Origin of the sequence: Streptomyces sp. NPDC014894 (assembly GCF_043080985.1) — a bacterium.
Lineage (GTDB): Bacteria > Actinomycetota > Actinomycetes > Streptomycetales > Streptomycetaceae > Streptomyces.
In genome coordinates this window covers 62289-119959 of sequence record NZ_JBIBWD010000006.1, presented here as the reverse complement: position 1 = coordinate 119959, position 57671 = coordinate 62289, and the positions used below count along the sequence as shown (strand labels likewise).

The window sequence follows — 57671 nt, the reverse complement described above, 5'->3', positions numbered from 1 at the left end:
GTGGACGGCGGTGCGGGGGGCGGTCTCGTCGTGGTGGTGCCAGACGGTCTCGGCGGCGGCGGAGCCGGTGACGTGGGTGGTGATGACGGAGGCGGCGACGGAGAGGGCGGGGCCGGTGAAGCCGGCGGTGACGAGGGAGGCGTAGACGAACTCCGAGCGGGCGAGGGCGTTGGGCCCGGCGAGGGGGCGGCTGTTGGTGAGGGGGGCCGCCCAGGGGTGCCGGAGGAGGACCCGGCGGAGTTCGGTCATGAAGGCGGCGATGTCGTCGCGCCAGGCCGGGGAGTGCCCGTCGGGGAGGCGGACTTCGCCGAAGACCGCGTCGAGGGCCAGGTCGACCACGTCGTCCTTGGTGGCGACGTGCCAGTAGAGGCTGGTGGCGTGGGCCTGGAGCCGTTCGGCGAGGTTGCGCATGCTCAGGTGCTGGACGCCCGCCTCGTCCAGCAGGGCCACCGCGGCGTCGACGATCTTCTCGCGGGAGAGCCGGGGCTTGTTCCGGGGCCCGGCCGCCGCCGGGCGGAACCAGACGTCGCCCGGCGGGGCTGGGGGCGTTGGCTTGGTGCTCATGGCCAAGACGGTACTTGTCCGCCTACACCGATAGAGGAATCATACAGTGTTGGATTTATCGTCCGCTGTCTGATCGCGAGGTGCGCAGTGACCCAGGAACCCGCCCCTGAGCAGGGGCATCCACGGCGATGGACGATTCTGGCGGCCCTCTGTTCGGCCCTGCTGGTGATCGTCATCGACAACACCGTGCTCAATGTGGCCATGCCGTCGATCGGCCGGGCCTTCGACGCCTCCGCCGGGCAGCTCCAGGCCGTCCTGGACGCGTACGTGGTGGTGTTCGGCGGGCTGCTGGTGACGGCGGGCGTGGTGTCGGACCGGTACGGACGGCGGCGGACGATGGCGATCGGGCTGGTCGTCTTCGGGCTGACCTCGCTGGGCGCGGTCGCCGCGCAGTCGGTGTGGTGGCTGATCGCGATGCGGGCCGCCATGGGGGTGGGGGCGGCGCTGGTGATGCCCGCGACGCTGGCGGTGATCGTGCAGGTCTTCCCGGCGCGTGAACGGCCCCGGGCGTTCGCCGCGTGGGCGGCGGTGGCCTCGGCGGCGATGGGGCTCGGGCCGCTGCTCGGCGGGGTGCTGGTGGACCGGTGGAGCTGGGCCGGGGTCTTTCTGATCAATCTGCCGATGGTGGCGGCGGCGCTGTACGGGACGCTGCGGCTGGTGCCCGAGTCCCGGGACCCGGTCCCGCGCCCGCCGGACCCGCTGGGCGCGGTGCTGATCACCTCGGGGATGGTGGCGCTGGTGTGGGCGGTGATCTCCGTGCCGGAGCACGGGCCCACCGCCGGTCCGGTGCTCGCCTCCCTCGCGCTCGCCCTGGCCGCGCTGTTCTGGTTCGGCGTACGGCAGCTGCGGGCCGCGGAGCCGATGGTCGATCTCTCGCTCTACCGGGACCGGCGGTTCGCCGGGGCGGGCTTCGCCATCGCGCTGCTCTCCGTGGCCACCGGCAGCACGCTCTTCGTGCTGAGCCAGTACCTCCAGCTCGTCGTCGGCCTCAGCGCGACCATGACCGGGCTGGCCGTCGCCCCGCTGGCCGTCGGCGTCGTGCTCGGCTCCGTGCTGGGCGGCCGGGCCCCCGCCCGGATCGGCGCGCGCGCCTGCGTCGTCGCCGGATTCGCCGTGACCGGATGCGGTTTCGCGGTGCTGGCCTCCCTCTCCGCCGACAGCCCGTACGCCGTGGTGGCGGCGGGTCTGCTGCTCTGCGGCGCGGGGACCGGGTTCGCCGGTCCGGCCGGGACCACCACGGTGCTCTCGGCCGTACCCCCGCACCGGGCCGGCATGGGGTCCGCGCTCAACGACACGCACCAGCAGATGGGGATCGCGCTCGGAGTGGCCGTCCTGGGCGGTCTGCTGACGGGCGTCTACCGCGCCCTGCTCCCCGCCGACGTGCCCGCGCACGCCCGGGACTCGCCGGCCCGGACCCTGGCGTACGCGCGGGAGAGGCCGGACGGGGCGGGGCTCGCGCACGACGCCCGGGAGGCCTTCGCCCAGGCGCAGTCGCTCACGATGGCGAGCGGTCTGCTGCTGGCGCTCGCCGGAGCGGCGGTGGCCCTGATCACGCTGCGGACCGGCCCGGAGACGCCGGGCGGGACCGCCGCCGCGCCCGCGGCCACGGGGCCGCGCCCGGACAAGGACAGCCGGACGCCCGGGACGCCCGGGACGGTCCGTACGACCCGGACGGTCCGTACGACCCCGACGGCCCAGGCACCCCCGACGCCGCCCGGCACGAACGGACCGAGCGGACCGAACGGACCGAGCCGCACGAACGACCCGAGCGGACCGGGCGACACGAGCCGTACGAGGGACCCGAGCGGACCGGGCGGCGCGCGCGGAACGAGCCGTACGAGCGTCCCGTCCGCCGGACCGGGCCGTACGGCGAAGGCGGCGGCGCCCCCGGGAAATCCCCTGGGCCCGGGTTCCGGCGGCTGATAGCCTCCCAGCGCGGGGCGGCTCCACACCGTGCTTCCTTCTCACGCTCTTTCCCATAGAAAACAGCGCGCTGACTTTCCGCCCCGCTCCAGCTCCGCTCCCCCGGCCCCGGGAACGCCCCCGGCCGTCGCGCCGCAGCCCGGAGACCCGCCCGGGCCCGGGAACGGCAACACAACACGGATGCGCCGCAGTTCACCCGCTTGATACTTTCGCGTCTGCGGAGCGGCTCCTCGGGCTTCTGTCCTCCTTCCGCCGGATCCGGCCCTGACAGGCCGCGCCCCGGCGGAGGCCGGCCGGCCCCGGCCGCCGCCCGCGCGACGAGTTCGCGCCCGGCGCCGGCCCCACCGCCCGGCGCCGGGCCGTACCGGCGGGGCCCCGCCGGAGGGGGAGGAACGGCCTTGACCACCACGGCCACATCGGCGCACACCACCGAGAGCCGCCGAGGACTCACCGCCGCGCTGCTGGCGCGGCGCGGCGCCGTCTATCTGCCCACCGCACCCGGCGGGGGGCGGGCGCCCGCCGCCCCCGGGGTGGACGCCGTCGCCGGGGTCACCCTGCTGGAGGCCGACCTCGTGGAGCGCGGCTTCCTGCTCTCCGACGGACTCCGCCGGGCGCTGGTCCCGCTGGACGCCGTCGCGCTGCGGACCGCGGGACGCGCTCTGCTCGCCGACATCGACCGGGCGCTCGGCGCGGACCGCGACCACACCCCGCTCTTCCGGGACTTCCCGGACAGCACCCCCGCCGACACCCTCGACTTCTACGTCGACGGCGTGCTGACCGTCCTGCTCCAGAGCCCCGACCAGCCGTGCGTCCTGTGCGGGAGCGAGGGCGGCATACGCCCGCTCTCGCCCTGCGCCCATCTGGTCTGCCACTCCTGCTGGAGCGGCTCCGACATCTGCGCCTGCCCGGTCTGCCACCGCCGACTCGACGCCGGCGAACCCTTCATGGACCCCGCGGCCGCCGCGCGGGAGCGCCCCGCCGCCGACCGCGGCCGGGCGCTCCCCGACCGGCTGCGGATCCTCGCGTACGGCGGTGACCTCGCCGCGCGCGCCGCCGACGCCGGGCGGGAGCTGACCGCCCTGCTCGCGCGCGCCGACGCGCTGAGCCCCCAGGACTCCGACGACCTTCTGACCTTCCTCGACACCCGCGAACGCACCGAGCTGTCCTGGCTGCCGGCGGCCGTACCCGGGCGGGAGACCAAGGCCCGGGTGCTGGCGTGGTTGCTGCGGGAGCGGTCCGCCTATCCGACGACGCTCCCGGCCGTGGCGCGGCTGGCCGACACCGCGACGGACGTGCTGCGGCTGCTGGTGACGCTCTCCGGGGGCGACGCCGGACTGACCGGCGTACCCCGTTTCACCGCCGTGCCCCGGCCGCTGCGGCGCGCGCTGCTGTCGGTGCTCGACGGGCTCGACCCGGAGCTGGCCGCCGAGGACATGCGCCGGCACTCCGCCGCGTGGAAGCACGCCGCCGAGCGGCTGCACCCCTTCGAGCACGCCGCGCGCCATCCGCGGGCGGCGCTCGCCGTCGCGGCGCTGCGCGAGACGCGGCTCGGCGACGACCGGCTCTCCGACCGGCTGCGGGAGGCCGCGAAGGAGGTACCGGCCGCCGATGTCTCCGGCCCTCGGGTACGGATACGGCGCTGGTCGTCGCGGGTGGAGGCGGCGCTCGCCGAACGGGACGTCGCCGCCGCGCTGGCCCTGCTCGCCCGGCGGCCGGGCGAGCTGCTGCGCCGGCTGGACCATCTGCTGCGGCTGGCGGACGGTCCGTTCGCGGAGGAGGCCGCGGCCGGGACGGGCGGCGCGGACGCGGTGCTCGCCGCGCTGGAGCGGGCCGCCCCCCGGGTCGCCCCCGCGGTGCTGCTGTCGGCGCTCGGCGAGCTGCGCACCCGGCGGCGGTCCGGACACGACCGGGTGTTCTTCCCCCGGGGCGGCAACGCCAGGGCGCACATCGTCCCCGACGAGCGCGCGCCGCTGCGGGCCGAGGTGGTCGAACGCGCCGTCGCCGTGCTGACCGGGGAGGTGCTGCGCCGGGCGGGAGCGCTCTCGCCGGTGGAGGCCGCCGTGGTCGACGCGGCGCTGGACGGGGTGATCGCGCCCTTCGCGGAGCGGACCGCCTCGCGCGCGCTGGTGACGCTGCCGCGCGGCAGCGAGCTGACGGTCCCGGCCGGGCGGACGGTGCGGCTGTTCCTGCACTGGATGGAGAGCGAGCGCTCGGGTCGCACCGATCTGGATCTGTCGGCGGCCCTGTTCACCGCCGACTGGCGACGGGTGGGCAAGTGCGACTACACCCGGCTGCGCTTCGAGGGGGACGCGGCGGTGCACTCGGGGGACTTCACCAGCGCGCCCGCGCCGCTCGGCTCCAGCGAGTTCATCGATCTGGACCTGGACGCGCTGGCCGGGGCGGGGGTGCGCTACGCGGTCACGGCGGTGCTCGCGTACAACGACGTCGCGTTCGAGGATCTCGCCGAGGCGTTCGCCGGGGTGATGGTCCGCGACGAACCGGGCGGTACCGGGCGGGTGTTCGACGCCCGCCAGGTCGAGCAGCGTTTCGATCTGACGGGTCCCGCCCGGGCGGCGGTGCCGATGGTGATCGATGTGGCGGGGCGCACGATGCGCTGGCTGGACGTCGTCCAGGACGTCACGGGCACCCATCACTCGGTGGAGCGCCACTCGGACGCGCTGGCGGTGCTCGGCCGGGGCCTCACGGAGCTGTACGCGTCCGGCGCCCGGGTGGCGCTGGGCGAGCTGGCCGTCTGGCGGGCCGCGGCCCGCGCGCGCACGGTGGCCGTACGGCATTTCGACGGCTCGCTGAGCCGGTACCGGCGGCGGGCGGAGGAGGGCGTCGCCGCGTTCGCCGCGCGGATCGGCACCCCGGACACCGACGAGGTGCCCGCGCCGGAGCCCGCCCGTACCGGACTGGCGTATCTGCTGCGGGGGGATCTGCCGGCCGCGTCCGGCGCGGAGGTGTTCGCACTGCATCCGGCGGGGCTGGACGCGGGGGAGGTACGGGTGCTGAGCGCGGCGGAGCTGGTGTCCACCCTGGCGGCGGGGCGTCCGGGCGGCTGAACCGGCGCGGGCCGGGACCGTCGCCCGCGGCTGATTCCGGCCGCCGCGGGCGGGGCCGCCGGTCGGCGCGTTCACGTCACGTCGGGAGCCGGGAGTGAACGGCGCGGTCGGGGGTAGACGCGTCTCGCCGCAAGGCGGGAAGGGCTACGGGGTACGCATTGATGGATCAGATCGGGCTGGCCGACAGGGGCACGACAGTGCCCCGGGACGCGGCGTCGCGGGCCGCTGTCTGTTACGACGGAACACCGGGGAGCATCGCGGCGGCACGGCTCTTCACCGCCGAGTTCCTGGAGCGGGTGGCGGCGGAGCCGTCGGCGCGGGTGTCCGCGGAGGCGGTGGGGACGGCGCAGCTGATCGTGAGCGAGCTGGTGACCAACGCCTGCAAGTACGCGCCCGGGCCGTGTCTGCTGGATCTGGAGCTGACCGGCGGCCCCGGCGGCGGGTCGGTCCTGGAGATCACCGTGTGGGACGCCAACCCCGAGCCGCCGGTCCCGTACACGACCGAGCCGGGCCGGGTCGGTCGGCACGGTCTGGAGATCGTCCTCGCGCTGACCGAGGGTTTCGACGTGGGCCGGGAGCCCGTCGGCAAACGGATCGGCGTCCGGCTGCCGCTCGGCCCCTGACCACGAGGTGATACGGGAGCCCTGGGCGTACGGGGGTCAGTGCGGGCCCGCGTCGGCGCGGGCCGGGGCGGGCGGGTTCTTCTCGGCCTCCGCCGCCCGCGCGATATTGCGGGCCATACCGCCGAAGACGACCGCGTGGAACGGCGACACGCTCCACCAATAGGCGTGCCCCAGCAGCCCCCGGGGGTGGAAGAGGGCCCGCTGCCGATAGCGGGTGCGGCCCGTCCCGTCGCGTTCGGCGCGCATCTCCAGCCAGGCCAGCCCCGGCAGCCGCATCTCGGCCCGCAGCCGCAGCAGCCGACCCGGCTCGATCTCCTCGACCCGCCAGAAGTCCAGCGAGTCGCCCACCCTCAGCCGCTGGGCGTCGCGCCGGCCGCGCCGGAGACCCACCCCGCCCGCGAACCGGTCCAGCCAGCCCCGTACCGCCCAGGCCAGGGGGAAGGAGTACCAGCCGTTGTCCCCGCCGATGCCCTCGATCACCCGCCAGAGCGCCTCGGGCGAGGCGTCGGCGATCAGCTCCCTGCGGTCGGTGTAGAGGCTGCCGCCCGCCCAGTCGGGATCGGTGGGCAGGGGATCGCTGGGCGCGCCCGGCAGGGACGCGGAGGACCAGCGGGTGGTGACATGGGCGTCCTGGATCCGCTGGAGGGCCAGGGTCAGGGCCGTCTTGAAGCCGATCGGGCGGCCGGGCGGATCGGGGACGTACCGGGCGATGTCGTGTTCGTGGCAGACCACTTCGTACCGCAGCGACTCGGTGAGCGGGCGGGCGATGGAGTGCGGTACGGGGGTGACGAGCCCGACCCAGTGGCTGGAGAGCCGGGGGGTGAGCACCGGGACGGGCACGATGAGCCGCCGGGGCAGTCCGGCCACGGCCGCGTATCCGCGCATCATGTCGAGATAGGTGATGACGTCCGGGCCGCCGATGTCGAAGGCGCGGTTGACGTCGGGGGGCATTGAGGCCGAGCCGGCGAGATAGCGCAGCACGTCCCGTACGCCGATCGGCTGAATCCTGGTCCTGACCCAGCTGGGCGTGACCATCACGGGGAGGCGCTCGGTGAGATAGCGCAGCATCTCGAAGGAGGCCGAGCCGGAGCCGATGATCACGGCGGCCCGCAGCACGGTGGCGGGGACCGGGGCTTCGAGGAAGATCCGCCCGACCTCGGCGCGGGAGCGCAGATGCGGGGAGAGCCGCCGGGGCTCCACTCCGGCGGGGGTGAGTCCGCCGAGGTAGACGATGCGTCCGACGCCCGCCGCGTGGGCCTGCTCGGCGAAGATCCGCGCCGCCTCGCGGTCGGTCTCCTCGAAGCGCGAGCCGGTGCCCAGGGCGTGGACCAGGTAGTACGCCACATCGATGCCGCGCATCGCGTCCCGGACGGAGTCGGCGTCCAGGACGTCGCCGCGGACGGTCTCCACCTCCTGGGCCCAGGGGTGGTCGCGCAGTTTCGCGGGGGTGCGGGCGAGCGCGCGGACGGAGTGCCCGGCGGCGAGCAGCTCGGGCACCAGCCGTCCGCCGATGTAGCCCGTGGCGCCGGTCACCAGGCAGCGGAGCGCCGCCGGGGGCGCTCCGGCGGGTCGGTCCGGTCCGTCCGTGGTCATTCCGCGCCTCCTTCTCGTCTCCCCATCCTGCGGGATCGGCCCGCCGGCGTCATGTCGCGGGGCGGGGCGGACGGGGGCAGGCCGGGGCGGGGCCTGTCAGGTCGGATCGGCTCGGGCCGGGCCGGGTCGCGCCGGACCGGGTCAGGTCGCGAGGAAGTCGAGCACGATCCGGTTGACCTCCGCGGGCCGCTCCAGATAGCCGAGGTGCCCGGCGTCCGCGATCTCCTCGTAACGCGCGCCGGGGATGGCCTCGGCGACCTCGCGGCTGAGGTGGGCGGGGATGGTGGTGTCGTCGGCGAAGCCCACGACCAGGGTCGGCACCGTGATGGCCCGGTAGGCGGCCCGGCGGTCCCCGAAGTCGGCGAGGTCCAGCTGGGCGCGGGTGCCGGGGCCGATCGCCGCGCCGGAGATCTCGAACATCTCCAGCCAGTCCTGGGCCGCCTCGGGGTCCCGGAGGGTCGCCGGGGAGAGGCTCTGGAGGGCGTAGACCGCGGCGTGATACGCCGGGGGCAGCACGGTCTTGTCGTCGTGGAGCGCCTTCTTCCCCTCGTTGAGCACCTTGCAGAGGGCGTCCAGCCGGGCGTGCGCGGCCATCGCCACCGCGTGGGTGACCAGATCGGGCCGGGCCAGGGCCAGTTCCTGGGTGATCCGCGCGCCGAGGGAGGTGCCGATGACCCGGGCCGGGCCGCCGAGGTGCTCGATCAGCGCCGCCGTGTCGGCCACCAGATCGGTGATCGTCATTCCGTCGGCGCAGGTGTCCGTGGGCGGTATGCCGCGATTGTCGAAGGTGGCGACCCGGTATCCGGCGGCGAGCAGCGCGGGCACCTGGTGCAGACTCCACACCCGGCCCGGGCTGCCGGTGCCCATGACCAGGACGACCAGTTCGCCGTCCCCCTCCACCTCGTACGACAGTGTGATCCCGTTGAGCCGTGCGACCGCCATGCCCCTACCCGTCCCTCTCGTGCTCGCTTCCCCGCGCCCGGGCCGCGTCGAACGCGCCGCGGGCACCGGGTGATTGTGTCCCGGGGATCAGGTCTGGGCCAGAGCGTCCCGGCGGTCGGCCAGATCTTCCTCGGTGGGGGCGTCGTCCTGGGTGAAGGCGAGCCGCCAGTAGCCGGTGAAGGCGACCGTGCGCCGGTCGAGGCCCCGGTCGTCGACCAGATGGCGGCGCAGCGCGCGGACGGCGGAGGATTCCCCCGCCACCCAGGCGAACACCTCCCCCTCGGGGAACTCCATGGCCCGGACCGCCTCGACGAGCAGTCCGGACTCGCCGGGGCGGACGGCGTCACGGTGCAGCCAGTGGACGGTGACGTCGCCGGCGGTGACGAACTCCTGCTCCTCGGCGGCGTTCTGGACCTCGACGAAGGCGATCGCCCGCTCCCCGGGCGCCAGGGCCTCGATCAGCGCGCCGATCGCCGGGAGCGCGGTCTCGTCGCCGGTGAGCAGCGTCCAGTCGCGGGGGCCGGGCGTGCGGTAGTGGCTCACCCGGGGGCCGAGCATGCCCACCACATCGCCGGGGACCGCGCCGGCGGCCCAGCGGGCGGCCGGGCCCGAGGAGCCGCCCTCGCCGTGGATCACGAAGTCGATGTCGACCTCGTGACGCCCGGGGTCGTGGGCGCGGATGGTGTAGCTGCGCATCCAGGGGCGTTCGGCCTCGGGCATCGCGAGATAGGCGGCGTGCCAGCGGTTCACATCGCCGTCGGCGGGCATCGGCGGGATGACCGGGGCGCGGTCCGCCTGCCGGGAGAAGAAGAGCTTCACATGCTGATCCGGGCTGACATCGGTGAACTCGGTCAGATCCTCGCCGCCGAAGGTCACCCGCACCATGTGCGGGGTGATCCGCTCGACGCGGGTGACATGCAGTGCCGAGTAACGCAGCGGTCGGGCCACGACCAACTCCCCAGTGAATCCGGATGACGATAAGGGTAGGCTAACCTAATCGACCAATCGGTGGACTCGGGGGACGAGTTGCGTGCCGAGACTGTGACATGCACTGACAACGCATGACACGGCGGCGGTACGTACTGCGGCATGGATCGCGGTACGGATCACCGTACGTACGGCGGTACGGATGACACGGCCGGGTGCCGTGCCGTGCCGATGCCCGCCGCCACGGCCTTTCCGCGGCTGACCGCGGCGGCCCTGGGGGTCGCCGCGGGTGGCACCGACCGTACAGGTCCGGGTCCGGGGGGTGGGGAGTGGGGGCGTCCTCAAGCGCCGGACGGGCTGGGTTTGACCGGTGGGCAGGGCGGGGGTGTCCACCCGGACCCCGAGGCGAGAGCCGTCCTCAAACGCCGGACGGGCTGGAAATGACCGCCAGGCAGGGCGGGGGTGCCCACCCGGGACCCCGAGGCAAGAGCCGTCCTCAAACGCCGGACGGGCTGGGAATGACCGCCAGGCAGGGCGGGGGTGCCCACCCGGGACCCCGAGGCAAGAGCCGTCCTCAAACGCCGGACGGGCTGGGAATGACCGGCGGACGGGTCGAGGCTGACCGCCGGGCGGGGCAGAGGCTGAGTCCCGGGTGGGTTGGGAATGGCCGGCGGGCGCGCGGGGATGCCCGCCGGGCAGGTTGGGGGGTGTGGAGTGGGGGGGTCAGCCGGGGGTGGGGCCGGTGGAGATGGGGCGGGAGGGGTCGCGGGACCATTCGGACCAGGAGCCCGCGTAGAGCACCGGCACGAACCCGGCCAGCTCCAGCGCGACCGCCTGCTGCGCGGCCGACACCCCGGATCCGCAGTACACCCCGACCTCCGCCCCCGGCACCGCGCCGAGGCCCTCGAACCGCTCCGCGAGGCGCGCCGCGGGCAGATAGCGCCCGTCCGCGTCCAGATTCTCCGTCGTGGGAGCCGAGAGAGCCCCCGGAATGTGTCCGGCCACCGCGTCGATCGGCTCGACCTCGCCCCGGTACCGCTCGCCCGCGCGGGCGTCCAGCAGCAGCCCCGAACGGGCCAGCTCCGCCGCGCCGTCCGCGCCGAGCAGCGGCAGGGCCCCGGGCGCGGGAACGAAGTCGCCCTCCGGCGGGGCCGGGCTGTCGGTCTCCAGCGGGCCGTCCCACGCGGCGAGACCGCCGTCCAGGACCCGGACGTCGCGGTGTCCGGCCCACCGCAGCAGCCACCAGGCGCGGGCCGCCGCCCAGCCCTGCGAGCCGTCGTAGACGACCACGGGGGTGTCCGCCGAGACCCCGGCCCGCCGCATCGCCGCGCCGAACTCCGCCGTGTCCGGCAGCGGGTGGCGGCCGCCGTCCCCCGGCGGGGCGGCCAACTCGGCGTCCAGGTCGACGAAGACGGCCCCGGGCAGATGCCCGGCGTCGTACTCGGGCCGGCCGTGCGGGCCGCCCAGCCGGTAGCGGACATCGAGAAGAACGGGCGGCCGCGGCCCGGCGAGCGCCTCGGCGAGCCCGGCCGCGGAGATGATCGGCTTGGTGGTGTGCAAGGAGGTCATGCCGCCCATCCTCGCGCACGGCAGGCCGCCGCGGCGGGCCGACGAAACGGATCCTCACCCGCGAAACGGGCATCGCCCAGCGGGAACCCGCCAATTACGGCGCGGCCGGGGCCCATGGAACGCCGGGCGCATGGAAGCATTCACACGGGGCGCACGACGTCTCCCCCCAAGGGGCACCCGCACCCCGTCCCCCCGTACGGCCACCACGATGGTCCGAGGAGAGAGTGACGATGACCGAGGCGACTCGGCACACGCCCGGCACGCCCTGCTGGGTGAGCTTGATGGTGCACGGCCTTGACGCGACACAGACGTTCTACGGCGAGCTGTTCGGCTGGGAGTTCCGCCCGGGACCCCGGCAGCTCGGCCCCTATGTGCGCGCGCTGCTCGACGGCAAGGAGGTCGCGGGGCTCGGACGATTGCCCGCCGACCGGCAACTGTCCATCGCGTGGACGCCGTATCTGGCGACCGATGACGCGGACGTCACCGCCGAGAGGATCCGCTGCAGCGGCGGAACGGTCGCGGTGGGCCCGCTCGACGCGGGCGACGCCGGGCGGATGGCGATCGTGACCGATCCGGCGGGCGCGGTGTTCGGCCTGTGGCAGGCCGCCGCCCACGCGGGCACGGCCGTCCACGGCACCCCCGGCACCCCCGTCTGGCACGAGCTGCGGACGGCCAGGACCCCGGCCGTGAGCAAGTTCTACGAGAGCGTCTTCGGTCTGGAGTCAGATCCCGTCGACCCCGCCGGCCCCGATCGGACGGTCCTGCGTCTGAAGGGGCGTCCGGTGGCCGCGCTGCACGGGGTGGGCCGGGGGCTCCCGAGCCATGCCGGAGCGCACTGGATGACGTACTTCGAGGTCGGGGACGTGGACCGGGAGGCGGGCCGGCTGACCGAGCTGGGCGGGCGGGTGCTGAGACCGCCGGCGGACGGACCGCGCGGCCGGGTCGCGGAGGTCGCGGATCCGGAGGGCGCGGTCTTCACCATCGTCCGCACCCCGCGGTGAGGCCGGGACGGACCCGGCCCCCGGCGGTCGGCGTGCCCTGAGCGACGGCGGCCCGGGCCCGGGAGCGGAGGCGCCGGGGCGGAGAGCACAGGAGCGCGGGAGCGCAGAGCACGGGGGCGGAGCACGAGGGCCAGGCGCGGCCCCGGACCTCGGCGCGACACGGCGTACGCCCGGCCCGCTCGTACGCTCCGCCCCCGCCGGGGACCCGCCCGCCTCAGCGGCGCAGCGCCGCGCCCCGGTCGTCCTCCACGGGAAGGACGTCCGGCGACAGGACCGCCGCCCGGGCGCTGGAGGCGGTCATCCGCCTGCGGTGGTGCCGCCGGCAGAGCACCTCGTAGCCGATCTCGTCGCCCGCGTCGACATCGCCGACGACGACCTGGGCGCCCTCGACCACCATCACCCCGCCGACGGTACGGGCGTTGTGGGTGGCGCGCGCTCCGCACCAGCACAGCGCCTCGACCTGGAGCACCTCGATCCGGTCGGCCAGCTCCACCAGCCGCTGCGAGCCCGGGAAGAGCTTGGAGCGGAAGTCGGTGGTGATGCCGAAGGCGAAGACGTCCAGTTCGAGATCGTCCACGACCCGGGCCAGCTGGTCTATCTGCTCGGGCGCGAGGAACTGCGCCTCGTCGGCGATGACGTAGTCGCAGCGCCCGCCCTGGGAGAGACGGTCGACCAGATACGCGTAGAGGTCGAAGCCCTGTCCCGCCTCCACGGCGTCGGTGACCAGGCCCAGCCGGGAGGAGAGCTTGCCCTCGCCCGCGCGGTCGTCCCGGGTGAAGATGATGCCCTGGAGGCCGCGTGCGGAGCGGTTGTGCTCGATCTGAAGAGCGAGGGTGCTCTTTCCGCAGTCCATGGTTCCGGAGAAGAACACCAGCTCGGGCATGGAAGTCGGGGGCCTTTCGATGACGGGTCTCGGGTCGTACGAACATACTGCGGCGGGCGTGGCGTCCCGTACGGGCGGGCGCGAGGGCCGCCGCGAGGCGGTGTGCTACGTACCGGGTGCGCGGATCCTCACACGTCGAGCGCGCTGCGGAGGTGCCTGGGACGCGCGTCAGGTGCGCACTTCGAGCAGCGGGACGAGCTGCTCGACGGCGGTCATGGAGCCGTGCAGCCCGACCATCGCCGACTCGTGCCGCTCCTGGACGGACGCGGTGATCGCCACATCGTCGCGGGCGGCGGCGATCACATCGCCGATCCGTCCGACGACCCGCTCGTCGACCGAGGGGCCGAACCAGCCCGCGGCGATCGCCTCGGCCCGGCTCGCGACCCAGAACCGGTCCCCCAGCACCTCGCGCCAGACCGTGAGCACATCGGCCTCGGCGCCCGGGACCGCGTACACATGGCGGGCTCTGCCCTCGCCGCCCAGCAGGGCGACTCCGGCCCGCAGCTCCCAGTCCTCGTCGAAGTCGATGCGCGACTCCTCGTCGAAGGGGATGTCGATCATGCCGTGGTCGGCGGTGACATAGAGCGCGGCGCGGGGCGGAAGCTGCTCGGCGAGCCGCTGGACCAGCCGGTCGACGTACATCAGCTGGCCGCGCCAGGCGTCCGAGTCGACGCCGAAGCGATGGCCCATTCCGTCGACCTCGCTGTAGTACGTGTACACCAGCGACCGGTCCCCGGCGGCGAGTTCCGCGGCGGCCAGATCCATCCGGTCCTCGCCGGCGAGGCGGCCGTGGAACGTGCCGCCGCTGAGCGCGACCTTGGTCAGCGGGGTCTGCTCGAACATCGGCGAGGAGACCTGGGCGGTGTGCACCCCCGCCTCGTGGGCGCGGGTGAAGACCGTCGGATACGGCTGCCAGACGCGCGGGTCGGTGTACGGCTTCCAGCGCAGCTGGTTCATCAGCGCGCCGGTGCCGGGGTCGCGGACGGTGTAGCCGGGCAGTCCGTGCAGCCCGGGGGTGAGTCCGGTGCCGACCGAGGCGAGCGAGGTGGCGGTGGTGGCGGGGAAGCCGGCGGTGATCGGCCGGCCGGTGCCGCCGCGCGAGCCGGGGAGGAGCGAGGTGAGGAACGGCGCCTCGTCGGGGTGGCTTCTTATCTGCTCCCAGCCCAGCCCGTCGATCAGGAAGACGCAGGCGCGGTCGGCGGGGGCCAGCTCCGGGATGAGCGGGGCGAACCCCGGCACGCCCTGGCCGGCCACGAGGGTCGGCAGCAGATCGGCGAGCGAGCCCTGCCCGTACTCGGGCACGGGGGCGCTGTCGACGGGGAGCGATTCGGGTTCGTCCGGCCAGAGGGCGGCCGTCGTGGGCGAGACCATCAGCGGGCGGTTCCGGTGGCCGCGGTGGCCTCGGAGATCGCCTGGGCGAAGGCGAGCGTCTGCCGGACGGTGTCCGGGCCGTCGCCGGCCTCGCTGACCCGCAGGCTCAGATCGTCGGCGGTGGAATTGCCCGTGTAGCCGTGGTCGGCCTCGCAGTTGGGGTCGCCGCAGGCGGCGGGCTCCAGATCGAGGCGGGAGACCGCGCCCCAGCCGATGGTGAGGACGACCTCACGGGGCAGGGTGCCGGGGGTGTACGACTCCGGGTTCGCGACGACCCTGCTGACGACGACCGACGAGATCCGGCCGAGCTTGACCGACTCGGTGGACGTGGTGGCGTAGGGCGTGGGGGAGCTGGAGTCGGCGGTCTGCTCGTCGGTGTGACTGACGATGAAACGATTGCCGGTGAGGACGAGGACCGTGACGTGGCGGCGCACTTCATTGGCGTCGAACGTGGTCTCCTGGTGGACCAGGTACGACGCGATCTGCTCTCCGCCGACAGCCGCCTCCACCGCCTCTGCCACGAGAGCCGGGTAGTAGCCGCTGCGCTCGATCGCCGCGCGCAGCCCCTGGGTCGTCGTACCGGTCTTCGCCATGCGGTCCATCCTACGGGGCCTGAGCGGCGTCGAGCGCTCAGTCGGGTCAGTAGCTGGGGAGGCGGCGCGGCCCCAGGTCGGTGAAGGCGGTGGACGGCGCGAGCCGGACGGACGCGCCGAGTACGGAGAGTCCGCGCTGCGCCACGACGACGGGTTCCAGACTGATTCCGACCACCTCGGGGTGATCGTCGACCAGCCGGGAGACCCGCAGCAGCAGCTCTTCGAGGGCCGGGGTGTCGACCGGCGCGGAGCCGCGCCAGCCGAAGAGCAGCGGGGCGGTGCGGATGGCCCGGACGAGTTCGGCGGCGTCGCGGTCGGTGGCCGGGATCAGTCGGTGGGAGGTGTCGCCGAGGAGTTCGGAGGCGGCTCCGGCGAGCCCGAAGGAGAGGACCGCTCCGACGGCGGGGTCGATGACGGCCCGGACGACGGTGTCGACGCCCCGGGCGGCCATGGACTGGACGACGGGCCGCAGCTCGACGGGTTTGCCGAGCAGCTCGGTCAGCTCGCGGTAGGCGTGGCGCAGCTGCGCCTCGTCGGCGAGGTCGAGCCGTACGCCGCCGAGGTCGGCGCGGTGGCGGAGATGGGGGGCGGTGGTCTTGAGCGCGACGGGGTAGCCGAGGCGGGCCGCCGCGGCGGCGGCCGCGTCGGGTTCGGGGGCGGGGAGGGTGGCGCGGACCCGGATCCCGTACCGCGCGAGCAGCTGGTGGGCGTCGGCGGCCGGGAGGGTGCCGCTGCCGCCCTCGGCGAGGAGCCGCTCGATCTGGGCGGCGGCGCCGGTCTCGTCGATGTCGTCGTACGCGGGGACCTTGCCGGGCTCGGCGGCCCCGCGCCGCCACTGGGCGTAGGCGACGGCCCGCGACAGCGCGCGGACGGCCCGCTCGGCGGCGGGATAGGCCGGAATGCAGCCCTTTCCGGCGCTGTCGCCGTCGGGGCCGGGCCCAGGTCCGGGCGCGGGCGCGAGTCCCGGGCGGCCCGGGTCCCGTACGGGCGCCGGCGGCGTCGGATCCGGTACGGGGCCTCGCGGGGCGGGCCGCGAGGGCTCCGGGCGGCCCGGGTCGGACCCGCTCTCCCCCGGGGTCTTTGGGGCGGGCCGGGTCCGGGGCCGGGCGGCGGCGAGGGCGCCGGAGAGGCCGGTCAGCTCGACGTGGACCACCGCCACCGGCTTCGCCGGCGCGGACGCGGCCGCCTCCCGCAGCGCCGCCGCCAGCACTTCCCCGTCGCCCGACTCCGACTCGCCGTTCTCCCCGACCCAGGGGATCGCCGTCACCACCACGGCGTCACAGCCGTCGTCCGCCAGCGCCCGGTCCAGCGCGGCGCGGAAGTGGGCCGGGGTGGCCTCCGTCGTGAGATCGAGCGGCGGCAGCGGACGGAGTCCTTCCGTCAGACAGGCGTCGTAGGTGAGCAGCCCCAGCGACTCGGAGTTCCCGAGGATCGCCACCCGGGGTCCGGCGGGCAGCGGCTGGCCCGCGAGCAGCAGCCCCGCGTCGATCAGCTCGGTGACGGTGTCGACGCGGATCACTCCGGCCTGCCGCAGCAGCTCCCCCACCGCCGCGTCGGGGATACGGGTCGCCTGGACCGCGTGCCCGGGCGGCTCGCTGCCGCTGTGCCGGGCGCCCTTCACCACCACGACCGGCTTCTCGGCCGCCGTGCGCCGGGCGAGCCGGGTGAATTTGCGCGGGTTTCCGATCGACTCCAGATAGAGCAGGACGACATCGGTGTCCGGGTCCTCGTACCAGTACTGGAGGAAGTCGTTCCCGGAGACGTCGGCCCGGTTCCCGGAGGATATGAAGGTGGAGAGCCCCGCTCCCCTGCGGTGCAGCCCCGAGAGCAGCGCGATCCCGATCGCCCCGGACTGGGTGAAGAGCCCGATCCGGCCGGGTGCGGGCGTCTGCGGCGCGAGGGAGGCGTTGAGCCGCACCGGGGCGGCGGTGGAGATGATCCCGAAGGAGTTCGGGCCGATGATCCGCATACCGTACGAGCGGGCCTGGCGGACCAGCTCCCGCTGCCGCCGTCTGCCCTCGACGCCGCTCTCCGCGTATCCGGCGGAGAGCACGACGAGCCCGCGGACGCCGTGCTCGCCGCAGTCCGCGACCGCCTCCGGCACCCGTTCGGCGGGGACCGCGACGATGGCGAGGTCCACGGCCGGCCCGGCGTCCCCCGCGCCTCCGGGGCCTGCCGCGCCTCCGGGACTTCCAGGACCTCCGGGGCCTCCGGGGCCTCCGGGGCCTCCGGGCTCCGGGAGGATCTCGCCGACGGACCGGACCGCGGGCACCCCGTCGACCTCGTCCCGGTCGGCCGGAAAGGCGCTGTTCACGGCGTGGACGCGGCCGGTGTACCCGCCCGCGAGGAGATTGCGCAGCACCGTACGGCCGACTCCGCCGGGGGCCCGGCCGACGCCGATCACCGCCACCGAGCCGGGGGCCAGCAGCCGCTGCACCGACCGCGCTTCCGCGCGCTGCTCACGGGCGCGCTGCACGGCGAGGGACTTCTCGGTCGGTTCGAGATCGAGGGTCAGATGGACGGAGCCGTCCTCGAAGCTGCGCCGCTGGGTGAATCCGGCGTCCCGGAACACCTTGATCATTTTGTTGTTGGCGGGCAGCACCTCGGCCGCGAACCGCCGGATCCCGCGCTCCCGCGCCACCGCCGCGATGTGCTCCAGGAGCGCGGAGGCGACCCCGCGCCCCTGGTGGGCGTCCTGGACGAGGAAGGCGACCTCGGCCTGGTCGGCGGGGGCGCTCGCCGGGCGGCCCGAGGCGTCGATCCGGTCGTAGCGGACGGTCGCGATGAACTCCCCGCCCACCGTGACGGCCAGCCCCACCCGGTCCACGTAGTCGTGATGGGTGAACCGGTGGACGTCCTTCGCGGAGAGATGGGGGTAGGGCGCGAAGAAGCGGTAGTACTTCGACTCGTCCGATACCTGTTCATAGAAGCTGACCAGGCGCTCGGCGTCCTCGGTGGTGATCGGTCTGATGCGCGCGGTGCCCCCGTCGCGCAGCACCACGTCTGCTTCCCAGTGATCGGGATAGGTCTGCTCCGGCCGGCTGCGCATGCCGAAAGCGTACGACCGCGCCGGCGTCCCGTACCATGGGACGCTGGTCTAGACAACCGATTTATTGTGAAGGGCACCACCATGGCTGAGCGCCGCGTCAACGTCGGCTGGGCCGAAGGCCTGCACGCCCGACCCGCCTCCATCTTCGTCCGGGCCGCGACGGCCTCCGGCGTCCCGGTCACCATCGCCAAGGCCGACGGCAGTCCGGTCAACGCCGCCTCGATGCTCGCCGTGCTCGGTCTGGGCGCCCAGGGCGGCGAGGAGATCGTGCTGGCTTCCGAGGCCGAGGGCGCGGACGCCGCGCTGGACCGGCTGGCCAAGCTGGTCGCCGAGGGCCTCGAAGAACTCCCCGAGACGGTCTGAACCCCCGACCCGGACCGTCCCAGGGCGGAGCGAAGCCGTGATGTCCCGTACGCGGGACATCACGGCTTCGCTTTTTCACCCGCCGGCATGAAGAAGCGCGCTGTGCGCGAAAAGAATCCTCCCGGATATAGCGCGGTAAATCGCGCCCCCCCCTGTACCGGCTCTGTGTTAATTCCGGATGCGCTCCGTGTTCACATCGTGTTGCGCATTCCGGCGGGACCGGCCGGGCGCAGCCGGTGGGCCCCGGCGCCGCGCTCGACGTGCAGGGCGGTGAGGGTCCGGGCGCGCTCGGCGTCCCCGCGCGCCACCGCGTCCAGGATCGCGCCGTGCTCGGCCCAGGACTCCAGGGGGCGGTCCTGGCGCTCGACGGCGTACATCCAGGCGATCTTGTGGCGCAGCTGGGTGAGGAGCGCGATCAGCCCGGGGCTGGCGGAGGCCTGGGCGAGGGTCTCGTGGAACCAGCGGCCCAGGGCCCGCAGATCCTCGCCGTGGCCCCGGCGGGCCCGGTCCTGGCCGAGGCGTACCAGGCCGCGCAGGACCTTGAGGTGGGCCTCGGTGCGCCGGCGGGCGGCCCGGGCGGCCCCCAGCGGCTCCAGCAGGGTCCGTACCTCCAGCAGATCGGCGGCCTCCTGCTCGGTGGGCTCGGCGACCTGGGCGCCGATGTGCCGGCGGGTGACGACGAAGCCCTCGGACTCCAGGGTGCGCAGGGCCTCGCGCACCGGGATCCGGGAGACGCCGTAGCGCCGGGCGAGCTGTTCCTCGGCGAGTCTGGCGCCGCGCGGGAAGGCGCCGGAGACGATGTCGTCGCGGATCGCCGTGCGTACCGAGTGCGCGGGAATGCGCATGACCGAACCTCCGCTGTAATCCGCCGGAATCTCGTGCAATGCGGCCGGTGGGCCTTCCGTTTCGGCGACTCTATTGCAGCGGACCGTCATTCCCGACGGCTCCGGGAAATCCGGTGGGATCTTCCGGCGGCGGTGCGCCGGGGCACGCCGAAGGCCCCGGCGGCTTTCCGCTGGGGCCTTCGGAGAGGTACGGGGGTACGGGCGGGGCGCCCGCGGGGTCAGACGGCCACGCCCCGGGCGCGCAGATAGGCGAGGGGGTTGACGTCGGAGCCGTACTCGGCGCCGCTGCGGGCCTCGAAGTGGAGGTGCGGTCCGGTGGAGTTCCCGGTGGAGCCGGAGAGTCCGATCCGATGGCCCGGCGCCAGGCTCTGCCCGACGGCGACGCCGACCGAGGCCAGGTGGGCGTACTGGGTGTAGGTGCCGTCGTTCATCCGGATCACGACGTTGTAGCCGTACGCGTCGCCCCAGCCGGCCTCGACCACGGTGCCGGATCCGACGGAGACCACCGGGGTGCCGTGGGGGGCGTGGAAGTCGATGCCGGAGTGGCTGCCGGAGGACCAGAGGGAGCCGCCGGTCTGATAGCCGGTGGAGACGTGGGAGCCGGCGACGGGGAGCTGGAAGGAGTTGAGGCGCCTGCGCTCGGCCTCGCGCTCGGCGCGGGCCTCGGCCTCGCGGATCTCCAGGGCGCGGGCCTCGGCCCTGCGCTCGGCCTCCTCGGCGGCCTCGACCCGGGCGGCGGCGGCGCGCCGCTGGGTGGCGGCCTGGTCGGCGACCTCGTCGGCGAGGGAGTCCGCCTCGGCGTCGGCGGCGAGGATCAGCAGGGTGCCGGTGTCCTCCATGGACGCCGTGGTGGCCGTCTCGGCGGCGAACGCGGGGGTGGCGAGGGTTCCGCAGACTCCGCTGGTGGCGATGGTGGCGACTCCGGCGATGCTCGCGCTTCTGCGCGTCATACGGCTCGGGGCACGGTGTTTCCCGGTGGGGCGGGTCAACGCCATGGAGAGGCTGGTCCTTTCCTTCCTTCTCGCCTACCGGGTTAGCTGACGGGTTCGGAGCAGGAAGGTCTCCTACGGGCTCCTCCGCGCGGACGCGAAGGCGCTCGATTCACCCCTGGGGACCTTGGTCCCCGGCTCCCCGGGCTCGCGCCCTGCGGGGATTCGGCGATGGCTGCCCTTGCCGCGGGTGCGGCGTACAGCGGGCGAACAGCCGGACCGACGCTATGCGCGCGGACTTTCCATCGGCAAACAAGCGGCGTCTTTTGTTGCACATGCCACAGGACAGAAAGGAAGCTTCCAGGCGATGAACCGTCAAAAGGGGCATACAAGGATCAGATGGCGGAACCCCGGCCCTCAGGAGGGCCGGGGTTCCCTTCGACGCCTCAATCAGCCCGTGACGACGGTCACTTCGCCGATGCCGAGCGCCTTGACGGGCTCGGCGATCCGCGCGGCGTCACCGACGAGCACGGTCACCAGCCGGTCCTCGGGGAAGGCGCTGACGACCGCCGCCGTCGCCTCCACCGTGCCGGTCTCCGCCAGGCGTACGTACAACTGCGCCTGGTAGTCGTCGGGGAGGTGCTGCTCCACCTGGTCGGCGAGGGTGCCCGCGACGGACGCGGCCATCTCGTACTTCAGCGGCGCGACGCCCACCAGATTCTGTACGGCGACATCCCGCTCGGCGTCGGTGAGCCCCTCGGCCGCGAGGGTCCGCAGCACGGTCCAGAGGTCCTCCAGCGCCGGGCCGGTGTTCGGCGTGTCCACCGAGCCGCTGATGCCGAGCAGCGAGGCGCCCGTCCCGTCGGGGGCGGAGCGCAGCACCTGGCCGAAGGCGCGTACGCCGTAGGTGTAGCCCTTCTCCTCGCGCAGCACCTTGTCGAGCCGGGAGGTGAGGGTGCCGCCGAGGCAGTACGCGCCGAGCACCTGGGCGGGCCAGACGCGGTCGTGGCGGTCGGGGCCGACCCGGCCGATCAGCAGCTGGGTCTGCACCGCGCCGGGGCGGTCCACGATGACGACCCGGCCGGTGTCGTCGGCGACGGCCGCCGGGACGGGGCGCGGCGCGGCGGTGTTCCCCGTCCAGTCGCCGAGGGTCTCCGCGAGCACGGCGTCGAGGTCGACCCCGGTCAGATCGCCGACGACGACCGCGGTCGCGGTGGCGGGGCGGACGTACGCGTCGAAGAAGGCGCGCACGGCGGCGGAGTCGATCCGGGCGACGGTCTCCTCGGTGCCCTGCCGGGGGCGGGACATCCGCAGGGAGGCCGGGAAGAGCTGCCGGTACAGCTCCTTGGCGGCCCGGCGGCCCGGGTTGGCGCTCTCGTGCGGGATCTCGTCCAGCCGGTTGCGCACCAGCCGCTCGATCTCGCTGTCGAGGAAGGCGGGCGCGCGCAGGGCCTCGGCGAGCAGCCCGAGCGCCTTGGGCAGCCGGGAGACCGGGACCTCCAGGGAGACCCGGACGCCGGAGTGGTCGGCGTGCGCGTCGAGCGTGGCGCCGCAGCGCTCCAGCTCGGCGGCGAACTCCTCGGCGGAGCGCTTGTCGGTGCCCTCGGAGAGGGCGCGCGCCATGATGGTGGCGACGCCGTCGAGGCCCTCGGGCTCGGCGTCGAGCGGGGCGTCGAGGGAGATCTCGACCGCGACGACCTGCTGTCCGGGGCGGTGACAGCGCAGCACGGTCAGCCCGTTGTCCAGGGTGCCGCGCTCGGGGGCGGGGAACGCCCAGGGCCTGGCCTCGCCCGCCTGGGGCTGCGGGTGGAACTCCATGCTGATCAGCGGCTCGGCGGTGTCGGTCACTGGCGCGCCCCTTCCTCGTCGTCGCGTCGCTCGGTCGTGTCGGGGCCCGCCGGGCCGCCGTCGGTCTGCCCGGCCTCGCCGGCCTCGTCCGCCTCGTCGTCGGCGGCGATCGGCTCGTACACCAGCACCGCCCTGTTGTCGGGGCGCAGCCGGGCGGCGGCGATCGCGCGGACCTCCTCGGCGGTGACGTCGAGGACCCGCTCGACCGCGGTCAGCGCCAACTGCGGGTCACCGAAGAGCACCGCGTAACGGCACAGTTCGTCGGCGCGGCCGGCGACGGTGGAGAGCCGGTCCAGCCACTCGCGCTCCAGCTGGGCCTGGGCGCGCTCCATCTCCTCCGGGGTGGGGCCCTCCGCGGCGAAGCGGGCCAGCTCCTCGTCGACCGCGGACTCGATCCGCGGCACCTCGACGCCGCCGGAGGTCTTCACGTCCAGCCAGCCCAGCGAGGGGGCGCCGGCCAGCCGCAGCAGCCCGAATCCGGCGGCGACGGCGGTGCGGTCGCGCCGTACCAGCCGGTTGTGGAGGCGGGAGGACTCGCCGCCGCCGAGGACGGTGAGCGCCAGGTCCACGGCGTCGCACTCGCGGGTGCCGTCGTGGGGCAGCCGGTAGGCGGCCATCAGGGCCCGCGCCGGAACGTCCTCCTCCACGACCTCGCGCAGCTGCGCGCCGATGTTCTCCGGCAGGGAGCCGTCGCGCGGCGGCTGCTTGCCGTCGTGGGAGGGGATGGAGCCGAAGTACTTCTCGACCCAGGCGAGGGTCCGCTCGGGGTCGATGTCCCCGACGACCGACAGCACCGCGTTGTTCGGCGCGTAGTACGTGCGGAAGAAGGCGCGGGCGTCGTCGAGCGTGGCGGCGTCCAGATCGGCCATGGAGCCGATGGGCGTGTGGTGGTACGGATGGCCCTCCGGGTAGGAGAGGGCGGTCAGCTTCTCGAACGCGGTGCCGTACGGGACGTTGTCGTACCGCTGGCGGCGCTCGTTCTTGACCACGTCGCGCTGGTTCTCCATCGACTCGTCGTCGAGGGCGGCGAGGAGGGAGCCCATCCGGTCGGCCTCCAGCCAGAGCGCCAGCTCCAGCTGGTGGGTGGGCATGGTCTCGAAGTAGTTGGTGCGCTCGAAGCTGGTGGTGCCGTTGAGCGAACCACCGGCGCCCTGCACCAGCTCGAAGTGGCCGTTGCCGTGGACCTGCTTGGAGCCCTGGAACATCAGGTGCTCGAAGAGGTGGGCGAGTCCTGTACGGCCCTTGACCTCGTGACGCGAGCCCACGTCGTACCAGAGGCAGACCGCGGCGACCGGCGTCAGATGGTCCTCGGAGAGCACCACGCGCAGGCCATTGGCCAGCCGGTGCTCCGTCGCTGTCAGGCCGCCCGAACCGGCCTGCGCTGTGGCCGTGTGACCCATGGGCATGTACGTCCCTTCGATCGCGATGCTGTGGGGTGTTGTTTTCCCAGCACCGCCACTGTATGCACGCGGGCTGACACCTGGCGAAGTTCCCCGGTTCCGGCCGCCGACTTTCCCGCTCCGGGCGGGCCCTCCCGGCGCGTGTTCCCGGGTCGCGTCGGGTGTTGTCAGTGGGACGGGCCACAATGGTCCGCGTCAGGTTCCGATCCGGTACGTGAAGGAGCAGCAGCCGCGATGGCCCGCCGCAGCACGAAAACCCCGCCGCCCGAAGATTTCGAGGAGCGGATTCTCGACATCGACGTCGTCGACGAGATGCAGGGCTCCTTCCTTGAGTACGCCTACTCGGTGATCTACTCCCGTGCCCTGCCCGACGCCCGGGACGGCATGAAGCCGGTGCAGCGCCGGATCGTCTATCAGATGAACGAGATGGGTCTGCGCCCCGACCGCGGCTATGTGAAGTGCGCCCGGGTCGTGGGCGAGGTCATGGGCAAGCTGCATCCGCACGGCGACGCGTCGATCTACGACGCGCTGGTGCGGATGGCCCAGCCGTTCTCGATGCGGGTCCCGCTGGTCGACGGCCATGGGAATTTCGGCTCCCTCGGCAATGACGACCCGCCCGCCGCCATGCGGTACACCGAGTGCCGGATGGCGGACGCCACCTCGCTGATGACCGAGTCCATCGACGAGGACACGGTCGATTTCACCCCGAACTACGACGGCCAGGAGAAGGAGCCCGTGGCGCTCCCGGCCGCGTATCCCAATCTCCTGGTCAACGGCTCGTCCGGGATCGCGGTCGGCATGGCGACCAATATGCCGCCGCACAATCTGGGCGAGGTCGTCGCGGCCGCGCGTCATCTGATCAGACACCCGGGCGCGGACCTGGAGACGCTGATGCGTTTCATCCCGGGGCCCGATCTGCCGACCGGCGGCCGGATCGTGGGCCTGTCGGGCATCAAGGACGCGTACGCGTCGGGCCGGGGCACCTTCAAGATCCGCGCCACGGCGACGGTGGAGGACGTCACCGCGCGCCGCAAGGGTCTGATCGTCACCGAACTGCCGTTCTCGGTGGGACCGGAGAAGGTGATCGCGAAGATCAAGGATCTGGTCGGCTCGAAGAAGCTCCAGGGCATCGCCGATGTGAAGGACCTCACCGACCGCGCCCACGGGCTCCGGCTGGTGATCGAGATCAAGAACGGCTTCGTCCCGGAGGCCGTGCTGGAGCAGCTCTACAAGCTGACGCCGATGGAGGAGTCCTTCGGCATCAACAATGTGGCGCTGGTGGACGGCCAGCCGCTCACCCTGGGGCTCAAGGAGCTGCTGGAGGTCTATCTGGACCACCGCTTCACCGTGGTCCGCCGGCGCAGCGAGTTCCGCCGGGGCAAGCGGCGCGACCGGCTGCATCTGGTGGAGGGCCTGCTCGTCGCGCTGGTCGACATCGACGAGGTGATCCGGCTCATCCGCTCCAGCGAGAATTCGGCGCAGGCCAAGGAGCGGCTGATCGAGCGCTTCTCGCTCAGCGACATCCAGACCCAGTACATCCTGGACACCCCGCTGCGGCGGCTGACCAAGTTCGACCGGATCGAGCTGGAGAGCGAGCGCGACCGGCTCGCCGGGGAGATCGAGGCGCTGACCCGGATCCTGGAGTCCGACGCCGAGCTGCGCAAGCTGGTCTCGGGCGAGTTGGCGGCGGTCGCGAAGAAGTTCGCCACCGAGCGGCGCACCGTGCTGCTGGAGTCGGGGGCGGCCCCGGTCGCCGCGGTGGCGCTGGAGGTCGCGGACGACCCGTGCCGGGTGCTGCTCTCCTCGACCGGGCTGCTGGCGCGGACGGCGACCGGCGAGCCGCTGCCGGAGGCCGGTTCCAAGCGGGCCAAGCACGATCTGATCGTCTCGGCGGTGCTGGCGACCGCCCGGGCCGATGTGGGCGCGGTGACCTCGTCGGGACGGCTGCTGCGGCTGGCGGTGATCGATCTGCCGCAGCTGCCCCAGACCGCCGCCGCGCCGAATCTCTCGGGCGGGGCCCCGCTGTCGGAGTTCCTCTCGCTGGAGGCGGACGAGACGGTGATCTGTCTGACCACGCTGGAGGAGACCTCGCCGGGGCTGGCGCTCGGCACCCTCCAGGGCGTGGTCAAGCGGGTGGTGCCCGACTATCCGGCGAACAAGGACGAGTTGGAGGTCATCACCCTCAAGAGCGGTGACCGGATCGTGGGCGGGACCGAGCTGAGCACGGGCGAGGAGGATCTGGTCTTCATCGCCTCCGACGCCCAGCTGCTGCGCTATCCGGCGTCGCAGGTCCGGCCGCAGGGCCGGGCGGCGGGCGGTATGGCCGGAATCAAGCTGGCGGACGGCGCGCGGGTCCTCTCGTTCACGGCGGTGGATCCGGGCGCGGAGGCGGCGGTGTTCACGGCGGCCGGCTCGACCGGCGCGCTGGACGATTCGGTGACGTCGGTGAAGCTCACCCCGTTCGACCAGTATCCGCGCAAGGGACGGGCCACGGGCGGGGTGCGCTGTCAGCGCTTCCTCAAGGGCGAGGACGTGCTGCTGCTGGCCTGGGCCGGTCCGGCCCCGGCCCGCGCGGCGCAGAAGAACGGCACCCCCGCCCAGCTCCCGGAGCCGGACCCGCGCCGGGACGGCTCGGGCACCCCGCCGGTCTCGGACGTCGCGGTGCTGGCGGGCCCGGCGAGCTGACCCGGGGCCCGAGGGGGACGGTCGGTACGAGGCCCTCCCCCGGGCGGCCCTGAGCGGTACGGGGAGTCGACCGGGCGGCCCTGAGCGGTACGGGAAGCGGCCGGCCGGCCCTTGGCGGTACGGCGAGCGATCGGCCCCCGGCGGTACGGCGACCGGTCGGCCCCGGGCGGTGCGGGGAGGGCGAGCCCTTCCCGTACCGCCGCTCCGCGTACCGGGGGGGGCGCGGCGGGCCGGGTCCTCAGACCGGGAAGGGCTCCTCCCAGGTCTCGTCGGGGAGCGCGGGGCCCTCCGCTTCGTCCGCCGGCCGCCGCACATAGCGCAGGACGCCCCACATGCTCCGCTCGTCGGGGACCTCCTCCGCCCCGGACGTCCGGGCCGCGTCGAGCCCGGCGAGCAGGGCGGGGCCGTCGATGCCCGAGCCGATCAGCACCAGCTGGGTCAGGCGTTCGGCGCCCGCCGGCCAGGGCTCGGGGTAGAAGCGCAGAAACCGGCCGACGGCGTGGACCGCGTACCGGTTGCGCGGATCGGCCGGGCCGAAGGAGACGAACCCCTTGACGCGGTAGAGCCCGTCCGGCCGGGCGTCGAGGAACTCCATCAGCCGCCGGGGGTGCAGCGGCCGGGCCTCGGTGAAGGCGACGCTCTCGTACCCGGCGTGCAGATGCGCCGCGTGCCCCGCCGCCGCACCGCCCGCGCCACAGCCGCCGCCGTGCCCAGAACCGTCCCCGCGCTCAGAACCGTCCCCGCGCCCGGAGCCTTCCGCGTGGGCGCAGCCGGCTCCGCCGTCGCACTCCTCGTCCAGCAGATCCTCGAAGGCGAGCTGTCCCACCCGCTCGACGCTGGGCCGCCGGTCGAAGAACAGCTCCGGGTCGACCCGCCCGTACACGGCCTCGACCACCGCCGCGCCGGTGGCGCCGCCGAGGGTCGCGCGCAGCCGGTCGAGGTCCGCCGCCGTCGCCCGGTCGGTCTTGTTGAGGACGACGAGGTCGGCGACGGTCAGATGGCGTTCGATCTCGGGGTGCCGCTCGCGCGTGGCGTCGAACTCGGCCGCGTCGACGACCTCGACCAGCCCTCCGTACACGATCCGCTCGTTCTCGCTGGCGAGCACCATCCGGACGAGTTCCTGCGGTTCGGCGAGACCGCTCGCCTCGATCACGATCACATCGAGCCGGGCGGCCGGGGCGGCGAGCTTCTCCAGGAAGACGTCCAGCTCGCTCGCGTCGACGGCACAGCACAGACAGCCGTTGCCGAGGGAGACCGTGGAGTCGCCGAGCTGTCCGGCGACCGTCATGGCGTCGATCTCGATGGAGCCGAAGTCATTGACGATCGCGCCGATGCGGGTGCCCCGGCCCGCTCTCAGCAGATGGTTGAGCAAGGTGGTCTTGCCCGATCCGAGGAATCCCGCCAGGACGATGACGGGGATCTGGTCGCTCGGGGCGGGGACGGGACTCACCTGGGGCCTCTCTCAGACTGCGGGTACGGGCTGCGGCGGCGGCGGACCGGTGTAGCGGGCCGCCGGGCGAATGATCTTCGGGTCCGCCGACTGCTCCAGGATATTGGCGCTCCAGCCGACCACGCGGGCCGCGCAGAACGTGGGGGTGAACATGGTGCGCGGCAGCCCGCACAGCTCCATGACCACTCCGGCGTAGAACTCCACGTTGGTGTGCAGCTCCCGTCCCGGCTTCAGCTCCGCGAGGATCTCGACGACCTCCTTCTCCACCTGGACGGCCAGCTCGACCAGCGGGCCGCCGAAGCTCTCGGCGACGGAGCGCAGCATGCGGGAGCGCGGGTCCTCGGTGCGGTACACGGGGTGGCCGAAGCCCATGATCCGTTCGCCGGCGAGGACCCGTTCGGTGATCCAGGGGCGGATCCGGTCGGCGGACCCGATGGCGTCGAGGGTGTCGAGGGCTCGGCTGGGCGCGCCGCCGTGCAGGGGCCCGGAGAGCGCTCCGATCGCGCCGGTCAGCGCGGCGACGACATCGGCTCCGGTGGAGGCGATCACCCGTCCGGTGAAGGTGGAGGCGTTGAATCCGTGATCGACGGCGGAGACCAGATACCGCTCGACGGCCCGGGCCCGGCCGGGGTCGGGCTCGGCGCCGGTGAGCATACGGAGGTAGTCGGCGGCGTACGGGAGGTCCTCGCGCGGTTCGACCGGCTCCAGGCCCCGGCCGAGCCGGTACAGCGCGGTGAGCAGGGTCGGGACGGCGGCGCAGGCGGCGAGCGCGTCGGCCCGGCGGGCGTCGGCGTCGAGGTCGTACACCGGGCGCATCCCCGCCGAGGCCCCGAGCAGGGAGAGGGCGGTCCGCAGTCCGGCGAGCGGGCCGGAGGGGGCGCTCGCGCGGGCGATGGCGGGCAGGGCCGCGCGCACCTCGTCCGGCAGCCGGCGCAGGGAGGCGGTGTGCGCCGTGAAGGCGTCCCGCTCCGCCGCGTCCGGCAGCCGCCCGTGGAACATCAGGTGCCAGACGTCCTCGAAGCCTCTGGTGCGGGCCAGTTCGACGGCCGAGTACTGGCGGTAGTGGTAGAAGCCCTCGCCGCCGCGCACATCCCCCAGCGCGGTGTCGGTGACGACGACGCCCGCGAGGCCCCGGGGCACGGCGGCCACGGTGGTGCTGTCCATGAAGTCTCCTCGTTCGATCCTTGATTTGACTCTCCATCCTTGATTGTGAAGCTGTCAATATTGATTGAATCAATATGCATGGAATATCTGTACGGTGGCCCTATGACGGACCACGGCACGGCGGAGACGGAACGACTGAGCACGCGCGAGGCCGCCGAGCGGCTGGGAGTGAAGCCGGCGACGCTGTACGCCTATGTCAGCCGGGGGCAGCTGGCCAGCCGCCGCGACCCGGACGGGCGCGGCAGCACCTTCGACGCCCGGGAGGTCGACGCGCTCGTCCGCAGGGGCCGCCGGGAGCCCGCGTCGGGCGGCGACGCCCAGCGGATCCGCACCGGCATCACGCTGATCGACCGGGACCGGTACTACTACCGCGGGGTGGACGCCGCCGAGCTGGCCCGGCGCCATCACTACGAGGAGATCGCCGACTGGCTCTGGACCGGGACGCTGCGGACCGGGACCCGTTTCACCGCTCCGCCCGAGGCGCTCGCGGCGGCCCGCCGCGCCGTCGGGGCGCTGCCCCGGGGCAGCGGCTCGGCGGACCGGCTCCGGGCGGCGGTGATCGCCGCGGCCGTCACCGACCCGGTCCGCTTCGACCTCGGCCGGGACGCGGTGCTGGGCAGCGCCCGCATGCTGATCCCGACCCTGGTCGACGCGCTGCCGGAGTCCGTCGGCCGCCCCGGAGCGCCCGGGCCCGGCGACGACGGCGAGCGGCTCATGGCCTTCCGGCTCTGGCCCCGGCTGACGGCGGACGACCCGGACGAGGCGTCCGTACGAGCGCTGGACATGGCGCTCGCCCTGCTCATCGATCACGATCTGGCCGCCTCCACGCTGGCGGTGCGGGTGGCGGCGTCGACCAGGGCCCATCCGTACGCCGTGGTCTCGGCCGGGCTCGGCGCGCTCGACGGCCCGCTGCACGGGGCGGCCAGCGGGCTGGCGCACCGGATGCTCGCCGAGGTGCTGGAGCGCGGCGGCGCGGGGCCGGTCGTCGCGGACCATCTGCGCGCCGGACGCCGGGTGCCGGGGCTCGGCCACGGTCTCTACCCGGGCCGCGACCCGCGCGCCGAGGCCCTGTTCGAGGCGCTGGAACGGATGCCGACGGCCCGGGCGGCGCTGGAGGCGGCCCGCGATGTGGAGGCGACGGCCGCGCGCCAGACGGAGCTGAACGCGAATGTCGATCTGGCGCTCGCGGTGTTGTCGGTGGGGTCGGGGATGAAGCCCGAGGCGGGCGAGACGGTCTTCGCCGTCGCCCGCACGGCGGGCTGGATCGCCCACGCCCTGGAGGAGTACGAGGAACGCTCCCTCCGCCTCCGCCCCAGCGGCCACTACACGGGCCCCCGGCCCCCGAGGCCCCTCCCGCCTCCGGCTGTCTGAACCAGCGGCTGCTCAGGGGGCGGGGCCCTGGGCCGGGAAGGGGCCCAGGGCGCGGGGCCGCGCGGCGCCCGGGCGCGTGGCGTGGCCCTCATAGCCAGGTCACCGGCCCGGGGGCGGTATCGGGGGGCCGGGCCTGGCCCGTACCGGGGCCCGCACCCGGGCGGACGGCCCGAGGCGCGAGATCCGCCCGGATGGGGACGGAGCCCGGGCACGGGCCCGCCGGATCCACGGCACGGAAGCCCCGGTCTCCCGGGTCCCGCCGCCGGGGCCCCGACACGCGGTGGCCGCCCGGCCGCACGCCGGGGGCGGCCGCGCCGGCGGATCCGGTGGCCGGGCGGCGGCCCGGGGCGCGACCCGGGGTCGGGGGCCCGGAATCGGGGCCGGGGGCGTGTGAGGGCGCGTACGCCCCGGCGTACAGGCCCTCGCGAGCCCCCGCGGGGGCCACCCCACCCGGACCGGAGGTCACCCCCCTCGAACGGGTGAATTTCGGAAAGCCCCCCGAGCCGTTTACCGTTCTTAGGCATGAGACCCGAACCCACCGCCCCGCCCAGACGCCTGCGGCTCGGCTGGCCACAGCGGGTCTTCTCCCAGGTCCTGCTGATGCAGCTGGCCATCGCCACCGGCGTCACCGTGCTGGCGACCGGCTTCTTCCTCGCGCCGCTCAGCGCCCAGCTCGACGACCAGGCCATGCGGCGGGCGCTCGCCATCGCCCAGACGGCCGCGTCCCCGAAGATCGCCGACGGGCTCATCAACACCCGTCCGACCTCCACGGGCCCCGTCCAGGCCGAGGCCGAGCGCATCCGCCGGGCCACCGACGCCGAGTACGTCGTGGTCATGGACCTGGGCGGGGTGCGCTGGTCGCACACCTCGCGCAGCGAGATCGGCCGGGTGGTCTCCACCGACCCCAGCGCCGCGCTCGCGGGCCGCGAGGTCATGGAGATCGACAGCGGCACCCTCGGCCGCTCCGCCCGCGGCAAGGTCCCGCTGCGCGACGACAACGACCGGATCATCGGCGCGGTCTCCGTCGGCATCGAGTACGACAGCGTCCGCGACCGGCTGTTCTCCGCCATCCCCGGGATGCTGCTCTACGCGGGCGGAGCCCTGGCGGCCGGTGCGATCGCCGCCTATCTGATCTCCCGCCGGCTCCAGCGGCAGACCCATGACCTGGCCTTCTCCGATATCTCCGCGCTCCTCGCCGAGCGGGAGGCGATGCTGCACGGCATACGTGAGGGTGTGGTCGCGCTCGACTCCAGAGGCCGGATCCGGCTGATGAACGACGAGGCTCAGCGGCTGCTCGGCCTGGAGTCCGACGGCCGGGGACTGCCGCTGGACCGGGTGCTGGGCGAGGGCCGCACCACCGACGTCCTGGCGGGCCGGGTCACCGGCGAGGATCTGGTGACCGTACGCGGCCACCGGGTGCTGATCGCCAATCGGATGCCGACCCACGACGGCGGCGCGGTGGCCACCCTGCGCGACCGCACCGAACTGGAACAGCTCGGCCGCGAGCTGGACTCCACCCACGGCCTGATCGACGCCCTGCGCGCCCAGGACCATGAGCACGCCAATCGCCTGCACACCCTGCTCGGCCTGCTGGAGCTGGAGATGCACGAGGAGGCCGTCGAGTTCGTCACCGAGGTGGTCGGGGTGCACCGGGCCACCGCCGAGCAGGTCACCGAGAAGGTCCACGATCCGCTGCTGGCCTCGCTGCTGGTGGGCAAGACGACGGTGGCCGCCGAACGCGGCGTCTCGCTGCGCCTCGCGCCCGAGACCCTGCTGCCGGACCGGCTGGTCGACCCGCGCGGCCTGGTCACGGTCGTCGGCAATCTCGTGGACAACGCCATGGACGCGGCGGCCGGCTCGCTCGCGCCGAGGATCGAGGTCGAGATGTACTCCCAGGGCCGCACGGCGGTGCTGCGGGTCGCGGACAGCGGCCCCGGAGTCCCTCCTGAGCACCGTGAGCTGATCTTCACCGAGGGCTGGACCACGAAGGAGCTGCCCGCCCACGGCAAGCGCGGCCTCGGGCTGGCGCTGGTGCGCAGACTGGCCGAGCGCCAGGGCGGCAGCGCCCGGGTGCGCGAGGCGGAGAGCGGCGGCGCGGAATTCGTCGTCGTACTCCCCGAAGCGCTGAGCGATCTGACCGAACCGGAATCCGACCCCGAGCCCGCCGGCGCCGCGGAGGCACGATGAACGACGGACGCGTCCGAGGACCGCTGCCGGGCCGCGCGCCGGGCTCCGCCGCCGGGGCCGCCGCCGGGGCCGCCGGCCCCGAGACGATCGACGTCCTGGTGGTGGACGACGACGTCCGGGTCGCGGGGATCAACGCGGCGTACGTCGCCAAGGTGCCCGGCTTCCGGGTCTCCGCCACGGCCCACTCGGCCGCCGAGGCGCTCGCGCGCATCGCCGACACCCCCGCCGACCTGATCCTCATGGACCACTATCTGCCGGACGGGAACGGCCTCGCCGTCGTCCGGGAGCTGCGCGGGCTCGGCCACCACACCGACGTGATCATGGTGACGGCCGCCCGCGACGTGGCCACCGTCCAGGCCGCCATGCGCCACGGCGCGCTCCAGTACCTGGTGAAGCCGTTCAACTTCGCCGGTCTGCGCACCAAGCTGGAGGCGTACGCGGGACTCCGCCGCACCCTGGGCCGGGGCGGCGAGGCGGAGCAGCCCGAGGTGGACCGGATCTTCGGAGCCCTGTCGGCCGGATCGGTCGCCCCTGACCTGCCGAAGGGGCACTCGCCGACCACCGCCGAGGTGGTGCGCCAGGTGCTGCTGGCGGCGGAGGGCGCGCTCTCCACCCAGGAGATCGCCGACCGCTCGGGGGTGAGCCGGCAGACCGCCCAGCGCTATCTGAAGCTCCTGGAGCGCACGGGCAGGGTGCGGCTCAGTCTCAAGTACGGCGAGACGGGCCGGCCGGAGCACCGCTACCTCTGGTCGGCGAGCAGCTGATCCACCGCTCCCCGGCCCCGGGAGCACCGCCGCGGGGCCGGGTGCGGAGCGGAGGGCTCCGTACCCCTGCCCCGTACCCCTTCGGCCCTTCGGTCCTTGCGGGCGGGCTCAGGCGTCGATGCGCGAGCGGTCCAGCGTCGCCGCCGAGCTGGTGATGAACTCCTTGCGGGGCGCGACCTCGTTGCCCATCAGCAGGTCGAAGACGCCCTCGGCGGACTCCAGGTCGCCGATGTTGATCCGGCGCAGGGTGCGGAAGCGCGGGTCCATCGTCGTCTCGGCCAGCTGGTCGGCGTCCATCTCGCCGAGGCCCTTGTACCGCTGGATGGAGTCCTTGTAGCGGATGTTCTTGCGCTGGTACTCCAGCAGGGTCTGGCGCAGCTCGTTGTCGGAGTAGGTGTAGACGTACTTGTCCTGGCCCTTCTTGGGCTGGACCAGCTCGATCCGGTGCAGCGGCGGCACGGCCGCGAAGACCCGGCCGGCCTCCACCATCGGACGCATGTACCGCTGGAAGAGCGTGAGCAGCAGACAGCGGATGTGGGCGCCGTCGACATCGGCGTCGACCAGCAGGACGATCTTGCCGTACCGGGCGGCGTCGAGGTCGAAGGTCCGGCCCGATCCGGCTCCTATGACCTGGATGATCGCGCCGCACTCGGCGTTCTTCAGCATGTCCGACACGGACGACTTCTGAACGTTGAGGATCTTTCCGCGGATCGGCAGCAACGCCTGGAACTCGCTGTTCCGCGCGAGCTTGGCGGTGCCGAGCGCGGAGTCCCCCTCGACGATGAACAGCTCGCTGCGCTCCACGTCGTCGCTGCGGCAGTCGGCGAGCTTGGCGGGGAGCGAGGAGGACTCCAGGGCCGTCTTACGGCGCTGCGCCTCCTTGTGCTGACGTGCGGCGATCCGGGTGCGGGCGGCCGCGACGGCCTTCTCCAGCACGGCGCGGGCCTGGGCCTTGGCGTCGCGCTTGGTGGAGGTCAGGAAGGCCTTCAGCTCCTTGGCGACGACATTGGCGACGATCCGGTTGGCCGCCGAGGTGCCCAGCACCTCCTTGGTCTGACCCTCGAACTGCGGCTCGGCGAGCCGGACGGTGACGACCGCGGTGAGGCCCTCCAGGGCGTCGTCCTTGACGATGTCGTCCTCGGCCACCCGCAGCAGCTTGGCGGAGCGGAGCACCTCGTTCACCGTCTTGGTGATCGAGCGTTCGAAACCGGTGACGTGGGTGCCGCCCTTGGGGGTGGCGATGATGTTGACGAACGACTTGATCCGGCTGTCGTACCCGGTGCCCCAGCGCAGGGCGATGTCGACGCCCAGCTCCCGGGTGACCTCGGTCGGGGTCATGTGGCCCCGGTCGTCGAGGACGGGGACGGTCTCCTTGAAGGTGCCCTGTCCGGTCAGCCGCAGTACGTCGCAGACGGCCCGGTCCTGGGCCAGGTACTCGCAGAACTCGCTGATGCCCCCGTCGAAGCGGAAGATCTCCTGGCTCTTGCCCTCGCCCTCCAGGTCGCGCTCGTCGTTGACGACGATGGTCAGACCGGGGACGAGGAAGGCGGTCTGGCGGGCGCGCTGGTAGAGCGTCTCCAGGGAGAGCTTGGCCTCCTTGAGGAAGATCTGCCGGTCCGCCCAGTACCGCACCCGGGTGCCGGTGCGGGTCCTGGGCACCCGCTTGCCCTTGAGCAGCCCGTTCGCCGGGTCGAAGGGCGAGTCGGGGCCCTGCTCGGTGAAGATTCCGGGGACGCCCCGGCGGAAGCTGATCGAGTGGGTGGCGCTGTTGCGGTCGACCTCGACGTCGAGCCGGGCGGAGAGGGCGTTCACCACGGACGCGCCGACGCCGTGCAGACCGCCGGAGGCCGCGTAGGAGCCGCCGCCGAATTTGCCTCCGGCGTGCAGCTTGGTCAGGACGACCTCGACGCCGGAGAGGCCGGTCTTGGGCTCCACGTCGACCGGGATGCCCCGGCCGTTGTCGCGGACCTCGACGGAGCCGTCTTCGTGGAGGATGACCTCGATGTGGTCGCAGTAGCCGCCCAGGGCCTCGTCGACGGAATTGTCGATGATCTCCCAGAGGCAGTGCATCAGGCCGCGGCTGTCGGTCGAGCCGATGTACATGCCGGGGCGCTTGCGGACCGCTTCGAGACCTTCAAGGACGAGCAGGTGCCGCGCGGTGTAGTTGGAGCCGTCACGCTCTGCGGTCAGCAGCGCTGTGGACGGCACGGACGTTTCGGCGGTCACGCGGTTCGCTCCTCGCTGAATTTCAGATGTGGCCTCGTGGGGTAAGGCCCGGCTTCGGTCGCCGGGTCAGAGGGTACCGAGGCCTGGTAGAGCCGATGTAACGCCACCCTCATGATTCCTTATGCTAGTCCAGCGTCGCATGCCTGTTCGATCCCTCGATGGAGTGACGCGAACATCACGTTCCCTTCGAGGCATGAACCATTTAGGCTCCGGGCACGTCCTCAACAACAACCGGCAACCCGGCCGGGAGGGCCAAATGAGACAAGCAACGCGAAATCCGTAAAGCACAGCAATACGGCTCCTTCGCCGCCACCCGGCAGCAGACAGCCGCCCCGAGAAGAAGTTTTCAGGGAAAAGCCCCGAGCGGGAACGTTTTGGGCCTGGTTGGATGTTGACCCTGGTACGACAGCTCGTCGAGCTAGAGAAGAGGCGACGTGACTACTGTTCTGACCCCCGCGAGCCCCCTGACGGCCGCTGACCGCTGCGACCGGTGCGGCGCCCAGGCGTACCTGCGCGTCGTCCTGACCAGCGGCGGTGAACTGCTCTTCTGCGCCCACCACGGGCGTAAGTTCGAGCCGGAACTCAAGAAGATCGCCGCGGAAATACAGGATGAGACCGACCGGCTCACGGCCGTTCCGGCCGGTGCCGGTCAAGAGGAAAACTGAACGCCTCGCATCCACGACGAGCTAAGACCGGTCCCGGACCGGTTGACGGGCGGCGTCCCTGAGAGATCAGGGGCGACCGCCCGCTCTCGTACCCGCGAGCGTGACCGTCCCCGCACCGGGAGCACCACGGGCACCGCCCGTATCGCTGCCGGTGCATTCACTCTCCGTAACCATCGAGGGCCGCAAGACCCTCCGGTCCGGATACGCCGATGTCGGCAGCCGCTCCCGCCGTGAAAGGCGTACCGGCACCGCGCCCCGCGCGGGACACCGGCTCAAGCCTCTCTGCCCGTACCGGCTACGGCACCGCCAGGGCCGAGACGCGCGTATAGACGCCGGGGCTGTCGGCGCGGCCGCAGCCGCTCCCCCACGACACCAGGCCGATCAGCCGGCCGCCGGCCACCAGAGGCCCTCCGCTGTCCCCCTGGCAGGCGTCGTGGCCGCCCCGGGCGTCTCCGGCGCAGAGCATCGTCGCGGCGCTGTAGCGGCCGCCCAGGCCCCCGGGATAGGCCCTCTCGCACGTCGCGTCGGACAGCACGCTCACCGGGGCCGCGCGCAGCGACGAGGCGTAGTCGCCGCCGCCGGTCGTATCGCCCCAGCCGTAGACCGTGGCGCTGGTGCCCGGCTCGTGCGCGGGGTCGGCGGCGTCGGCCACCGGGATCACCTGGGAGGCGGGCAGCGCCTCGGCGAGGGTCAGCACCGCGAGATCGGAGCCGTTGGTGGCCGGATCGTAGTCGGGCGACACCCAGCTGCCGGCGATCGCGGTCTCCCTGCCCTCCGCGCTCGCGAGTTCGGTGCGCCCGCTGACGACGCGCAGATCGGGGAGGTCGCTCACCCTGCCGCCCAGGACGGTCCGGCTCAGACAGTGGGCGGCGGTCATCACCTTGGTCGGCGCGACCAGGACTCCTCCGCAGAACTGGCCTCCGCGCGTTCCCCCGAACCGGTCACGGCTGGCGAGCGCGACCACCCAGGGGCTGTCGGCGGCCCGGGCCGCGTATCCGCCCACGACGATGCTGTCGGCGGCGGCCGGAGCGGACGAGGCCGGCGGCGCCAGGGCCCCGGCGGGGATCAGGGCGAGCGCCCCGGTCAAGGCTCGGACGATGGGACGGCGCATGGGGTCTCCTGACTCTGCGCGAACGGAGGCCCACCCAGAGTCAGTCAGCGGGTCGCGCTCCGCACCCCCGGACACGGCGGTGGCCCGGATTCCTGACGGAATCCGGGCCACCGGACGACCGATTCTCTACGGTTCGATCGTGTACGACACGGTGCGAGCGCGCCCCGCTCCGGACTTAGTCCAGGTAGTCGCGGAGGACCTGCGACCGCGACGGGTGCCGCAGCTTGGACATCGTCTTGGACTCGATCTGGCGGATGCGCTCACGCGTCACGCCGTAGACCTTGCCGATCTCGTCCAGGGTCTTGGGCTGGCCGTCGGTGAGGCCGAAGCGCATGGAGACGACGCCCGCCTCGCGCTCGGACAGGGTGTCGAGCACCGAGTGCAGCTGCTCCTGGAGGAGGGTGAAGCTCACCGCGTCGGCCGGGACGACCGCCTCGGAGTCCTCGATCAGGTCGCCGAACTCGCTGTCGCCGTCCTCGCCCAGCGGGGTGTGGAGGGAGATCGGCTCACGGCCGTACTTCTGGACCTCGATGACCTTCTCGGGGGTCATGTCGAGTTCCTTGGCCAGCTCCTCCGGGGTGGGCTCACGGCCCAGGTCCTGGAGCATCTGGCGCTGCACGCGGGCGAGCTTGTTGATGACCTCGACCATGTGCACCGGGATACGGATGGTGCGGGCCTGGTCGGCCATGGCGCGGGTGATCGCCTGACGGATCCACCAGGTGGCGTACGTGGAGAACTTGTAGCCCTTGGTGTAGTCGAACTTCTCCACCGCGCGGATCAGACCCAGGTTGCCCTCCTGGATCAGGTCCAGGAAGAGCATGCCGCGGCCGGTGTAGCGCTTGGCCAGGGAGACCACCAGACGGAGGTTGGCCTCCAGGAGGTGGTTCTTGGCGCGGCGGCCGTCCTCGGCGATGATCTCCAGCTCGCGCTTGAGCTTCGGCGCCAGCTTGTCGGCGTTCGCCAGCTTGTCCTCGGCGAAGAGTCCGGCCTCGATGCGCTTGGCCAGCTCGACCTCCTGCTCCGCGTTGAGCAGGGGGACCTTGCCGATCTGCTTGAGGTAGTCCTTGACCGGGTCGGCGGTGGCGCCGGCGACCGCGACCTGCTGCGCGGGAGCGTCGTCCTCGTCCTCGTCGGACAGGACGAAGCCCTTGTTCTCGCCCTCGGCCTCTTCCTCGTCGCCCTTGGCGCCGGGCTGGACCTCGTCGAGCAGCTCGTCGCCCTCGCCGGGCTCGTCCATGTCCTTCTTGGACGCGCCCTTCTTGGCCACGGTCTTCTTGGCGACCGTCTTCTTCGCCGCGGTCTTCCTGACCGCGGTCTTCTTGGCGGCGGCCTTCTTGGCGGGCGCGGCCGCCGAGCCGTCCTCGCCGACCTGGGCGTCGGCGGAGTCCGCCGACGAAGCGGTCGACGCCGCGACGGTCTTCGTCGTCGTCTTGGCAGCGACGGTCCTGGTGGCGGTGCGCTTTGCCGGGCTCTTCGCCGCGACGCTCTTGCGGGAGCGCTTGGGCGACTCCGCGGCACTGACCATCAGCGTCACACCCTCTTCCTCGAGGATCTGGTTGAGGCTGCGCAGAACGTTCTTCCACTGGGTTGACGGAATCTGGTCGGCCTCGAAGGCGCGACGCACGTCATCGCCGGCGATCTGCCCATCAGCCTTTCCCCGCTCGATGAGCGCCATCACAGACTCGGACTCGGCGATCTCCGGCGGGAGCGTACGGGATGTGCTGGCCGACACGAACAACCTCTCGGAACGATGGATACGGCTTCCGGCCCCGCCCATGATCGGGCCGGAGCCGACGACCACCGGGCTACGGATGTGCCGGTGGCGCGGGCGGAACCTCAGCTGGAACAGATCAGCGCCATGAACGGCTGCTGTATTCCCTCCTCGGCTGTCACCTCTTAGGTCATCGCCCTGTTTCGAGGAGTGTTACGCCGAATCCGCGTGGCCCGAGTCACACCCCATTTCTCGCGAAACGGTTATACGGGACGATCACCACACAATCGTGCCGCCGGACCCCGCGGGATGCCGGCGACACTCGGCGCGTACGCCTCCACACCCTCCGGCCGCTCGGCCGGAGCGGTCAGTGCTCCCTGGGCGCGGGGACGACGCGCTCCACATCCGGGTGGACGGTGAGCAGCTGGCGCATGGCGGACTCGGCCGCGTGCGCGTCGCCCGCGGCGAGGGCGTCGACGATCCGCGCGTGATGGGCGAGGGAGGCCTCGTTCGGGCGGTCACAGCCGGTGACCGGGCCGCCGGAGACCTGGAGGGCCGAGGAGACGATCCCGGAGAGGTGCTCCAGCATCCGATTGCCCGCGAGCTGGATGAGCAGATTGTGGAACTCGGCGTCGGCGCGGGCGAGGGTGATCCCGTCGCCCTGGGCGAGGGCGTGGCCCATGATCTCAACCATGTCGCCGAGCCGCTGCTGCACGTCCTCCCGGCCGTGGCCGGCGGCGAGGCGGGCGGCGAGGGGCTCGATGGTCCACCGCAGCTCGGACAGCTCACGGCGCTGGTCGTCGCGCTGCGGGCCGAAGGCCCGCCATTCGATGATGTCGGGGTCCAGCAGATTCCAGTCGCTCACCGGGCGGACCCGGGTGCCGACATTGGGGCGGGCGCTGACCAGGCCCTTGGCCTCGAGGACGCGCAGCGACTCGCGGACGACGGTGCGGGAGACCTCGAAGCGCTGGCCGATCTCCTCCGGGACGAGCGGTCGGTCCGCGCCCAGATCGCCGGAGACGATCATCTGGCCGAGCTGCTGGACGAGTTGGCCGTGCAGTCCGCGGCCCCGGCTGCCCGCCGTGCGGCGCCCGACCCGTCCGAGCTCCACCTCGGAGCCTTCCCACACGGGAGGGCCGACGCGGTCGGCTCCGGGCGACTCCGCGTAGGGGTATCGGTCGAGTTCGCCCGGGCCGGCGAGGCCGGAGTCGGCGGGACGGGCGGCGGTCATCATGGTGTGCGCAAGGGTACTCACGCATCCTTTGTCGGCCCGGCTCCCACACCCCTTGAGGTCTTTGGTGAAAAGCACACGAAAGGGTGATCGGCGCTTCCCCCACAATTGACGCCTTATCGGAAAGAAACGGGCGCACTCAAGGGAGTTATGAGCAGATGGCCACTCGCCGGTCGTTCATGATCACCAAGGTGTCCTGCGTCGAAGGTCGGCGAACAAGTACGCGCAGATGAGAACAGAGAGCGACAACATCAGCGCCACACCGACCGGTTGGGCGAACGCGTGTACGCCGGACAGCAGCCAGTCGTCCGCCTGACGCGGGCCGGGCGCCCGGGCCGGTGAGCCGAGTCCGCCCGGCGGTCCGGCGGCCGGCCGCGCCGGGGGGACGGCCAGGGCGTGCCGCACCAGCGGGGCGATCAGCACGGGAGCCGCGAGGACGGCGGCCACCCCGGCGGCCGTGACGCGGAAGACCCCGGCCGCGAGCAGCCCGGCCCAGGCGCAGCCGACCGTCAGGGCGCACCAGCCCGCGAGGAGTACGGGCCGGTCTTCCGGCGGCGCGCCCGCCTCGACCCCGTACGCCAGGCGCAGCGCGAAGGTGTCGGCCGCCGCGACGAGCAGGGCGATGAGCAGGGCGGCCGCGCCCGTGACGGCGAGCTTGGCGAGCAGCAGGCCGGCCCGCCGGGGGACCGTGCCGCGCGCGGTCGCGAGCGCCGGGTAGCGGAACTCCTCGCCGAAGGAGAGCGCCCCGATCACCCCGGCGGCGAGGGCGGCCGGGGGCAGCGGCAGGAACGCGGGCCACGCGGCGATCGCGGCGGCCGTCGCGGTGCTCTGCGAGCGGGCGAGCAGGAGGCAGCAGACGGGGGATACGAGCAGCGCGGCGGCCGCGATGAGCGCGGGGCCGCGGACTCCCAGCATCCGGAGCACCTCGTACCGCAGCGGCCGCACGGGGGTGCGGGCGCGAGGCCGGGCCGGGGGCGGCGCGGGGGCGTGCGGCGGTGCGGGGGCGTCGGGGGCGGGGGCAGGGGGGCGCGGGGCGGGGGCCTCGGGGGCGGGCGCTTCGAGGGTGGGGGCTTCCCCGGCGGGGGGCGGTTCCGGGGCCAGGGAGGCGGGCTGCGCGGGGGCGGCGGTCCCGGGGCGGGCGTTCGGGGGGCGGTCGTGTGCGGGGAGGGTGCGTGCGGGGAGGGTGCGTGCGGGGCGGTCGTTCGGAGGGAGGCCGGCTGGGGGGTGGCCGGTCGGGGAGGGTGCGCTCACCGCGTGGCCGGTCGCGGGGAGGGCGGTCGCGGAGCGGGCCGGGAGGGCGGCGGCCGGCTCCTCGGCGAGGAGGTGCACGAGTACGCCGTGCCGGAAGGCGGTCTCGCCGACCTCGGCGCAGCTGCTGCCGTACACGGAGAGGAGGCCGCCGCTCTCGGCGACCGCCTCCACCGGGCGGCGGGCGGCGCGGGCCTCCCGCCGGACGAGGGCGGCGAGCCGGACGGCGTGCGGGGTGCGGACGGCGACCCGGGGGCGGAGCCGGGTCCGGGCGAAGTCGGCGCTCTCCTGGTCGGCGACGAGCCGCCCCGCGTCCAGGGTGACGACGCGGTCGGCGAACCGCGCCGCCTCCCCCGGGTCGTCGGTGGTGCACAGCACCGTGCCGCCGCGATCGGCGTGGGCCCGGCACAGACCGTGCCACCAGCGCTGCTCGGCGGGCGGAAGGCCGGCGGCGGGCTGGTCGAGGACGAGGGCGTGCGGGTCCCCCAGGAGGGCGCAGGCGGCCCCGAGTCTGCGGTCCATGCCGAGGGAGAGGGTGTCGAGCCGCCGGTCGGCCAGGCCCGCGATCCCGGCGGCGCGGAGCACCTCCTCCGCGCGGGCCCCGGGCGCTCCGACGGCGGCGCAGAGCATCCGGAGGTGGTTGCGGGCGGTCCGCCCGGGGTGGCCGGGGACGTCTCCGAGCAGCGCGCCCACCTCCCGGGCGGGATGGGTGACGCGGTCGAGAGGAGTGCCCCGGAAGTAGGCCGCGCCCCGGCCGGGTTCGACGCCCAGCAGCAGGCGCAGCGCCGTGGACTTGCCGGATCCGGGAGGGCCGAGGAGGACGGTGACCCGGCCCGGGAGCGCGTCGAAGGTCAGGTCGTGGACGGCGGGCGGGAGGTCTCGCCGGGGTCTGCTGGTCAGTCCGATGGCCTGGAGCATCGCTTCTCTCGCGGATGGGCGGAAGGGAGACCGCTCGGCGGCAGGGCGGGTTACCGCAGCAAGATAACGCGACATTTCGGACTTCCGATGGAGCCGGCCGCCCCGGTGTCAGAGCGCGCCCCGGCGCGCCCGCTCCAGAGCCGCCCCGAAAGGCCGCCCCCGGCCGGCCCTGAAAGACCGGCCGGTCCTGACGCGGCCCCCGGTCGCCCCTGGCCGACCGTCAGCCTCGGACCCCTGGCCCCTGGCCCCTGCGCCCGGCCTCGGAACCCCGGCACCTCCGCGCCTGCGCCCGCGCCGACACGCGTGCGGGCACCCGCGCGCAGGCGCCCGCACGCACCGGCCCGCGCCTCTCCGGACCCCGGTCAGACCTCGGGCCGCAGCATCGGCGGGTTGAGCACGGTCGCCCCGCCCGCCCGGAAGAGCTGCGCGGGACGGCCGCCCTGACGGGTGGTCGTCCCGCCCGAGGGGACCAGGAACCCGGGCGTGCCGGTGACCTTGCGGTGGAAGTTGCGCGGATCCAGGGCCACGCCCCACACCGCCTCGTACACCCGCCGCAGCTCGCCGACGGTGAACTCGGGCGGGCAGAAGGCGGTGGCCAGGGAGGAGTATTCGATCTTGGACCGGGCGCGCTCCACTCCGTCCGCCACGATCAGGGCGTGATCGAACGCGAGCGGGGCCGACTCCTCGCCCTCCCGGCCGGAACCGCCCTCCTGGCCGAGCAGATCCGCCACCGGCGCCCACCGCGCGCCGTTCGCGTCGCCGCCCGCCCTGGGGGCCGGCAGATCGGGGGCCAGCACCAGATGGGCGACGCTGACGACCCGCATCCGGGGATCCCGCCGAGGGTCTCCGTAGGTGGCGAGCTGTTCGAGGTGCGCGCCGTTGCCCGGAGCCGGGGAGGCGGGGTCGTGGGCGCACAGTCCGGTCTCCTCGGACAGCTCGCGCGCGGCCGCGGTGGCGAGATCCTCGTCGTCCCTCACAAAGCCGCCGGGCAGCGCCCACCGGCCCTGGAACGGCGGCTCCCCGCGGCGGACGACCAGCGCGCAGAGCGCGTGACGGCGCACGGTGAGCACGACCAGATCGACGGTGACGGCGAAGGGCGGGAAGGCCGACGGGTCGTAGGGAGACATGCCGTGATCATAGTCGTCTGCCTGACGATAAACACTCCTTTCGCCATCCGGGGCCCTGTCTTTCTGACGCCGTCCGCCGGGCCTCGCCCACCCTCCCGCCACACCGCGCCTCGCCGCCCGACGCGCCCCCGCCCCGGCCGGGAGGCCGTCCGGCAGCCGCCCCCGTTCGGATGTCGCCCACGGGCCCCTCCCGGACCGCGCCGGTCACCCGAGCCCCTCCCGCTCCTCCCGCGCGCCGCCCCGGCCCGCGTCCTCCTGGGCGCGGCGTCCGCCCGTACGCCCGGGGCCGCCCGTCGTCCCGCCGGGGCGCGGTCCGGCCGTGCTCCGGGGCTTCCCCGCCCCCGCGGGCCGGGCCCCCGGACGGCTCCGGCGGGCGGCGGGGCCGCGCGGGGCCGGGGGCCTTCCGGCTCCGCGGCTCCGGACAGCCGGCGCCGGGACGGACGCGAGGGCCTCCCGGGCCTCCCGTTCGACGCGCAGGCAGTCGCGCAGGGTCTCCGGATCCAGGTCCTCGTTGCACGCCTGGTGCAGCAGGCGCGCGAAGACGTACTCGGGGTCCCGGTCCAGCGCGAGCCCGAGCGCGACACGGGCGGCCGGCTCGTCGCCCGTGGACCAGGAGACCCAGCCCGCGAGGGTGAGCGGTGCGGCGGCGTGCTCGGTGTAGGGGCCGACGCAGCGGCGGCACAGCGCCCGCCAGAGCCGGAGCGCCGGCCCGGCCTCCGGCCCCTCCATCCACTCCGCCGCCCGGTCCCTGGTCTCCCGGTCCTGGAGTCCGACGATGACCGCGGCGGCCTCGTCGTGGCTGATGAGACGGTCGTCCGCCAGATCCTCCTGAGCGGCCGTCCGACCGGCGGAGGGCGGGGCCTGGGCGATGCGCTCCATCAGGGCACGGGCCAGCTCGATGGTCTCCCGCGCGACCCCGGCCCTCCGGTCCCCGTCCAGGATCCTGGGCGCCAGCGCCCCGGCGGCCCGGTCCAGCGCCCGCTGCTGACCGGTGCCGAGCGCGGCCGCCGGAGGCACCAGTCTGGCCTCCATGTCGCGGAGCGATCCGCGCACATTGACCCCCGCGTACGCGGCCGTCGCGGCCATCACCGAGGTGCCGGGCACGGCCAGCGCGGTCCCCTCCGCCGGGCAGCACCGCCGGTCCGGGCAGCAGTAGGACCAGAAACGTCCGCCGGAGACGCACAGCGCCTCGTACACCGGCACGTCGAGCGCGCCGCAGGCGGTGCGCAGCCACTGGGCGAGCGGCCGCAGCCGCTCCATCACCCGAAGGCCGGACTCGCCGTCCGCCGGGTCCTGGCAGAGGAAGAGGACGATGCCGTCGGGCCGGGCGGCGCGCCGCTCGCTCCCTTCGATGAGGCACTCCGCGAGCTGTCGGGCGACGGGCGACCACTCCTTCTCGGAACGGGGGATGCCGATCCTGACCCGCCCGCCGAAGCGGCCCCGGCTGCCGTGCAGCGCCACCATCACCACGGAATCGGTGGGGTGGTATCCGAGCACGTAGGGCAGGGCGTCGGCCAGCTCGGCGGGGCCGCGCAGGGTGATCTGGGGCTCGTCGGCGGGTCCGCTGGTTTCCTGGTGCTTGTTCATGGCTCGACGGTCTCGCGGGCCGGGCGAGTCCGCGACCCCCTGTGGATAACTCCCTCCCGGGCTCGCCGCCGGCCGCCCGGTTGTCCACAGGCGCGGCTCCTCGTTCGCGTGTTGTCGGTGCCATCGGGTTGCATGGGGGCATGACTGACGCAGACCTCGCGGACCGTACCGCTCTCAGGGCGGCCGCCGACGCCGTGCTCGCCCGCCTCGTCTCGGACAGCGGCGGCACCGCCCGGCTGCGCGAGGACCAGTGGCGGGCCATCGAGGCGCTCGTCGCCGACAAGCGCCGGGCGCTGGTCGTCCAGCGCACCGGCTGGGGCAAGTCCGCGGTCTACTTCGTCGCGACCTCGCTGCTGCGCCGGCTCGGCGCCGGCCCCACGGTGATCGTCTCGCCCCTGCTCGCGCTCATGCGCAATCAGGTGGAGGCGGCCGCCCGGGCCGGAATCCGCGCCCGGACGATCAATTCGTCCAACACGGAGGAGTGGGACACGGTCCAGGCCGAGGTCGCCGCGGGAGAGGTGGACGTGCTGCTGGTCAGCCCCGAGCGGCTGAACAATCCCGACTTCCGCGACCAGGTCCTCCCCCGGCTCGCCGCCGCCACCGGCCTGCTCGTCGTCGACGAGGCGCACTGCATCTCCGACTGGGGCCACGACTTCCGCCCGGACTACCGACGGCTGCGCACCATGCTGGCGGATCTGCCCGCGGACGTCCCCGTGCTGGCGACCACCGCGACGGCCAACGCCCGGGTGACCGCCGATGTCGCCGAGCAGCTGGGCACCGGCGCGGGCACCGACGCCCTGGTGCTGCGCGGTCCGCTGGACCGGGAGAGCCTCAGCCTGGGGGTGCTCCAGCTGCCGGACGCGGCGACCCGGCTCGCCTGGCTCGCCGATCATCTCGAGGAGCTGCCGGGCTCCGGGATCATCTACACCCTCACCGTCGCCGCCGCCGAGGAGGTCACCGCCCATCTGCGCCAGTGCGGGCACACGGTCGCCTCCTACACCGGCCGCACGGAGAACGCCGACCGGCAGCAGGCCGAGGAGGACCTCCTCGGCAATCGGGTCAAGGCCCTCGTCGCCACCTCGGCGCTGGGCATGGGCTTCGACAAGCCCGATCTGGGGTTCGTCGTCCATCTCGGCTCCCCCTCCTCCCCCATCGCCTACTACCAGCAGGTGGGCCGCGCGGGGCGCGGCGTGGAGCACGCGGAGGTGCTGCTGCTGCCGGGCCGGGAGGACGAGGCGATCTGGAAGTACTTCGCCTCGGTCGCCTTCCCCCCGGAGGAGCTGGTCCGGCGCACCCTCGACGTGCTGGCGCACGCGGACCGCCCGCTCTCCCTGCCCGCCCTGGAGCCCCTGGTCGAACTGCGGCGCACCCGGCTGGAGACCATGCTCAAGGTGCTCGACGTGGACGGCGCGGTGCACCGGGTCAAGGGCGGCTGGACCTCCACCGGACAACCCTGGTCGTACGACGCGGAGCGCTATGCCTGGGTCGCCCGGCAGCGCGAGGCGGAGCAGAGCGCGATGCGGGAGTACGCCCGCACGGACGCCTGCCGGATGGAGTTCCTGCGCCGGCAGCTGGACGACGAGGAGGCCGCGCCCTGCGGCCGCTGTGACAACTGCGCGGGAAGCCGCTTCAGCGACAAGGTCTCCGGCTCGGCCCTGGACGCGGCGCGCGGGGAGCTGAGCCGGCCGGGCGTGGAGGTGGAGCCGCGCAAGATGTGGCCGACCGGGCTGGCGGCGGTGGGGGTGTCCCTCAAGGGCCGGATCCCGGAGGCGGAGCAGTCGTCCGCGGGCCGGGCGCTGGGCCGGCTCTCCGACATCGGCTGGGGGAACCGGCTGCGGCCGATGCTGACCCCGCAGTCACCGGACGGGCCTGTTCCGAATGATGTGGTGGACGCGGTGGTGACCGTGCTCGCCGACTGGGCGAGGAGCCCCGGCGGCTGGGCCTCCGGCGCGCCGGGAGCGCCCGCCCGGCCGGTCGGCGTCGTCACCGTCGCCTCCCGCTCCAGGCCGCGCCTGGTCGAATCCCTCGGCGCGAGGATCGCCGAGGTCGGCCGGATGCCCCTGCTCGGCTCGGTGGAGTACGCCCCGGAGGCGCTGGACGCGCGGATCTCACGGACCAACAGCGCCCAGCGCGTGCGCGCGCTGCACGAGGCGTTCACCGTTCCGGACGCTCTGGCGGCCGCGCTGACCGCCGCCGACGGACCGATTCTGCTGGTCGATGACCTCTCCGACAGCGGCTGGACGCTGGCGGTGGCGGCGAGGCTGCTGCGCCGCGCGGGGGCCAAGGGGGTGCTTCCGCTGGTGCTCGCCGTCCAGGCGTGAACTCCGTTGGCCGCGGGATGGGTCAGGGAGGGCGTCGATGGGAAGGGATATCACAGGCATACGTGTTGATTTCCGCCAGTGACGTCAAATTGCTCGTTGCCGCATGCCGACGGGACAGCGAGAATTGGAGTGCTCCCCGCACGGCCCGTTTGTGGTCCGGAAGGGCTGTTCGCGGTGCGCCCTCACCCGACCCTGCCCGCATGTGGGCGCGTATGCGAAGGGAGGACTGTGACCTTCGGATTCGCTTCGTCCGCAGCCACCTCGATGACCAACTCGGCGAACTCCGCCAGCCGCCTCGCCAGGATGCTTCAACCTGCCGAGTGGGCGTCCGCAGGGATACCCCTGCTGCGCAACCCCCGAGAGGTGGTGAGCGGGTTGCACTCCCGCCACCGCCCGACTCCGACGACAGCGATCGTCGCCGTGCTCGACCCGGAAGAACGCCTCACGGCCAGCGCCTCGTTCGCCCGGCGCTCCGCCGTGCTCGCGGACGGCTGGGAGTTCCGCAACGCGCTGCTGGCTCATCTGCGCCGGGTGATCCCGCACGATCTGCGCCGCCGTACTCCGGTGCGCACCGCCGTCCTGCTCTACTGCCGTGAGGGCGACGAGCGGTGGACGGAGGAGGACGGCGCCTGGATGTGGGGCCTGAGAGACGCGTGCACCCTGCACGGTCTCCGCTGCGGCGCCTACATCACGCTGACCCGCGACGGCTGGCAGGTGCTGGGAGAGGGGCGGGGCGGCCGACAGCCGAACCTGACCTCGACTCCCGGCGATCTCGCCGAGGCGTCGGCGGCCGCCGAGCCGCTGGAGCTGCGCACGGCCAGCGGGGCGCCCGAGGCACTGCGCCGTACCGCCGCTCGCTGACCTTCCCCGGGCCCGTCGGCCCGGGGGATTCGCGGCGGCATGTCAGAACCGTCCCGACCGGGCGTGCGTACGCGCACCCGGTCCTTCGGCGTGCTCGTGGGCATGCCCCGGGTCCGCCTCCGAGCCTTCGTCCCCCGCTCCGGGCGGGCCGGCGCTCCTGATCCCGGTTTCGGGGCGGGCAGGCGGGTCCCGGGCAGGGCGCGTCGCCCTCTGTGCCGGTTCGTCCGGCTGCCCGCCGTACGGGCAGCCGGATCAGTCGGGACCGCGGCCTGTCACCGGCCGGTCCGGACGAGCCGTACGGCTCAGACTCCGGCGCCGAGCGCGGTGTTGATCCGCTGGGCGTCGCCACAGACGATCAGCAGCGCGCCGGCCTTGGCCAGCGCCGCGGGCAGCGCCCGGGCGTCGTCCTCGCTGCCGCCTCCGAGGGCGACGACGACGACGGGCCGGACCGACGCCCGGTCCAGCGCCGAGGCGTCCGCGTAGAAGACATCGTCGCCGGCGTCGTGCTGTGCCCAGTAGGCGGCTTCGCCGAAGGACAGTTCGTGCGCGGCCCACGGGTGCGGCTCGCCGGTGGTGAGCACCAGGACGTCGCCCGGCGTGCGACCGGAGTCGAGCAGCAGGTCCACCGCCTCGTCGGCGGCGTCGAGCGTGCCGCCGTCCGGAGCGGGGATCAGCTGGATCTGCGGCTGGGTGCGATTCTCCGCCGGGGAAGCCTGCGGCTGTCCTGCGGAGGGGCGCGTGCGCTGGGCCGGCGGCGCGGGCCGGGCCGGGCCGGAGCCCGGGCTGCCGGGGCGCGGCGAGGCCATGGAACGCGGACCGGGTACGGGACGTGGGGTCGACGCGGTGCGGCCGGTGGCCGGAGTGACGCGGGGACCCTGGGCGCTCTCGTGAATCTGAGGCTCCTCGGGAAGGAGAGGCATGGGTGGATGTCTATCAAATGCCGGTGCGAACGGCATCGGCGGGTGGGCACATGAGTGCGACTGCCCTGCGGGAAGGGCCAGTTCAGAAGTCGAAGCCGAGCTGGCCCCCACTCTCCAGTTCTGCCGCGGCGGCGGTGATCCGAACCTTCTTGAGGTGACGCCACCGGGGCAGAGCGTCCAGATAGGCCCAGGAGAGCCGGTGGTAGGGCGTGGGGCCCCGCTCGGCGAGAACGGCCTTGTGCACGGGCGAGGGATAGCCCGCGTTGGCCGCGAAGGCGAAGTCCGCGTACTCCCCGGGCAGTTCGGCCATCATCGCGTCCCGCCGCACCTTGGCGATCACCGACGCCGCCGCGACCGCGACACAGGACTGATCGCCCTTGATGACCGTACGGACCTGCCAGGGATCTCCGAGGTAGTCGTGCTTGCCGTCGAGGATGACGGCCTCGGGGCGCACCGGTAGCGCGTCGAGGGCCCGGGAGGCGGCGAGCCGCAGGGCCGCGGTCATCCCGAGTTCGTCGATCTCCTCGGGCGAGGCGTGTCCGAGGGAGTGGGCGGTGACCCACTTCTCCAGCTCGACGACGAGTTCCTCGCGGCGTCTCGGGGAGATCAGCTTGGAGTCGGTGAGGCCCTCGGGCGGTCTGCGCAGCCCGGTGATCGCGGCGCACACCGTGACCGGACCGGCCCACGCCCCGCGTCCGACCTCGTCGACACCGGCGATGATCTTGGCACCGGTCGTGGCTCGGATCGAGCGCTCGACTCTGTGGGTGGGTGGTTCATACGGCATGGCGCTGGCAAGCGTACGCCGCCGGACCCCGCCGGTGGCAACCGGATTACCGTCGACCTCTCGGGCGCGACCGGGGGCCGCCTTCCCGGCTTCGACGATCCTCGCCGAAATTTGCTTTCGCATATCACAGAGAGTGGCCTTAAACGATCAGCGGACAGCATCGCCCGATCCGACCAATCGCCGGAAAGGCCAGCGGCATCTACGCACCGACGAGATCGATCACCCGGCCCGACTTCGCCGCCCTTGAATGCCGGGACTGCATGAGCATCGCCCGAGCAAAGGGATGAAATCCTCCTCGCAAGACACTGTCCGCGAGCGTGCGACAAGCCTCGGAGGGCGCTCTCCGAGACCGTGGCGGGCAGGGCGCCGACACGGCCGGTGCCGGAACCGGACGCGGAGACGTCCGCCGCCGTGTCAGGGACAGGCAGTGGGCCGCCGGGCCGGCGGCTCAGCCCGTGCGGCTCGGCACCCACTCCGGAAGAGCCTCGGTGTGCCGGAGCCAGTCGACCGGAGGCCGCCCCGCGGCTCCCGCCGCGACGACCCCGCACGCGATCGCGCAGTTGGTGTCCACATCGCCGCCCACCTGGGCGGTCGTCCAGAACGCCCGCTCGAAGTCGTCGAGCGACCGGGCCGCCGACCAGAGCGCGAACGGCACGGTGTCGTGCGCGCTCGTCCGCCGTCCGCTGCCGAGGACGGCGGCGACGGTCGTGGCGTCGTTGTAGTCGAGCATGTCGCGGGCGCGGCGCAGACCGGCCCCCACCGCGCTGCGGGGCACCAGCGCGATGACGCCGTCCAGCAGCTCGACGGGCTTCGGCGGGCCGCCGGGATCGGCGGCCAGCGCGGCAGCGGCCGCCACCGCCATGGCCCCGACGACGGCCTCACGGTGCTGATGGGTGGTGTACGAGGAGATCTCGGCCTGGTGGGTGGCCTGCTCCGGGTCGTCCGCGTACCACGCGCCGAGCGGGGCGATGCGCATGGCGGATCCATTACCCCATGAACCCTGGCCGTTGAACAGGCCCGCGGCGAGTTCTCGCCAATCGCCGCCTTCGCGTACGAGCCGGAGCATGCGATTCACGGCGGGGCCGTAGCCGCGGTCGAAGTCGTGGTGGTCGGCGAAGGAGCGGGCGAGGGCGTCCTGGTCCACCCGGCCGTGGTCCCCGAGGACGGCCAGTACCGAGCAGGCCATCTCCGTGTCGTCGGTCCACTGCCAGGGGCCGGGGGGCAGCTCTCGCGCCTGCAGCCGGGGGTAGTTGGCGGGGACGAAGAACTGGGAGCCCAGAGCGTCTCCCACGGACAGTCCGAGCAGACTGTCCCGTGCGCGTTCGAAGCGCCGGTCGTCAGAGGAGTCAGCGATCATCTTCCTGCCACTCTATCCGGTCACACCGTACGGCTCGGGTGTCCGCCAGCGCTCGAACGGCCGGTCAAGGGTGTATCGCCCGTCCTCGCCGAGTTCCAGTATCCGCGTCTCGCCGTTGCGCGGATTGGAAAGCGATTCGAATTCGGCGACCGTCCAGTGGAACCAGCGCATACAGAACAACCGCATGGTCAGTCCATGGGTCACCAGGAGCACATTCGGCGGATGGTCGGGCGACTCGAAGCTGCGGTAAAGGCTCTCCAGAAACGCCCCGACCCGGTCGTACACATCCGCTCCCGACTCGCCCTGGGCGAAGCGGTAGAAGAAGTGCCCATAAGCGTCCCGGTACGCCTTCTGGAGCCGCACATCGTCGGTGTCCTGCCAGTTCCCCCAGTCCTGCTCGCGCAGCCGCGGCTCTTCGCGCACCCGCACCAGGGCGGGGTCGAAGGCGAAGGCGCGGAAGGTCTCATGGGTCCGGCGATACGGTGACACATAGGCGCTGACCTGCTCGTTTCCAAACAGGTCGCGCAGTCGTTCACCGGTGGCCACCGCTTGGGCCAGCCCGGTGCGGGTCAGTCTCAGCGCGTGGTCGGGCTCGCGTTCGTACACGGTGTCGTCGGCGTTCCCCTCCGACTCACCGTGCCGGACGAGGACGATACGTCGCGGTCGTGCCATGCCCCGACCCTAGATCGGGCGGCGGGGGCCCGGCAGGTCGGGCCGAGTCCATCCGGCGTATCCGGCCGGTGACATACGGCACACCGGGCCGCGCCGCTCACACCGTCCAGGACGGTTCGAGCTCCACCACGTCGCCCGCGAGGGACTCCACGTCCGCCTCGGTCTGGGTGCGCAGCAGCAGCCGTTCTATTCGATCCCGGCGGTACTTCCCGTGCTCGGCCTCCGACCGCCACATGGACATCACCAGGAACTCGTTCTCCGGGGCCTCGCCGAACAGTCCGCGCACCATCCCGGGGGACCCGGCCATCGCCGGGTTCCAGACCTTCTCCTGCATGAGCGCGTAGTGCTCGACCCGGCTCTCGCGGACCTTGGAGTGAGCCACCCGCACCACGTCGACGCCGGTGAACCGCGGTTCGAACCCGGTCTTCACATCGAAGCGGTGGTCGAAGAGCTTGACCTGCATATCGCGGTACGTCCCGGACTGCCCGGACGCCAGACGATCATGGGAGCGCGCCATGAAGGAGTCGTAGAACGCGCGGCTCTCCCAGAAGCCGAAGACATGCGCGATCTCCGGGCGTCCTCTGCTCCACCCGCCGCCCTGTCCCCGGAATCCCGGCTCACCCAGCAGCCCCGCCCACTTCCGCTGCCCCCGTTCGAACCCACGACGGTCCACGACGGTGCAGCGAATCCACTTGACCAGCACCGCGCCATCGTACGGCCCTGTGAGTGGCCCGGGTCACTCTCCGGGAGGTCCGTCTCCGCGCCGGGACTCCCGGGGCTCGGGCGGGAGCGGTACCGGAACCTCCCCTCCCGTTACTGGCGTACAGCGGCCAACTACTCGCCGTGACGCCCGTCGAGCAGATACGGTCAACGGACGGAGAAGTTCTGGCGGTTGCGGGAAAGGGACATGTGGTGAGCAGCCTGAACAAAGGCGTCAGCAAGGTCGAGGTGAGTCTGCGGTGGGATCCGAGCTCCATGGGTGCGGCTGCCCATGATCTCGACATAGTCGCGGCGACCTATCGCACGGACGCCCTTCAGGGCGATCCGGCGTACGTCGTGCACTTCGACAGCCGGTCCCCCGACGGCACGATCCTGCTGACCAGGGACAGCAAGACAGGTCAGGGCTTCGGCTCCGACGAAGTCATGACGCTGGAGTTCGAACGGCTGGCCGCGGTGTACGGGCGGGTGGTCGTGGGCGTGGTCATCCAGCAGCGCGACGGCCGGCGGACCTTCGGTGATGTGCCGAACACCCAGGTCAAGGTCGCCGAGGGTTACACCGAGCTGTCCAAGAGCGATTTCTCCGGCGTCGCCGGGTCCACCGCCGCAGTGGTCGCGGAGTTCGTCCGGGGCGAGACGGGGGCCTGGAGCCACCATGTGAGGCTGCGCGGCTTCGACACCGTCCCGGAGGAGTTCGTCGCGCTGATGGGGGGCGGCTGAGCGACCGGCTCCGGGCGGCGGCCCCGCCCGGTCGCAGTGAGACGCCTCCCCCGGGACGCGGCGGGTACGGCGAAGGGCGCCGACCGTCGGTCGGCGCCCTCCGGGCCCACAGTGTTCGCGCCGCCGCGGCCGGCGGCCTCGGTCAGCTGCAGCCGCTGGTGGAGCCGCAGCCCTCACAGATGTAGCAGGAGCCCGCACGCTGCATCTTCGTACCGCAGGAGAAGCACAGCGGCGCGTCCGCGCTGATGCCGAGCTGCATCTCGACCAGCTCCGCCGAGGTGTGCGCCTGGGCGGGGGCCGGGACGGAGGCCATCGGCGTGACGACCGTCGGCTCCGGCTGGAGCGGAGCGGACTGGGCGAGTCCCTCGACGTCCATCTCATCGTCGATGGACTGCTCGTACGAGCCCGTGTCGAGGTGGCGCTGACGCTCCTCGGCCGAGTGGATGCCGAGGGCCGAGCGGGTCTCGAACGGCAGGAAGTCCAGCGCCAGGCGGCGGAAGATGTAGTCGACGATCGACTGCGCCATCCGCACATCCGGGTCGTCCGTCATTCCGGCCGGCTCGAAGCGCATGTTGGTGAACTTGGAGACGTAGGTCTCCAGCGGGACGCCGTACTGCAGGCCGACCGAGACGGCGATCGAGAAGGCGTCCATCATGCCCGCGAGGGTCGAGCCCTGCTTGGACATCTTCAGGAAGACCTCGCCGAGACCGTCGTCCGGGTAGGAATTGGCGGTCATGTAGCCCTCGGCGCCGCCGACCGTGAAGGACGTGGTGATCCCGGGGCGACCCTTGGGGAGACGCTTGCGGACGGGGCGGTACTCGACCACCTTCTCCACCGCGGTGCGGATGGTGTCCTCGGCCTTCTCGGTGATCTCGGTCTTCTCCTTCTCCTTGGTCTTCGCGGAGAGGGGCTGGCCGACCTTGCAGTTGTCGCGGTAGATCGCGAGCGCCTTGACGCCCATCTTCCACGCCTTGAAGTAGATCTCCTCGACCTCTTCGACCGTCGCCGTCTCCGGCATGTTGACGGTCTTGGAGAGCGCGCCGGAGATCCACGGCTGGATCGCCGCCATCATGCGGACGTGGCCCATCGCGGAGATGGAGCGCTCGCCCATGGCGCAGTCGAAGACCTCGTAGTGCTCGGTCTTCAGCGCGGGGGCGCCGATCACATTGCCGTTCTCGGCGATGTGGGCGACGATCGCCTCGATCTGCTCCGGCTGGTAGCCGAGGCGGCGCAGCGCCTGCGGCACGGTGCCGTTGACGATCTGCATCGAGCCGCCGCCGACGAGCTTCTTGAACTTGACCAGGGCGAGGTCGGGCTCGAGGCCGGTGGTGTCGCAGGACATCGCGAGACCGATGGTGCCGGTGGGGGCGATCACGGACGCCTGGGCGTTGCGGAAGCCGTTCTTCTCGCCGAGGTGGATCACGTCCTGCCAGGCCTCCGTGGCGGCGGCCCAGATCGGGGTGTCCAGGTCGTCGAAGCGAACGGCCTTGGCGTTCTCGTCGGAGTGCTGCCGCATGACGCGCTTGTGGGGGGCCGCGTTGCGGGCGTAGCCGTCGTACGGGCCGACGACCGAGGCCAGCTCGGCGGAGCGGCGGTAGGACGTGCCCGTCATCAGGGAGGTGATCGCGCCGGCCAGGGCGCGGCCGCCGTCGCTGTCGTACGCGTGGCCCGTGGCCATCAGCAGGGCGCCGAGGTTGGCGTAGCCGATGCCCAGCTGGCGGAAGGCGCGGGTGTTCTCGCCGATCTTCTCGGTCGGGAAGTCGGCGAAGCAGATGGAGATGTCCATCGCCGTGATGACCAGCTCGACGACCTTGGCGAAGCGCTCGGACTCGAAGGACTGGTTGCCCTCGCCGTCGTCCTTGAGGAACTTCATCAGGTTGAGCGAGGCGAGGTTGCAGGACGTGTTGTCCAGGTGCATGTACTCGCTGCACGGGTTCGAGCCGTTGATCCGGCCGGACTCCGGGCAGGTGTGCCAGTGGTTGATCGTGTCGTCGTACTGGATGCCGGGGTCGGCGCAGGCCCAGGCGGCCTCGGCCATCTTGCGGAAGAGCGACTTGGCGTCGACCTCCTCGATGATCTCGCCGGTCATCCGGGCGCGCAGACCGAACTTGCCGTCGGCCTCCACGGCCTTCATGAACTCGTCGTTGACCCGGACCGAGTTGTTGGCGTTCTGGTACTGGACGGACGTGATGTCGTCGCCGCCCAGGTCCATGTCGAAGCCCGCGTCCCGCAGGGCGCGGATCTTCTCCTCCTCCTTCACCTTGGTCTCGATGAAGCCCTCGATGTCCGGGTGGTCGACATCGAGAATGACCATCTTGGCCGCGCGGCGCGTGGCACCGCCGGACTTGATGGTTCCGGCGGAGGCGTCGGCCCCGCGCATGAAGGAGACCGGTCCGGAGGCGTTGCCGCCGGAGGAGAGCAGTTCCTTGGAGGAACGGATCCGGGAGAGGTTCAGGCCGGCGCCGGAGCCGCCCTTGAAGATCATTCCCTCTTCCTTGTACCAGTCGAGGATCGACTCCATGGAGTCGTCGACGGCCAGGATGAAGCAGGCGGAGACCTGCTGGGGCTGAGGGGTGCCCACGTTGAACCAGACCGGCGAGTTGAAGCTGAAGATCTGGTGCAGGAGCGCGTACGCCAGCTCGTGCTCGAAGATCTCGGCGTCGGCGGGCGAGGCGAAGTACTTGTAGTCCTCGCCGGCCTTCCGGTACGTCTTCACGATCCGGTCGATCAGCTGCTTGAGACCGGTCTCGCGCTGGGGAGTGCCGACAGCCCCGCGGAAGTACTTGCTGGTGACGATGTTGACCGCGTTCACCGACCAGAAGTCGGGGAACTCGACGCCACGCTGCTCGAAGTTGATCGAGCCGTCGCGCCAATTGGTCATGACGACGTCACGGCGCTCCCAGACCACCTCGTCGTACGGATGCACGCCGGGGGTGGTGTGGATGCGCTCGATGCGCAGCCCCTTGCTGGCCTTGGTCCCCTTGGCGCGGGACCCTCGTGCCGGGCCGCTCGTCGTCTCGGTCATGCCGCCTCCCATATACGGGCAAAAACATCGTGAAGTGCCCAGATCTTCCCGGAGCACAGTTCTTGGTGTGGTGTCGTGGACGCCCTCGGCGCCCACGACGAAATCGCGCCGCCGCCCTGCTGCGACCGGTGACCGGTCGCGCGGGCTTTCTCCGAGCCGATCCGCTCGGCGCCGCTCAGCCGGCGGCGGTGGCGGGAACGGGGACCCCAGGGGTCGCACCGGTCCCGTTCTGCTCTGCGGGCGGCCGTTGCTCACGGAGTTCCGTGATGGCCGCCTCGAAGTCCTCGAGCGAGTCGAACGCCCGATAGACGGACGCGAAACGCAGGTAGGCGACGAGGTCGAGTTCCTGCAGGGGGCCGAGTATGGCCAGACCCACATCGTGAGTGGTCAGCTCGGCACTGCCGGTGGCACGCACCGCTTCCTCGACGCGCTGGCCGAGCTGGGCGAGAGCGTCCTCGGTGACCGGCCGGCCCTGGCACGCCTTGCGCACCCCGGAAATGACCTTGGTACGGCTGAAGGGCTCCGTCACCCCGCTGCGCTTGATCACCATCAGCGAGGCGGATTCGACCGTCGTGAACCGGCGAGAACAGTCGGGGCACTGCCGACGGCGTCGGATGGACGTTCCGTCGTCGGTGGTGCGGCTGTCGACGACCCGGCTGTCGGGGTGCCTGCAGAAGGGGCAGTGCATGGATCCCAACCCTCCTTCTTGGCACGACTGAATCGCTTCGACGGCCTGTCGAAGCCCTTCGAAGCAGCCTCCAGCATAGGCGATGGCCATGACCTCGAGAGACCAGGGACCACAACTTCTGGGCGGCAGGCACAATCCAACCACTACATCTGGGGTTTGGTCGCGTTTCAGCCCCCAGCGCGTGTCGCGTGACGAGCGGTGATCGCGGAGGGCGTACGCGCCGTGACGCCCCGGCGTCGCGCACGGCGCGGGCGGACGCCGGAGCGGCGTCGGCCGGGGTGCGCGGAGGCGAGGAGGGAAGCGCGGAAAGGCGACCCGGAAGGACCGGTGACGAGCCTACGGGAAGGAGCCCGCGTCTCCCATTCCGGGTCCGGCCGACGGCATTCCCGTCCCCCGAATGGGAGACTGACCCCACCCCGGCGCACCCGAATCGCCGGGGAAGGCTACCGTAATGAGCGGAATCGCCTGACGGTCGGCGGGCGGTGTTATCCAGGCCGTTTCGACCGGTGATTGCCCGGCCCTTTGCCCACTGATGCCGGGCACTCGCACATACACCCCACCACCTGTACGCGTAAAGCAATCCGCAATATTTCACTCGAACGTGTGTTTGGCGCAACCTTTCGAAACCAACTACCGTTGTCCAGCTAGGGAGACCATTCGAGAGGGGCCGACG

Annotated in this window: 43 protein-coding genes and 1 riboswitch (2 of these 44 cut by a window edge); of the genes, 14 read left to right on the top strand and 29 right to left on the bottom strand. The window is 72.9% G+C overall.

The genetic code is table 11. The features are described from left to right. A protein-coding gene (locus tag ACF089_RS16405; RefSeq protein WP_392026625.1) for a TetR/AcrR family transcriptional regulator crosses the window boundary here: on the bottom strand, positions 1-564 show its 5' portion. 144 nt of this gene lie to the left of the window's left edge; 564 of the gene's 708 nt are visible here — the first part of the coding sequence; the start codon lies at positions 562-564; its stop codon lies beyond the left edge, outside the window. 87 nt (positions 565-651) lie between these two features. On the opposite strand from ACF089_RS16405, the gene ACF089_RS16400 reads away from it, so the two are divergent. The 3 genes from ACF089_RS16400 to ACF089_RS16390 all read left to right on the top strand — a co-directional run bounded on the left by ACF089_RS16400 (position 652) and on the right by ACF089_RS16390 (position 6175). After that, the gene (locus tag ACF089_RS16400; protein WP_392026623.1) at positions 652-2487 is read left to right on the top strand and encodes an MFS transporter; all 1836 of its coding nucleotides are present in this window, start codon (positions 652-654) and stop codon (positions 2485-2487) included. A 398-nt stretch (positions 2488-2885) separates the two neighbouring features. Continuing rightward, a complete protein-coding gene (locus ACF089_RS16395; protein ID WP_392026622.1) occupies positions 2886-5552 on the top strand; it encodes an MXAN_6230/SCO0854 family RING domain-containing protein in 2667 nt (888 codons plus the stop codon). 161 nt (positions 5553-5713) lie between these two features. Then, a complete protein-coding gene (locus ACF089_RS16390; RefSeq protein WP_392026620.1) occupies positions 5714-6175 on the top strand; it encodes an ATP-binding protein in 462 nt (153 codons plus the stop codon). A gap of 36 nt (positions 6176-6211) precedes the next feature. On the opposite strand, the gene ACF089_RS16385 is transcribed toward ACF089_RS16390, so the two are convergent. The 4 genes from ACF089_RS16385 to ACF089_RS16370 all read right to left on the bottom strand — a co-directional run bounded on the left by ACF089_RS16385 (position 6212) and on the right by ACF089_RS16370 (position 11206). Beyond that, a complete protein-coding gene (locus ACF089_RS16385; RefSeq protein WP_392026618.1) occupies positions 6212-7768 on the bottom strand; it encodes an SDR family oxidoreductase in 1557 nt (518 codons plus the stop codon). 141 nt (positions 7769-7909) lie between these two features. Next, positions 7910-8710 (bottom strand): alpha/beta fold hydrolase, encoded by an 801-nt coding sequence (locus ACF089_RS16380; protein WP_392026616.1) that lies wholly within the window; start codon positions 8708-8710, stop codon positions 7910-7912. An 87-nt stretch (positions 8711-8797) separates the two neighbouring features. After that, positions 8798-9658 carry a siderophore-interacting protein gene (locus ACF089_RS16375; RefSeq protein WP_392026614.1) on the bottom strand — a complete coding sequence of 287 codons (861 nt, stop codon included), beginning with the start codon at positions 9656-9658 and terminating at the stop codon, positions 8798-8800. 702 nt (positions 9659-10360) lie between these two features. Next, positions 10361-11206, bottom strand: a complete 846-nt coding sequence (locus ACF089_RS16370; protein ID WP_392026612.1) for a sulfurtransferase — start codon at positions 11204-11206, stop codon at positions 10361-10363. Positions 11207-11436: 230 nt separating this feature from the next. On the opposite strand from ACF089_RS16370, the gene ACF089_RS16365 reads away from it, so the two are divergent. Beyond that, a complete protein-coding gene (locus ACF089_RS16365; RefSeq protein ID WP_392026610.1) occupies positions 11437-12207 on the top strand; it encodes a VOC family protein in 771 nt (256 codons plus the stop codon). Positions 12208-12421: 214 nt separating this feature from the next. Here the strand turns inward: ACF089_RS16365 and ACF089_RS16360 are convergent, their stop codons facing one another. The 4 genes from ACF089_RS16360 to ACF089_RS16345 all read right to left on the bottom strand — a co-directional run bounded on the left by ACF089_RS16360 (position 12422) and on the right by ACF089_RS16345 (position 18103). Beyond that, positions 12422-13090 (bottom strand): thymidine kinase, encoded by a 669-nt coding sequence (locus tag ACF089_RS16360; protein WP_392026608.1) that lies wholly within the window; start codon positions 13088-13090, stop codon positions 12422-12424. A gap of 168 nt (positions 13091-13258) precedes the next feature. Continuing rightward, positions 13259-14461, bottom strand: coding sequence for an alkaline phosphatase family protein (locus tag ACF089_RS16355; protein ID WP_392026606.1), 1203 nt, complete (start codon positions 14459-14461; stop codon positions 13259-13261). Beyond that, the gene (locus tag ACF089_RS16350) at positions 14461-15054 is read right to left on the bottom strand and encodes a DUF5998 family protein (RefSeq protein WP_392026604.1); all 594 of its coding nucleotides are present in this window, start codon (positions 15052-15054) and stop codon (positions 14461-14463) included. The genes ACF089_RS16355 and ACF089_RS16350 overlap by 1 nt, the downstream gene beginning before the upstream one ends. Before the next feature lie 46 nt (positions 15055-15100). Beyond that, positions 15101-18103: a GNAT family N-acetyltransferase gene (locus ACF089_RS16345; RefSeq protein ID WP_392026602.1), complete on the bottom strand. Its 3003-nt coding sequence runs from the start codon at positions 18101-18103 to the stop codon at positions 15101-15103. Between the two features lie 81 nt (positions 18104-18184). Between ACF089_RS16345 and ACF089_RS16340 the strand changes: the two genes are divergently transcribed. Continuing rightward, positions 18185-18466, top strand: coding sequence for an HPr family phosphocarrier protein (locus ACF089_RS16340; protein ID WP_392026600.1), 282 nt, complete (start codon positions 18185-18187; stop codon positions 18464-18466). Between the two features lie 191 nt (positions 18467-18657). Here ACF089_RS16340 and ACF089_RS16335 read toward each other — a convergent pair whose 3' ends face one another. The 4 genes from ACF089_RS16335 to ACF089_RS16320 form a co-directional block, all read right to left on the bottom strand. Then, the gene (locus ACF089_RS16335; protein WP_392026598.1) at positions 18658-19311 is read right to left on the bottom strand and encodes a GntR family transcriptional regulator; all 654 of its coding nucleotides are present in this window, start codon (positions 19309-19311) and stop codon (positions 18658-18660) included. Between the two features lie 218 nt (positions 19312-19529). Further along, complete coding sequence (locus tag ACF089_RS16330) at positions 19530-20306, bottom strand: M23 family metallopeptidase (protein ID WP_392026596.1); 777 nt, start codon at positions 20304-20306, stop codon at positions 19530-19532. Between the two features lie 13 nt (positions 20307-20319). Next, a riboswitch (cyclic di-AMP (ydaO/yuaA leader) is annotated at positions 20320-20481 on the bottom strand. Positions 20482-20690: 209 nt separating this feature from the next. Next, positions 20691-22058: a M16 family metallopeptidase gene (locus ACF089_RS16325; protein ID WP_392027190.1), complete on the bottom strand. Its 1368-nt coding sequence runs from the start codon at positions 22056-22058 to the stop codon at positions 20691-20693. 26 nt (positions 22059-22084) lie between these two features. Beyond that, positions 22085-23494: a M16 family metallopeptidase gene (locus tag ACF089_RS16320; RefSeq protein WP_392026595.1), complete on the bottom strand. Its 1410-nt coding sequence runs from the start codon at positions 23492-23494 to the stop codon at positions 22085-22087. A gap of 228 nt (positions 23495-23722) precedes the next feature. Between ACF089_RS16320 and ACF089_RS16315 the strand changes: the two genes are divergently transcribed. Continuing rightward, positions 23723-26173, top strand: a complete 2451-nt coding sequence (locus ACF089_RS16315) for a DNA topoisomerase (ATP-hydrolyzing) subunit A (RefSeq protein WP_392026593.1) — start codon at positions 23723-23725, stop codon at positions 26171-26173. 238 nt (positions 26174-26411) lie between these two features. Here ACF089_RS16315 and ACF089_RS16310 read toward each other — a convergent pair whose 3' ends face one another. Together ACF089_RS16310 and ACF089_RS16305 are read right to left on the bottom strand one after the other, a co-directional pair. Beyond that, entirely contained in the window at positions 26412-27623 is a 1212-nt protein-coding gene (locus ACF089_RS16310) for a CobW family GTP-binding protein (protein WP_392026591.1), read from the bottom strand. A gap of 12 nt (positions 27624-27635) precedes the next feature. Next, positions 27636-28787, bottom strand: a complete 1152-nt coding sequence (locus ACF089_RS16305) for a citrate synthase (protein ID WP_392026589.1) — start codon at positions 28785-28787, stop codon at positions 27636-27638. Positions 28788-28889: 102 nt separating this feature from the next. Here ACF089_RS16305 and ACF089_RS16300 point away from each other — a divergent pair, with 102 nt between their 5' ends. The 3 genes from ACF089_RS16300 to ACF089_RS16290 all read left to right on the top strand — a co-directional run bounded on the left by ACF089_RS16300 (position 28890) and on the right by ACF089_RS16290 (position 33109). After that, positions 28890-30158 (top strand): citrate/2-methylcitrate synthase, encoded by a 1269-nt coding sequence (locus ACF089_RS16300; RefSeq protein WP_392026587.1) that lies wholly within the window; start codon positions 28890-28892, stop codon positions 30156-30158. A gap of 522 nt (positions 30159-30680) precedes the next feature. After that, the gene (locus ACF089_RS16295) at positions 30681-32345 is read left to right on the top strand and encodes an ATP-binding protein (protein WP_392026585.1); all 1665 of its coding nucleotides are present in this window, start codon (positions 30681-30683) and stop codon (positions 32343-32345) included. Continuing rightward, the gene (locus ACF089_RS16290; RefSeq protein WP_392026583.1) at positions 32342-33109 is read left to right on the top strand and encodes a response regulator; all 768 of its coding nucleotides are present in this window, start codon (positions 32342-32344) and stop codon (positions 33107-33109) included. Before ACF089_RS16295 ends, ACF089_RS16290 begins: the two co-directional genes overlap by 4 nt. A gap of 108 nt (positions 33110-33217) precedes the next feature. Here the strand turns inward: ACF089_RS16290 and ACF089_RS16285 are convergent, their stop codons facing one another. Continuing rightward, on the bottom strand, positions 33218-35335 hold the full coding sequence (locus ACF089_RS16285) for a type IIA DNA topoisomerase subunit B (RefSeq protein ID WP_392026582.1): 2118 nt from the start codon (positions 35333-35335) through the stop codon (positions 33218-33220). Between the two features lie 434 nt (positions 35336-35769). Here ACF089_RS16285 and ACF089_RS16280 point away from each other — a divergent pair, with 434 nt between their 5' ends. Continuing rightward, positions 35770-36000: a hypothetical protein gene (locus ACF089_RS16280; RefSeq protein ID WP_392026580.1), complete on the top strand. Its 231-nt coding sequence runs from the start codon at positions 35770-35772 to the stop codon at positions 35998-36000. Positions 36001-36295: 295 nt separating this feature from the next. Here ACF089_RS16280 and ACF089_RS16275 read toward each other — a convergent pair whose 3' ends face one another. The 6 genes from ACF089_RS16275 to ACF089_RS16250 all read right to left on the bottom strand — a co-directional run bounded on the left by ACF089_RS16275 (position 36296) and on the right by ACF089_RS16250 (position 44933). Further along, positions 36296-37111 carry a S1 family serine peptidase gene (locus ACF089_RS16275; RefSeq protein ID WP_392026578.1) on the bottom strand — a complete coding sequence of 272 codons (816 nt, stop codon included), beginning with the start codon at positions 37109-37111 and terminating at the stop codon, positions 36296-36298. Between the two features lie 175 nt (positions 37112-37286). Continuing rightward, on the bottom strand, positions 37287-38888 hold the full coding sequence (locus tag ACF089_RS16270) for an RNA polymerase sigma factor (protein WP_392027187.1): 1602 nt from the start codon (positions 38886-38888) through the stop codon (positions 37287-37289). Between the two features lie 301 nt (positions 38889-39189). Beyond that, positions 39190-40077 (bottom strand): FadR/GntR family transcriptional regulator, encoded by an 888-nt coding sequence (locus ACF089_RS16265; RefSeq protein ID WP_392026576.1) that lies wholly within the window; start codon positions 40075-40077, stop codon positions 39190-39192. Positions 40078-40236: 159 nt separating this feature from the next. Further along, entirely contained in the window at positions 40237-42219 is a 1983-nt protein-coding gene (locus tag ACF089_RS16260) for an ATP-binding cassette domain-containing protein (protein WP_392026574.1), read from the bottom strand. Positions 42220-42581: 362 nt separating this feature from the next. Then, the gene (locus ACF089_RS16255) at positions 42582-43346 is read right to left on the bottom strand and encodes an NUDIX domain-containing protein (protein ID WP_392026572.1); all 765 of its coding nucleotides are present in this window, start codon (positions 43344-43346) and stop codon (positions 42582-42584) included. 204 nt (positions 43347-43550) lie between these two features. Next, positions 43551-44933: a DUF4192 domain-containing protein gene (locus ACF089_RS16250; protein WP_392026570.1), complete on the bottom strand. Its 1383-nt coding sequence runs from the start codon at positions 44931-44933 to the stop codon at positions 43551-43553. A 140-nt stretch (positions 44934-45073) separates the two neighbouring features. Between ACF089_RS16250 and ACF089_RS16245 the strand changes: the two genes are divergently transcribed. Further along, entirely contained in the window at positions 45074-47254 is a 2181-nt protein-coding gene (locus ACF089_RS16245) for a RecQ family ATP-dependent DNA helicase (RefSeq protein WP_392026569.1), read from the top strand. Between the two features lie 228 nt (positions 47255-47482). Beyond that, the gene (locus ACF089_RS16240; protein ID WP_392026567.1) at positions 47483-48115 is read left to right on the top strand and encodes a hypothetical protein; all 633 of its coding nucleotides are present in this window, start codon (positions 47483-47485) and stop codon (positions 48113-48115) included. 302 nt (positions 48116-48417) lie between these two features. Here ACF089_RS16240 and ACF089_RS16235 read toward each other — a convergent pair whose 3' ends face one another. The 5 genes from ACF089_RS16235 to ACF089_RS16215 all read right to left on the bottom strand — a co-directional run bounded on the left by ACF089_RS16235 (position 48418) and on the right by ACF089_RS16215 (position 52551). Further along, positions 48418-49035: a hypothetical protein gene (locus ACF089_RS16235; RefSeq protein ID WP_392026565.1), complete on the bottom strand. Its 618-nt coding sequence runs from the start codon at positions 49033-49035 to the stop codon at positions 48418-48420. Positions 49036-49117: 82 nt separating this feature from the next. Then, positions 49118-49819 carry a ribonuclease HII gene (locus ACF089_RS16230; RefSeq protein WP_392026564.1) on the bottom strand — a complete coding sequence of 234 codons (702 nt, stop codon included), beginning with the start codon at positions 49817-49819 and terminating at the stop codon, positions 49118-49120. A 448-nt stretch (positions 49820-50267) separates the two neighbouring features. Then, complete coding sequence (locus ACF089_RS16225) at positions 50268-51176, bottom strand: ADP-ribosylglycohydrolase family protein (protein ID WP_392026562.1); 909 nt, start codon at positions 51174-51176, stop codon at positions 50268-50270. 12 nt (positions 51177-51188) lie between these two features. Continuing rightward, entirely contained in the window at positions 51189-51848 is a 660-nt protein-coding gene (locus ACF089_RS16220) for a histidine phosphatase family protein (protein ID WP_392026560.1), read from the bottom strand. Positions 51849-51945: 97 nt separating this feature from the next. Then, positions 51946-52551 carry a YdbC family protein gene (locus ACF089_RS16215; protein ID WP_392026559.1) on the bottom strand — a complete coding sequence of 202 codons (606 nt, stop codon included), beginning with the start codon at positions 52549-52551 and terminating at the stop codon, positions 51946-51948. A gap of 209 nt (positions 52552-52760) precedes the next feature. Here ACF089_RS16215 and ACF089_RS16210 point away from each other — a divergent pair, with 209 nt between their 5' ends. After that, on the top strand, positions 52761-53285 hold the full coding sequence (locus tag ACF089_RS16210) for a TerD family protein (RefSeq protein ID WP_392026557.1): 525 nt from the start codon (positions 52761-52763) through the stop codon (positions 53283-53285). A gap of 142 nt (positions 53286-53427) precedes the next feature. Here ACF089_RS16210 and ACF089_RS16205 read toward each other — a convergent pair whose 3' ends face one another. Then, positions 53428-56310 carry a vitamin B12-dependent ribonucleotide reductase gene (locus ACF089_RS16205; RefSeq protein WP_392026555.1) on the bottom strand — a complete coding sequence of 961 codons (2883 nt, stop codon included), beginning with the start codon at positions 56308-56310 and terminating at the stop codon, positions 53428-53430. 175 nt (positions 56311-56485) lie between these two features. Continuing rightward, complete coding sequence (gene nrdR, locus ACF089_RS16200; RefSeq protein WP_392027184.1) at positions 56486-56998, bottom strand: transcriptional regulator NrdR; 513 nt, start codon at positions 56996-56998, stop codon at positions 56486-56488. A 672-nt stretch (positions 56999-57670) separates the two neighbouring features. Between nrdR and lexA the strand changes: the two genes are divergently transcribed. Further along, on the top strand, position 57671 holds a 1-nt sliver of the coding sequence (gene lexA, locus ACF089_RS16195) for a transcriptional repressor LexA (protein ID WP_392026553.1). It continues 794 nt past the right edge of the window; a 1-nt sliver of its 795-nt coding sequence is all that appears in the window; only part of the start codon is in view: it crosses the right edge, with 1 base visible at position 57671; its stop codon lies off the right edge, out of view.

What these genes read in the sequence shown, in the direction of transcription:
- ACF089_RS16390 (WP_392026620.1), top strand. Translation starts at nt 5,714, where the DNA reads ATGGATCAGATCGGGCTGGCCGACAGGGGCACGACAGTGCCCCGGGAC.
- ACF089_RS16385 (WP_392026618.1), bottom strand. Translation starts at nt 7,768, where the DNA reads ATGACCACGGACGGACCGGACCGACCCGCCGGAGCGCCCCCGGCGGCG.
- ACF089_RS16380 (WP_392026616.1), bottom strand. Translation starts at nt 8,710, where the DNA reads ATGGCGGTCGCACGGCTCAACGGGATCACACTGTCGTACGAGGTGGAG.
- ACF089_RS16370 (WP_392026612.1), bottom strand. Translation starts at nt 11,206, where the DNA reads ATGACCTCCTTGCACACCACCAAGCCGATCATCTCCGCGGCCGGGCTC.
- ACF089_RS16365 (WP_392026610.1), top strand. Translation starts at nt 11,437, where the DNA reads ATGACCGAGGCGACTCGGCACACGCCCGGCACGCCCTGCTGGGTGAGC.
- ACF089_RS16360 (WP_392026608.1), bottom strand. Translation starts at nt 13,090, where the DNA reads ATGCCCGAGCTGGTGTTCTTCTCCGGAACCATGGACTGCGGAAAGAGC.
- ACF089_RS16355 (WP_392026606.1), bottom strand. Translation starts at nt 14,461, where the DNA reads ATGGTCTCGCCCACGACGGCCGCCCTCTGGCCGGACGAACCCGAATCG.
- ACF089_RS16350 (WP_392026604.1), bottom strand. Translation starts at nt 15,054, where the DNA reads ATGGCGAAGACCGGTACGACGACCCAGGGGCTGCGCGCGGCGATCGAG.
- ACF089_RS16345 (WP_392026602.1), bottom strand. Translation starts at nt 18,103, where the DNA reads ATGCGCAGCCGGCCGGAGCAGACCTATCCCGATCACTGGGAAGCAGAC.
- ACF089_RS16340 (WP_392026600.1), top strand. Translation starts at nt 18,185, where the DNA reads ATGGCTGAGCGCCGCGTCAACGTCGGCTGGGCCGAAGGCCTGCACGCC.
- ACF089_RS16335 (WP_392026598.1), bottom strand. Translation starts at nt 19,311, where the DNA reads ATGCGCATTCCCGCGCACTCGGTACGCACGGCGATCCGCGACGACATC.
- ACF089_RS16330 (WP_392026596.1), bottom strand. Translation starts at nt 20,306, where the DNA reads ATGGCGTTGACCCGCCCCACCGGGAAACACCGTGCCCCGAGCCGTATG.
- ACF089_RS16325 (WP_392027190.1), bottom strand. Translation starts at nt 22,058, where the DNA reads ATGGAGTTCCACCCGCAGCCCCAGGCGGGCGAGGCCAGGCCCTGGGCG.
- ACF089_RS16320 (WP_392026595.1), bottom strand. Translation starts at nt 23,494, where the DNA reads ATGCCCATGGGTCACACGGCCACAGCGCAGGCCGGTTCGGGCGGCCTG.
- ACF089_RS16315 (WP_392026593.1), top strand. Translation starts at nt 23,723, where the DNA reads ATGGCCCGCCGCAGCACGAAAACCCCGCCGCCCGAAGATTTCGAGGAG.
- ACF089_RS16305 (WP_392026589.1), bottom strand. Translation starts at nt 28,787, where the DNA reads ATGGACAGCACCACCGTGGCCGCCGTGCCCCGGGGCCTCGCGGGCGTC.
- ACF089_RS16300 (WP_392026587.1), top strand. Translation starts at nt 28,890, where the DNA reads ATGACGGACCACGGCACGGCGGAGACGGAACGACTGAGCACGCGCGAG.
- ACF089_RS16295 (WP_392026585.1), top strand. Translation starts at nt 30,681, where the DNA reads ATGAGACCCGAACCCACCGCCCCGCCCAGACGCCTGCGGCTCGGCTGG.
- ACF089_RS16290 (WP_392026583.1), top strand. Translation starts at nt 32,342, where the DNA reads ATGAACGACGGACGCGTCCGAGGACCGCTGCCGGGCCGCGCGCCGGGC.
- ACF089_RS16275 (WP_392026578.1), bottom strand. Translation starts at nt 37,111, where the DNA reads ATGCGCCGTCCCATCGTCCGAGCCTTGACCGGGGCGCTCGCCCTGATC.
- ACF089_RS16270 (WP_392027187.1), bottom strand. Translation starts at nt 38,888, where the DNA reads ATGGGCGGGGCCGGAAGCCGTATCCATCGTTCCGAGAGGTTGTTCGTG.
- ACF089_RS16260 (WP_392026574.1), bottom strand. Translation starts at nt 42,219, where the DNA reads ATGCTCCAGGCCATCGGACTGACCAGCAGACCCCGGCGAGACCTCCCG.
- ACF089_RS16255 (WP_392026572.1), bottom strand. Translation starts at nt 43,346, where the DNA reads ATGTCTCCCTACGACCCGTCGGCCTTCCCGCCCTTCGCCGTCACCGTC.
- ACF089_RS16250 (WP_392026570.1), bottom strand. Translation starts at nt 44,933, where the DNA reads ATGAACAAGCACCAGGAAACCAGCGGACCCGCCGACGAGCCCCAGATC.
- ACF089_RS16245 (WP_392026569.1), top strand. Translation starts at nt 45,074, where the DNA reads ATGACTGACGCAGACCTCGCGGACCGTACCGCTCTCAGGGCGGCCGCC.
- ACF089_RS16235 (WP_392026565.1), bottom strand. Translation starts at nt 49,035, where the DNA reads ATGCCTCTCCTTCCCGAGGAGCCTCAGATTCACGAGAGCGCCCAGGGT.
- ACF089_RS16230 (WP_392026564.1), bottom strand. Translation starts at nt 49,819, where the DNA reads ATGCCGTATGAACCACCCACCCACAGAGTCGAGCGCTCGATCCGAGCC.
- ACF089_RS16225 (WP_392026562.1), bottom strand. Translation starts at nt 51,176, where the DNA reads ATGATCGCTGACTCCTCTGACGACCGGCGCTTCGAACGCGCACGGGAC.
- ACF089_RS16220 (WP_392026560.1), bottom strand. Translation starts at nt 51,848, where the DNA reads ATGGCACGACCGCGACGTATCGTCCTCGTCCGGCACGGTGAGTCGGAG.
- ACF089_RS16205 (WP_392026555.1), bottom strand. Translation starts at nt 56,310, where the DNA reads ATGACCGAGACGACGAGCGGCCCGGCACGAGGGTCCCGCGCCAAGGGG.
- nrdR (WP_392027184.1), bottom strand. Translation starts at nt 56,998, where the DNA reads ATGCACTGCCCCTTCTGCAGGCACCCCGACAGCCGGGTCGTCGACAGC.